52 protein-coding genes and 1 pseudogene (1 of these 53 cut by a window edge) are annotated in these 56,383 nt (G+C 63.0%); 32 read left to right on the top strand and 21 right to left on the bottom strand.

Going from position 1 to position 56,383, the window contains the following annotated elements; translation table 11 throughout:
• The 8 genes in view from CWO91_RS06755 to CWO91_RS06720 are tightly spaced (at most 37 nt apart) and all read left to right on the top strand, a layout consistent with a single transcriptional unit that may run on beyond the window.
• Positions 1-791, top strand: the 3' portion of a protein-coding gene (locus CWO91_RS06755) for a branched-chain amino acid ABC transporter permease (RefSeq protein ID WP_130212765.1). It extends 244 nt beyond the left edge of the window; 791 of the gene's 1,035 nt are visible here — the last part of the coding sequence; its start codon lies off the left edge, out of view; the stop codon is at positions 789-791.
• Positions 772-1,557: an ABC transporter ATP-binding protein gene (locus CWO91_RS06750; protein WP_245471143.1), complete on the top strand. Its 786-nt coding sequence runs from the start codon at positions 772-774 to the stop codon at positions 1,555-1,557. The genes CWO91_RS06755 and CWO91_RS06750 overlap by 20 nt, the downstream gene beginning before the upstream one ends.
• Positions 1,547-2,260: an ABC transporter ATP-binding protein gene (locus CWO91_RS06745; RefSeq protein WP_130212764.1), complete on the top strand. Its 714-nt coding sequence runs from the start codon at positions 1,547-1,549 to the stop codon at positions 2,258-2,260. Before CWO91_RS06750 ends, CWO91_RS06745 begins: the two co-directional genes overlap by 11 nt.
• 37 nt (positions 2,261-2,297) lie before the next feature.
• A complete protein-coding gene (locus CWO91_RS06740) occupies positions 2,298-3,521 on the top strand; it encodes a CaiB/BaiF CoA transferase family protein (RefSeq protein WP_130212763.1) in 1,224 nt (407 codons plus the stop codon).
• A gap of 13 nt (positions 3,522-3,534) precedes the next feature.
• Positions 3,535-4,605: an acyl-CoA dehydrogenase family protein gene (locus CWO91_RS06735; RefSeq protein ID WP_165405269.1), complete on the top strand. Its 1,071-nt coding sequence runs from the start codon at positions 3,535-3,537 to the stop codon at positions 4,603-4,605.
• Between the two features lie 11 nt (positions 4,606-4,616).
• Positions 4,617-5,774, top strand: coding sequence for an acyl-CoA dehydrogenase family protein (locus CWO91_RS06730; RefSeq protein ID WP_130212761.1), 1,158 nt, complete (start codon positions 4,617-4,619; stop codon positions 5,772-5,774).
• A 29-nt stretch (positions 5,775-5,803) separates the two neighbouring features.
• A complete protein-coding gene (locus CWO91_RS06725) occupies positions 5,804-6,580 on the top strand; it encodes an enoyl-CoA hydratase/isomerase family protein (protein WP_130212760.1) in 777 nt (258 codons plus the stop codon).
• A 9-nt stretch (positions 6,581-6,589) separates the two neighbouring features.
• Positions 6,590-7,450, top strand: a complete 861-nt coding sequence (locus tag CWO91_RS06720; RefSeq protein WP_130212759.1) for an amidohydrolase family protein — start codon at positions 6,590-6,592, stop codon at positions 7,448-7,450.
• A 21-nt stretch (positions 7,451-7,471) separates the two neighbouring features.
• Here CWO91_RS06720 and CWO91_RS06715 read toward each other — a convergent pair whose 3' ends face one another.
• From CWO91_RS06715 to CWO91_RS06690, 6 genes are all read right to left on the bottom strand, one after another.
• The gene (locus tag CWO91_RS06715; RefSeq protein WP_130212758.1) at positions 7,472-7,927 is read right to left on the bottom strand and encodes a PaaI family thioesterase; all 456 of its coding nucleotides are present in this window, start codon (positions 7,925-7,927) and stop codon (positions 7,472-7,474) included.
• 106 nt (positions 7,928-8,033) lie between these two features.
• Positions 8,034-9,203: an NADH:flavin oxidoreductase/NADH oxidase gene (locus tag CWO91_RS06710; protein WP_130212757.1), complete on the bottom strand. Its 1,170-nt coding sequence runs from the start codon at positions 9,201-9,203 to the stop codon at positions 8,034-8,036.
• Between the two features lie 167 nt (positions 9,204-9,370).
• Positions 9,371-10,582: an ABC transporter substrate-binding protein gene (locus CWO91_RS06705; protein ID WP_130212756.1), complete on the bottom strand. Its 1,212-nt coding sequence runs from the start codon at positions 10,580-10,582 to the stop codon at positions 9,371-9,373.
• Between the two features lie 74 nt (positions 10,583-10,656).
• Positions 10,657-11,829: an NADH:flavin oxidoreductase/NADH oxidase gene (locus tag CWO91_RS06700; protein ID WP_130212755.1), complete on the bottom strand. Its 1,173-nt coding sequence runs from the start codon at positions 11,827-11,829 to the stop codon at positions 10,657-10,659.
• Positions 11,830-11,880: 51 nt separating this feature from the next.
• Positions 11,881-13,092, bottom strand: a complete 1,212-nt coding sequence (locus CWO91_RS06695) for a CaiB/BaiF CoA transferase family protein (RefSeq protein ID WP_130212754.1) — start codon at positions 13,090-13,092, stop codon at positions 11,881-11,883.
• A 16-nt stretch (positions 13,093-13,108) separates the two neighbouring features.
• Entirely contained in the window at positions 13,109-13,954 is an 846-nt protein-coding gene (locus CWO91_RS06690; protein WP_130212753.1) for an amidohydrolase family protein, read from the bottom strand.
• A 467-nt stretch (positions 13,955-14,421) separates the two neighbouring features.
• Here CWO91_RS06690 and CWO91_RS06685 point away from each other — a divergent pair, with 467 nt between their 5' ends.
• The 7 genes from CWO91_RS06685 (at position 14,422) to CWO91_RS06655 (ending at position 22,490) form a co-directional block, all read left to right on the top strand.
• The gene (locus CWO91_RS06685; protein WP_130212752.1) at positions 14,422-15,159 is read left to right on the top strand and encodes an IclR family transcriptional regulator; all 738 of its coding nucleotides are present in this window, start codon (positions 14,422-14,424) and stop codon (positions 15,157-15,159) included.
• Between the two features lie 844 nt (positions 15,160-16,003).
• Complete coding sequence (locus CWO91_RS06680; protein WP_130212751.1) at positions 16,004-16,918, top strand: LysR family transcriptional regulator; 915 nt, start codon at positions 16,004-16,006, stop codon at positions 16,916-16,918.
• 164 nt (positions 16,919-17,082) lie between these two features.
• Positions 17,083-18,495, top strand: a complete 1,413-nt coding sequence (locus tag CWO91_RS06675) for an MFS transporter (RefSeq protein ID WP_130212750.1) — start codon at positions 17,083-17,085, stop codon at positions 18,493-18,495.
• 217 nt (positions 18,496-18,712) lie between these two features.
• Positions 18,713-19,417: a haloacid dehalogenase type II gene (locus CWO91_RS06670; RefSeq protein WP_130212749.1), complete on the top strand. Its 705-nt coding sequence runs from the start codon at positions 18,713-18,715 to the stop codon at positions 19,415-19,417.
• Positions 19,404-20,636, top strand: a complete 1,233-nt coding sequence (locus CWO91_RS06665; RefSeq protein ID WP_130212748.1) for a CaiB/BaiF CoA transferase family protein — start codon at positions 19,404-19,406, stop codon at positions 20,634-20,636. Before CWO91_RS06670 ends, CWO91_RS06665 begins: the two co-directional genes overlap by 14 nt.
• A gap of 13 nt (positions 20,637-20,649) precedes the next feature.
• Positions 20,650-21,066: a PaaI family thioesterase gene (locus CWO91_RS06660; RefSeq protein WP_130212747.1), complete on the top strand. Its 417-nt coding sequence runs from the start codon at positions 20,650-20,652 to the stop codon at positions 21,064-21,066.
• Complete coding sequence (locus tag CWO91_RS06655; protein WP_130212746.1) at positions 21,063-22,490, top strand: FAD-binding oxidoreductase; 1,428 nt, start codon at positions 21,063-21,065, stop codon at positions 22,488-22,490. Before CWO91_RS06660 ends, CWO91_RS06655 begins: the two co-directional genes overlap by 4 nt.
• Before the next feature lie 196 nt (positions 22,491-22,686).
• On the opposite strand, the gene CWO91_RS06650 is transcribed toward CWO91_RS06655, so the two are convergent.
• Together CWO91_RS06650 and CWO91_RS06645 are read right to left on the bottom strand one after the other, a co-directional pair.
• A complete protein-coding gene (locus CWO91_RS06650; RefSeq protein ID WP_130212745.1) occupies positions 22,687-23,376 on the bottom strand; it encodes an alpha/beta fold hydrolase in 690 nt (229 codons plus the stop codon).
• 28 nt (positions 23,377-23,404) lie between these two features.
• Complete coding sequence (locus CWO91_RS06645; RefSeq protein ID WP_208752991.1) at positions 23,405-24,169, bottom strand: GntR family transcriptional regulator; 765 nt, start codon at positions 24,167-24,169, stop codon at positions 23,405-23,407.
• Between the two features lie 317 nt (positions 24,170-24,486).
• On the opposite strand from CWO91_RS06645, the gene CWO91_RS06640 reads away from it, so the two are divergent.
• The 8 genes from CWO91_RS06640 to CWO91_RS06605 all read left to right on the top strand — a co-directional run bounded on the left by CWO91_RS06640 (position 24,487) and on the right by CWO91_RS06605 (position 32,947).
• Positions 24,487-25,368 carry an alpha/beta fold hydrolase gene (locus tag CWO91_RS06640; protein ID WP_130212744.1) on the top strand — a complete coding sequence of 294 codons (882 nt, stop codon included), beginning with the start codon at positions 24,487-24,489 and terminating at the stop codon, positions 25,366-25,368.
• 11 nt (positions 25,369-25,379) lie between these two features.
• Positions 25,380-26,372: a TRAP transporter substrate-binding protein gene (locus CWO91_RS06635; protein ID WP_245471149.1), complete on the top strand. Its 993-nt coding sequence runs from the start codon at positions 25,380-25,382 to the stop codon at positions 26,370-26,372.
• Between the two features lie 41 nt (positions 26,373-26,413).
• Complete coding sequence (locus tag CWO91_RS06630; RefSeq protein WP_245471148.1) at positions 26,414-28,261, top strand: TRAP transporter large permease; 1,848 nt, start codon at positions 26,414-26,416, stop codon at positions 28,259-28,261.
• Between the two features lie 32 nt (positions 28,262-28,293).
• Positions 28,294-29,463, top strand: coding sequence for an acetyl-CoA acetyltransferase (locus tag CWO91_RS06625; RefSeq protein ID WP_130212742.1), 1,170 nt, complete (start codon positions 28,294-28,296; stop codon positions 29,461-29,463).
• Complete coding sequence (locus CWO91_RS06620; protein ID WP_245471142.1) at positions 29,460-31,091, top strand: acyl-CoA synthetase; 1,632 nt, start codon at positions 29,460-29,462, stop codon at positions 31,089-31,091. The genes CWO91_RS06625 and CWO91_RS06620 overlap by 4 nt, the downstream gene beginning before the upstream one ends.
• Positions 31,092-31,189: 98 nt before the next feature.
• Positions 31,190-31,942: an SDR family NAD(P)-dependent oxidoreductase gene (locus tag CWO91_RS06615; protein ID WP_130212741.1), complete on the top strand. Its 753-nt coding sequence runs from the start codon at positions 31,190-31,192 to the stop codon at positions 31,940-31,942.
• Between the two features lie 152 nt (positions 31,943-32,094).
• On the top strand, positions 32,095-32,529 hold the full coding sequence (locus CWO91_RS06610; RefSeq protein WP_349643566.1) for a DUF296 domain-containing protein: 435 nt from the start codon (positions 32,095-32,097) through the stop codon (positions 32,527-32,529).
• The gene (locus CWO91_RS06605) at positions 32,522-32,947 is read left to right on the top strand and encodes a PPC domain-containing DNA-binding protein (protein ID WP_130212739.1); all 426 of its coding nucleotides are present in this window, start codon (positions 32,522-32,524) and stop codon (positions 32,945-32,947) included. The genes CWO91_RS06610 and CWO91_RS06605 overlap by 8 nt, the downstream gene beginning before the upstream one ends.
• A 598-nt stretch (positions 32,948-33,545) precedes the next feature.
• Here CWO91_RS06605 and CWO91_RS06600 read toward each other — a convergent pair.
• From CWO91_RS06600 to CWO91_RS06590, 3 genes are read right to left on the bottom strand one after another with little or no spacing between them, the layout of a single operon-like run.
• Complete coding sequence (locus tag CWO91_RS06600) at positions 33,546-34,541, bottom strand: ABC transporter substrate-binding protein (RefSeq protein ID WP_130212738.1); 996 nt, start codon at positions 34,539-34,541, stop codon at positions 33,546-33,548.
• Between the two features lie 22 nt (positions 34,542-34,563).
• Positions 34,564-35,373 carry an ABC transporter ATP-binding protein gene (locus tag CWO91_RS06595; RefSeq protein ID WP_130212737.1) on the bottom strand — a complete coding sequence of 270 codons (810 nt, stop codon included), beginning with the start codon at positions 35,371-35,373 and terminating at the stop codon, positions 34,564-34,566.
• Entirely contained in the window at positions 35,370-36,140 is a 771-nt protein-coding gene (locus tag CWO91_RS06590; RefSeq protein WP_130212736.1) for an ABC transporter permease, read from the bottom strand. Before CWO91_RS06590 ends, CWO91_RS06595 begins: the two co-directional genes overlap by 4 nt.
• A gap of 106 nt (positions 36,141-36,246) precedes the next feature.
• Here CWO91_RS06590 and CWO91_RS06585 point away from each other — a divergent pair, with 106 nt between their 5' ends.
• The 3 genes from CWO91_RS06585 to CWO91_RS06575 are packed head-to-tail and all read left to right on the top strand — an operon-like array spanning position 36,247 to position 39,720.
• Positions 36,247-37,374 carry a mandelate racemase/muconate lactonizing enzyme family protein gene (locus CWO91_RS06585; RefSeq protein ID WP_130212735.1) on the top strand — a complete coding sequence of 376 codons (1,128 nt, stop codon included), beginning with the start codon at positions 36,247-36,249 and terminating at the stop codon, positions 37,372-37,374.
• Complete coding sequence (locus tag CWO91_RS06580; protein WP_130212734.1) at positions 37,374-38,969, top strand: GMC family oxidoreductase; 1,596 nt, start codon at positions 37,374-37,376, stop codon at positions 38,967-38,969. The genes CWO91_RS06585 and CWO91_RS06580 overlap by 1 nt, the downstream gene beginning before the upstream one ends.
• A 28-nt stretch (positions 38,970-38,997) precedes the next feature.
• Entirely contained in the window at positions 38,998-39,720 is a 723-nt protein-coding gene (locus tag CWO91_RS06575) for a GntR family transcriptional regulator (RefSeq protein ID WP_130212733.1), read from the top strand.
• A gap of 106 nt (positions 39,721-39,826) precedes the next feature.
• On the opposite strand, the gene CWO91_RS06570 is transcribed toward CWO91_RS06575, so the two are convergent.
• The 9 genes from CWO91_RS06570 to CWO91_RS06530 all read right to left on the bottom strand — a co-directional run bounded on the left by CWO91_RS06570 (position 39,827) and on the right by CWO91_RS06530 (position 50,259).
• Positions 39,827-41,617 (bottom strand): chloride channel protein, encoded by a 1,791-nt coding sequence (locus tag CWO91_RS06570; protein ID WP_130212732.1) that lies wholly within the window; start codon positions 41,615-41,617, stop codon positions 39,827-39,829.
• A gap of 1 nt (position 41,618) precedes the next feature.
• Positions 41,619-42,593, bottom strand: a complete 975-nt coding sequence (locus CWO91_RS06565; RefSeq protein ID WP_130212731.1) for a formylglycine-generating enzyme family protein — start codon at positions 42,591-42,593, stop codon at positions 41,619-41,621.
• 3 nt (positions 42,594-42,596) lie between these two features.
• Positions 42,597-44,240, bottom strand: a complete 1,644-nt coding sequence (locus CWO91_RS06560; protein ID WP_130212730.1) for an arylsulfatase — start codon at positions 44,238-44,240, stop codon at positions 42,597-42,599.
• A gap of 32 nt (positions 44,241-44,272) precedes the next feature.
• Positions 44,273-45,046 carry a GntR family transcriptional regulator gene (locus CWO91_RS06555; RefSeq protein ID WP_130212729.1) on the bottom strand — a complete coding sequence of 258 codons (774 nt, stop codon included), beginning with the start codon at positions 45,044-45,046 and terminating at the stop codon, positions 44,273-44,275.
• A 4-nt stretch (positions 45,047-45,050) separates the two neighbouring features.
• Positions 45,051-46,103 (bottom strand): ABC transporter ATP-binding protein, encoded by a 1,053-nt coding sequence (locus CWO91_RS06550; RefSeq protein ID WP_208752990.1) that lies wholly within the window; start codon positions 46,101-46,103, stop codon positions 45,051-45,053.
• Positions 46,100-46,939: a carbohydrate ABC transporter permease gene (locus CWO91_RS06545; protein WP_130212728.1), complete on the bottom strand. Its 840-nt coding sequence runs from the start codon at positions 46,937-46,939 to the stop codon at positions 46,100-46,102. The genes CWO91_RS06550 and CWO91_RS06545 overlap by 4 nt, the downstream gene beginning before the upstream one ends.
• A complete protein-coding gene (locus CWO91_RS06540; protein ID WP_130212727.1) occupies positions 46,936-47,871 on the bottom strand; it encodes a carbohydrate ABC transporter permease in 936 nt (311 codons plus the stop codon). Before CWO91_RS06540 ends, CWO91_RS06545 begins: the two co-directional genes overlap by 4 nt.
• 3 nt (positions 47,872-47,874) lie before the next feature.
• Positions 47,875-49,269, bottom strand: coding sequence for an ABC transporter substrate-binding protein (locus tag CWO91_RS06535; RefSeq protein WP_130212726.1), 1,395 nt, complete (start codon positions 49,267-49,269; stop codon positions 47,875-47,877).
• Between the two features lie 186 nt (positions 49,270-49,455).
• On the bottom strand, positions 49,456-50,259 hold the full coding sequence (locus tag CWO91_RS06530; RefSeq protein ID WP_130212725.1) for a DeoR/GlpR family DNA-binding transcription regulator: 804 nt from the start codon (positions 50,257-50,259) through the stop codon (positions 49,456-49,458).
• Between the two features lie 231 nt (positions 50,260-50,490).
• On the opposite strand from CWO91_RS06530, the gene CWO91_RS06525 reads away from it, so the two are divergent.
• The 6 genes from CWO91_RS06525 to CWO91_RS06500 all read left to right on the top strand — a co-directional run bounded on the left by CWO91_RS06525 (position 50,491) and on the right by CWO91_RS06500 (position 55,819).
• Complete coding sequence (locus CWO91_RS06525; RefSeq protein ID WP_130212724.1) at positions 50,491-51,510, top strand: ABC transporter ATP-binding protein; 1,020 nt, start codon at positions 50,491-50,493, stop codon at positions 51,508-51,510.
• Between the two features lie 62 nt (positions 51,511-51,572).
• Positions 51,573-52,826: an ABC transporter substrate-binding protein gene (locus CWO91_RS06520; protein WP_130212792.1), complete on the top strand. Its 1,254-nt coding sequence runs from the start codon at positions 51,573-51,575 to the stop codon at positions 52,824-52,826.
• Positions 52,827-52,871: 45 nt separating this feature from the next.
• On the top strand, positions 52,872-53,792 hold the full coding sequence (locus CWO91_RS06515; RefSeq protein WP_130212791.1) for a carbohydrate ABC transporter permease: 921 nt from the start codon (positions 52,872-52,874) through the stop codon (positions 53,790-53,792).
• Positions 53,789-54,598: a carbohydrate ABC transporter permease gene (locus CWO91_RS06510; RefSeq protein WP_130212723.1), complete on the top strand. Its 810-nt coding sequence runs from the start codon at positions 53,789-53,791 to the stop codon at positions 54,596-54,598. Before CWO91_RS06515 ends, CWO91_RS06510 begins: the two co-directional genes overlap by 4 nt.
• Complete coding sequence (locus CWO91_RS06505; RefSeq protein ID WP_130212722.1) at positions 54,598-55,437, top strand: endonuclease/exonuclease/phosphatase family protein; 840 nt, start codon at positions 54,598-54,600, stop codon at positions 55,435-55,437. The genes CWO91_RS06510 and CWO91_RS06505 overlap by 1 nt, the downstream gene beginning before the upstream one ends.
• Positions 55,438-55,441: 4 nt before the next feature.
• Entirely contained in the window at positions 55,442-55,819 is a 378-nt protein-coding gene (locus tag CWO91_RS06500; RefSeq protein ID WP_130212721.1) for an NUDIX hydrolase, read from the top strand.
• A 375-nt stretch (positions 55,820-56,194) separates the two neighbouring features.
• Here CWO91_RS06500 and CWO91_RS43670 read toward each other — a convergent pair.
• Positions 56,195-56,383, bottom strand: a pseudogene (locus tag CWO91_RS43670) (L,D-transpeptidase); the annotation flags it as partial.

The following is a 56,383-nucleotide window of genomic DNA, read 5'->3' as shown; positions in this document are numbered from 1 at the left end:
GCCAATGCTTGTTCTTCGGCGTCGGCGCCTATGGCGCGGCGATCGGAATGGGCAAGCTAGGACTGCCCTTCGAGGTCGCGGTGCCGATCGCGCTCGTACTCGCCGTGGTATTGGCCGCCGTCATCGGAATCATCACGCTGCGCCTGACCGGCGCCTACTTCTCGATCGTCTCCTGGGGCCTCACCGGCGTCGCTATGGTCGCGGCGACGAATCTTGAGGAAATCACCGGCGGTCCGCTCGGGCTGTTCGGCTTTCCCCCTATCAAGATCGGACCGCTTCAGCTGTCGGACCCGCAGACCTATTTTGCGGTCACCGCCGGAATTCTGCTGCTGGCGATTCTGTTCCTGGTCGCCCTGCGCCGGTCTCCGTTCGGCGCCGCGATGGACAGCGTCCGTCAGAATCCGCATCTGGCGCGTTCGGTCGGCGTCGATGTCGCGCGAGTCAGGCTGAAGGCGTTCATGCTCAGCGCGCCGTTCGCGGCGCTCGCGGGTGCGCTCGCCGTTCCCTATACGCAGATCGTCACGCCCGAGGTGTTCAGCGTCGCGAACACGGTGGATGGCCTCCTGATGGTGCTGCTGGGCGGCGCGCAGCTCGTGGTCGGTCCGGTCATCGGCGCTGCGATGTTCACGCTGATCCCGCAGGCCATGAACCTCGATCCGAATGTACGGATCCTGGTGTTCTCGTCGATCATCATCCTGATCATGATGTTTGCGCCTGGCGGATTGCATCAATTGGGCGTCGCTCTGCGTGACCGGTTGGGAAGGAAGACAGATGACGATCGCAGCCGCTGAGCGCCCAGCCGTCTCGGCCCGGGACATCGTCAAACGCTACGGCGGCGTGACGGCGCTGAACGGCGTCAGCCTCGATGTGCAGGAAGGCGAGATCTTCGGTATCATCGGTCCGAACGGTGCGGGCAAGTCGACGCTGTTCGACATCCTCTGCGGCATCACCGTGCCGACCAGTGGATCGATCCGCATCATGGGCAGCGAGATCGCTGGCGTGGCTCCGCATCTCATCGCGCGCTCCGGCGTCGCCCGGACCTTCCAGCGCACGGCGGTGTTCGCCGAGAGCACGGTGCTGGAGAATCTCCTGTTCGGCCGCCATGCAAGCTTTCGCCACGGTGTCCTCGGACGGATCGTCGGCAGCAGGTCCTGTACCGGGGATCAGCAGGCCTTCCAGGGCCGCGTCGAGGAGGTGCTCGCGCTGATCGGCCTCGCCGGAGAGCGGAACCGCAAGGCCGGCGTGCTGGCCTATGGCGTGCAGCGCCGGCTCGCCGTCGGCATCGCATTGATGTCCGATCCGAAGATCATGTTCCTCGACGAGCCTGCGGCCGGCATGAACGGGCGCGAGACCGCCGACTTCATCGCGCTGATCCGTGCGATCGCGCCGGGGCGGACGATCCTGATCGTCGAGCACGACATGGCCGTCATCCGGCAACTCTGCGGCCGCGCGCTCGTCGTCGTCGACGGCAAGCCGGTCGTGGTCGACGCGCCGCATCACGTCCTCAGTCATCCCGAGGTCGTGACCGCATATTTGGGGGCCGACGATGACGAGTGATGGCGCGCTGCTGACCGTCAAGGACGTCTCGGCGGCCTACGGCAAGGTCGTCGCGCTGCGCGGCGTCTCGCTCTCCGTCAATCGCGGGGAGATCGTCGCGATCCTCGGCGCGAACGGCGCGGGCAAGACCACGCTGTTGAACGTCATCTCCGGTGTCCTGCCGATCACCGCCGGCCGCATCGAGTTCGCAAACCAGCGTATCGACGGCCGCAAGCCTTGGACGCTCAGCCGGGCCGGCATCAGCCACGTGCCCGAAGGGCGCGAGATCTTTCCGTCGATGACGGTCGAGGCGAACCTGAAGATCGTCGATGCATTCGGCAGCGGCCCCGTGTTCTCGGTCGAGGACGTCTTGAACATGTTTCCGCGTTTGCGTGAGCGCTTCCGGCAGGCGGCCGGCAATCTCAGCGGCGGTGAGCAGCAGATGCTGGCCATTGGCCGCGGGTTGATGGCGCGTCCGCGACTGATCCTGTTCGACGAGCCGTCGCTCGGCCTGTCGCCGTTCTTCTCAAAATTCGTGCTCGGTGCCATCGGCGCGTTGCGGGCCAAGGGCCTCTCGGCGCTTCTGGTCGAACAGAACATGCGCGCGGCGCTCAAGATTGCCGACCGCGCCTATGTGCTGAGGGTAGGATCGATCGTGCGCGAAGGATCGGCCGGCGAGATCGCGGACGCACCCGACATCCAGGAAGCCTATCTCGGCGCCTAGCGGAGATAGCTCGTTGCAAGGAATTCGAGACAGACACATGCAGGGTCGACGCAATCTTCCGCTCGATGGCCTCACGGTCATCGATCTTGGCCAGGTCTATCAGGGCCCTTACGCGACGTATCTGATGGCCAAGGCCGGAGCCAGGGTGATCAAGATCGAGCCGCTCGCCGGTGAGCCGGTTCGTCAACGCGACAGCGTCAGTCGCGGCTCGGGTGCGCCGTTTGCGATGCTGAACGGCCACAAGCAGTGCATCACGCTCGATCTGAAATCCGCGAAGGGCAAGGAGATACTCAAGCGCCTGGTCAAGGATGCAGACGTCCTCCTCGAAAACTACGCGCCCGGCGTGATGGATCGGCTCGGCATCGGCTGGTCCGTGCTGCACGAGCTCAATCCGCGGCTCGTCTACGCCTCGGGCTCCGGTTACGGGCTGTCGGGCCCGGACAAGGACAATTTGGCGATGGACGTGACGGTGCAGGCGGTGTCGGGGCTGATGAGCGTCACCGGCTTTCCGGATAGTCCGCCCGTCAAGGCCGGTCCGGCGCTCGTCGATTTCATGAGCGGCATTCATCTCTATGCCGGCGTGATGACGGCCTTGTACGAGCGGCAGATCACGGGCGTCGGGCGGCTGGTGGAAGTGGCGATGCAGGAAGCCGTGTTTCCTGCGCTCGCCTCGAACCTAGCCTACATGTACGACATCGGCCGGGCGCCGCCGCGCACCGGCAACCGACATGGCGGGCTCTCCGCGGCACCATATAATGTCTATCCGGCGAGCGACGGCTACATCGCGATCATCGCGACCAACGACAAGCACTGGGCGGCCCTGCTGCAGGCTATCGGCCGCACCGAATTGGCCGACGATCCGCGCTTCCGGGACAAGGTCGCGCGCGTTCGCAACATGGACCAGACCGACCAGCTGATCGCGGACTGGAGCGCGAAGATCACCCGCGAGGAGGCCTGCGCGGCGCTGGCGAAATTCAAGGTGCCGTCCGCGCCGGTTCGCGACCTCGAAGAGGTCTGCAACGACCGGCACATGCATGCGCGCGGCATGCTCGAATGGATCGAGCATCCGCAGTTCGGACGGATCGTGATTCCGGACAGCCCGATCCGCATCCATGGCGCCGACAGGTTGCCGGCCGCGGTCTCCTCGAGATTGGGCGCGAACACCGACGAGGTGCTGTCGTCCATGCTCGACCTGTCGGGGCCCGAGATTGCCGCGCTTCGAACCGAGGGCGTGATCGGCCCGCGCCCTTCGTCCACCTAACGAGAGAATGACGATGTCAGCTTCTGAAACCCTCGTCGTCGAAACCGCCGCGCGCGTGTTTGCGGATCTGGCCGATCCGCAGACCATCGTGCAGAAGCGCGACGACGCCTGGAAGGCGCCGCTCTGGTCGTCGCTTCAGGACATCGGACTGGACCTCGCCTGGGCCTCCGAGACCGCGGGCGGTGCTGGCGCGTCGCTCGCCGACGGCTTCGGCATCATTCGCGAGGCCGGCCGCGCGGCTTTGGCAGTGCCGCTCGCGGAAACGCTTCTGGCCGGGTGGCTGCTGGATCGTGCAGGTCTGATCGCGCCCGGCGGCCCGATGACGCTGGCGCCGGTGCGGCCGAAAGATCATCTCACGCTCGACAAGACCGGCCGCATCAACGGCCGCGCCCGCATGGTGCCTTTTGCCAGCGACGTCGCGCATCTCGTCGTGCTGGTCACTGGAGACGAGGGGCCGTCGGTCGCTCTGGTCCGAACAGCCGATTGCAAGCTGAAGCCCGGCAAGAGTCTCGCGGGCGACGCGCGCGATAGCGTGGAGTTCGCGGGCGTCCTGCCGGTTCACAGTGCACGCCTTAAGCAATCGGGAACGCGTGAAAAGGACGTTCTTCTCCTGATGGGGGCGGCGGCGCGAGCGCAGCAGATTGCAGGCGCGCTGGACAGGATTCTTGAACTCTCGGTCCTGTATTCGCAGCAGCGTGTAGCGTTCGAGAAGCCGATCTCGAAGTTCCAGGCGATCCAGCACAGCCTCGCGCGGCTCGGCGGCGAGGTTGCTGCAGCCGCGTCCGCCGCGGCGTCGGCGGCGGATACCATCGCCAGCACGGGCTTCGATGACGACGCCGCGCTGCTGGAGATCGCAGCGGCAAAGATTCGCTGCAGCGAGGCCGCCGAGGGCGGGACCGGCATCGCCCATCAGGTGCACGGCGCGATCGGCTTCACCGACGAGCACATCCTGCATCGTTTCACGCTGCGCCTGCTGTCGTGGCGCGACGAATTCGGTGACGAAACGTTCTGGAGCCTCAAGCTCGGCGAGTTCATCACCGCCAGAGGTCCCCGGGAACTCTGGCCCCTGCTGGCCTCTCGCTGAAAGGAGCCAAGATGTCCCTCATTCATTTCGACGCCATGCGCCTGCCGGCCCATTGCCAGGAGCTGCGCAAGGAGGTCCGGGCGTTCCTTGAGAGCGAGATCGCGGCGGGCACGTTCGATCCTGACAGGCCGGAGGTCGGCGCGAAGAATGCCGATGAGTTCTCCCGCCGCGTCGGCGCGAAGGGCTGGATCGGCATGACCTGGCCGAAGAAGTATGGCGGTCAGGAGCGCAGCTTCCTCGAACGCTACGTCGTGACCGAGGAGATGCGGATCGCCAATGCGCCGGTGCGCCGCTTCTTCGTCGCGGATCGTCAGAGCGGCCCGACCCTCATTCGCTACGCTCACGAGAAGATCAAGCAGGACGTGCTTCCCCGCATCATCCGCGGCGAGCTGTTCTTCTGCATCGGCATGAGCGAGCCCAATTCAGGCTCGGACCTATTCGCGGCGAGCACCAAGGCGACGAAGACGGACGGCGGCTGGCTGATCAACGGAACGAAAGTCTGGACCAGCAGCGCGCACATCGCGGACTACATGATCGGCCTGTTCCGGACCTCCGGCTCGACCAAGGAAAACCGGCGGCATGGCCTGACCTCGTTCCTGGTCGATATGAAGACGCCCGGCATCACCTGCCGGCCGATCGGGCAGATGAGCGGCCAGCGCGACTTCAACGAGGTCGTGTTCCAGGACGCGTTCATTCCGGATGATCACGTCATCGGCGAGGTCGACGGCGCCTGGAAGCAGGCCACGAGCGAGCTGGCCTATGAGCGCTCCGGGCCGGAGCGGTTTCTCGAAACCTACGACGCGCTGCTCGCGCTCACCAATGCGGCCGGCGCGAAGCCGGACGTCCGCGTGACGGTCGGCATCGGGAAGCTGGTCGCGCAACTGCACACGCTGCGCCGCATGTCCGTCTCGGTGGCGGGCATGCTCGAGGCCGGCCGCGAACCCGTGGTCGAGGCCGCCATCGTCAAGGATCTCGGCACGGTCTGGGAGCAGGCGCTGCCGCACCGGGTCCGCGAGCTCGCTTCGCTGCTCGACCTCGAGGACGACGAAGAGGACACCTTCCGCAACAAGCTGGATTTCGAGCTCAAGATCGCACCGAAGCTCACGATCCAGGGCGGCACTACGGAAGTCCTGCGCGGCATCATCGCGCGCGGGCTCGGACTTCGCTGATCAGGACAACAACAGGAATCTGACACCACATGAGCACTGATATCGCCGTCACCACGCAAGGCCATGTCGCAATGATCGAGATTCAGCGGCCGCCGCTGAACTATTTCGATCTCCAGCTCATCCGCGACATCGCCGACGCGCTCGACAAGATCGATGCGAACAGCGAAATCCGGTCCGTCGTCCTTGCCGCGCAGGGCAAGGCGTTCTGCGCCGGCGCGGATTTCAATACGCCGGCCCGGGACGCGCCGGCCAGTGGCGACCAGCGAGACGGAGGTCACCTCTATATCGAGGCCGTGCGCATCTTCCGGAACAAGAAGCCGATCGTCGCAGCGGTGCAGGGCGCCGCAATCGGCGGCGGCTTCGGTCTGGCGATGTCAGCGGATTTTCGCGTGACCTGCCCCGAGGCCCGGTTTGCGGCGAATTTCACCCGCCTCGGTTTCCACCCCGGCTTCGGACTGACCGTCACGCTGCCGGAAGCCATCGGCAAGTCGAATGCCGAGCTGATGTTCTACACGAGCCGGCGCGTCACCGGTGAGCAGGCGCTGGCGATGGGGTTGGCCAGCGTGCTGGTTCCTCAGGACCAGGTCCGCGCCGCCGCTCTGTCGCTCGCGCAGGAGATTGCCGAATGCTCGCCGCTCGGCCTGCTGTCGACCCGCGCCACCATGCGCGCCGGGCTGGCGGATCGCGTCAAGAAGGCGACGGATCACGAGCTCGCCGAGCAGAACCGTCTGCGCGTGACCGACGATTTCCGCGAGGGCGTCAAATCCACGGCGGAGCGCCGATCCGCCAATTTCACCGGCAAGTGAGGGGGCACCATGACGGAGAAGCTCGAAAAATTCCCGGACGGCAGCGCTGATTGCCACGTCCACATTTACGGGCCGTTCAATCGCTTCCCGGTCGACTATTCCGGCAAATTCGCTCCGAAGCAGGAATTCCCGGTCGAGATGCTGTTCGACGTGTGGAATTCGATCGGCATTTCGCGCGGCGTCATCGTCCATGCCGGCAATGCCGGCTCGGACAACGAGGTCACGCTCGAAGCCCTGAAGCGTTTTCCGGACAAGCTGCGCGCGGTCGCGATCCTCAATCAGGACGTCACCGACAAGCGGCTGGACGAGTTGACCGATGCCGGCTTCAAGGGCGTGCGCATCAATCTGCTGTATCAGGACGGCAAGCCCGTGCTGTCGGGCGGCGGCATGAATCTGGACGACCTGAAGGCGCTGGCCCCGCGCATCGCCGAGCGCGGCTGGCACGCGCAGCTCTGGATCGAGACCGGCGATCTGCAGCAGCTGGCGCCCGAGATCGAAAAGCTCCCGCTCGACTTCGTCATCGACCACCAGGGCCGCACCATGGCGGACAAGACCGTCAATTACAGCGGCTACCAGTGGTTCTGCGACCGCGGCCTCAAGAGCGGCCGCTATTGGTGCAAGCTGTCCGGCGCGGATCGCAACACGCGCATCGGCAGCCCCTACAAGGACACGGAAGACTTCATGAAGGCGCTGGTCGCCGCCAACCCCGACCGGCTGATCTGGGGCAGCGACTGGCCGCATGTCGGACACGCCGACGATGCGGTCCCGAAGGAATCCGTGCTGATGGATTTGTTCGGGCGCTGCGTGCCTGACGAGGCCGTCCGCAGGAAGATCCTGATCGACAATCCGGCCCGGCTCTACGGCTTCTGAGAGCCGGAGGCCGCGAAGAGATCACGCCGGGCTGGTCCCGGCGGAAGTTTTGGGGCGCAGCGCCGCCGTCGAGCTCGCCGTTGCGATGAGCACGTCGTTGGCGTCCCGCAGCTCAGCCTCCATGAAGCCGATGCTGCGGCCCTGCCGAACGATCTTGCCATAGGTGCGGTACAGGCCGGGATGCGCCGGAAGCAGGAACGCGACCTTGATCTCGAGGCTCGCGACCGTCATCAGGTATTCGCCGCGCAGCAGGCTCGCGGTCGCCATGGCCGCGTCGAGCCAACCCGTGACTATCCCACCCTGCACGATGCCGCCCTTGGGATGTCCTTCAGTGGAATGGCAGTGCCGCGGCTCGGCATGCCATTCGATCATGACGCGATCGCGTGTCTGATCGTAGGAGACGGCGCCGACGCCGAGCAACTCCCACGCGGCCGGGCGTCGCGCCTCGGTCTGCCTGATCAAGTCTTCGTACGACATTTTCGGTGATGGCTCGCAATTGCTGGATCTTCACGAGGCGAGCTGCGGCACGCCTCGCAATCAATCAGCACAGGCGATGTCGCCGCGCAACTGCGCCCGGCGGTGATCAGCTATCCGCCGCGATGCCCTTTTGCCACGTGGAGGGATTTCCGCCAAAGCCGCGGCGGGCCCGCTTTTCGAGCCAGTAGCCCATCTGCGGCGGGACCGCGCTGAAGGTCGAATCGACGCCGAGCTTTTGGGCCGCATCCATCGCCCAGTTCGGGTTGTGGATGAACTCGCGGCCGACCGCGACGAGGTCGGCCTTCTTATCCTGCAGGATCGCCTCGGCCTGGTCGCCGTGAATGATGAGGCCGACCGCCATGGTCATGATATCGGCTTCGCGGCGGATATAGTCCGCGAACTGGACCTGATAGCCATACTCGTTAAGGCGGAAGAAGTTCGGCACCTTGCTGTTGAGGCCGCCGGTGCTGCAGTCGATGACGTCGACGCCCTTTGTCTTCAGGATGCGCACCAGCCTAGCGTTTTCTGCCGGACCCCAGCCCGCCTCGTCCTCGATCGACAGACGGACGAACAGCGGCTTCGACGCCGGCCAGTGGGCGCGGACGGACTCGGCCACCTCGATCGCGAACCTCATGCGGTTGGCTTCGCTGCCGCCATAATCGTCCGTACGCTGGTTGGCCTCCGGCGACAGGAACGAATGGATCAGATAGCCGTGGGCGGCATGCAGCTCGACGACGTCGAAGCCGGCTTGGCCGGCGCGCGCGGCCGCCTTGCCCCAGGCGTCGATCGCATCGGGAATCTCGCTGCGCTCCAGCGCACGCGGCGTGAAATAGCCGTTGCCGAACGCAAGTGCGCTCGGACCGATCAGGTCCCAGCCGTCCACGTCATCGACGTCAGCAAGCTCCTGGGCGGAGAGGGTCCCATCTCCCTCCCAGGGACGCCGGGCTTTTCCCTTCCGGCCGGTATGTCCAAGCTGGATGCCGGCGGCGGCGCCGTTCGACTTGATGAAGCTCGCGATGTCGCGGAGGGGAGCGATGAACTTGTCATCCCAGATGCCGAGGTCTCCGACCGTTCCGCAGCCGCGGCGCTCGACCTTGGTCGACTCCACGATCACGAGACCCGCGCCGCCCGCGGCGAACTTGCCCGCGTTGGTGATGTGCCAGGAGGTCGGAAAGCCGCGCTCTGCAACGTATTGCAGCATCGGCGGGACCACGATCCGGTTCTTGAATGCGACGTCCCGAATGCATAGCGGCGAGAACAGCAGCTTTTCGTTCATCTCGGCCTCCCTTGTTTGCGGCAAGATTAGGGGGCCGGTCCTCGCATGCCAATGCGCGTCAGCGACGACGTCGCATTTCTATGGATGTGAAAAGAGGTTCTGACGATCCCCGAGCGGCGGCATTGCAGCTGTCGCTCGGGCTTCGGTTCATCGATGACGCCTGGCGATCAGGACTTCTTCATTAGCGAACACTTGCTCTGGTCGCGGGGGATGTTGGCGTCTTCGGCCGGGACGGTCGCGACGACGTCATAGAAGTCCCACGGCGTCTTGGACTGCTCCACCGTCTTTGCCCGCAGCAGATAGTAGTCGTGGATGTGCATGCCGTCCTCGCGCACATAGCCCTTCTCCGAGAAGAAGTCGTTCACGGGCATCGAGCGGAATTTTGCCAGCACCGCAGCGGTGTCGAGCGTGCCGGCCGCCTCGACGGCCTTCAGATAGTGCATGGTCGCCGAATACATCCCGGCCTGAACCATGGTCGGCATGCGGCCGACCTTGTCGAAGAACCGCTTCCCGAACGCGCGCGATGCGTCGTTGCGATCCCAGTAGAAGGCTTCCGACGTGTACAGGCCCTGCATGTTCTTCAGGCCGACCGACTTGGCATCCGTTATCTGAAACAGCAGCGCCGCGACCTTCATCTTGCTCTTGAGGCCGAGCAAGCCGAATTCGTGAGCCTGCATCAGCGAGTTGGAGGTATCACCGCTGGCATTGGCGAGCGCCAGCACATTGGCGCCGGAGCTCTGGGCCTGCAGCAGAAACGAGGAGAAGTCGCTGGTGTTGAAGGGGTGGCGCACCGAGCCGACGACCTTGCCGCCGTTCGCCTTGACTACGGCCGAAGCATCCGCTTCGAACGCATGACCGAAGGCATAATCGGCCGTCAGGAAGAACCATTCGTTGCCGCCCTGGCCGACCAACGCCTTGGCCGTGCTGCGCGCCAGCGTGGCGGTGTTGTATGTCCACTGGAACGTGTTGGGAGAGCACTTTTCGTTGGTGATCGTCGATGCGCCCGCCGACGACACGATCATCATCTTGTTCTTGTCGCGGACGAGGTCGGCCAGCGCGAGCGCGACCGCGGAGTTGCCAATATCGAGAATGACGTCGACGTTTTCGGTATCGATCCATCGCCTGGCGATGCCCGAAGCAATATCCGTCTTATTCTGGTGATCGGCGAAAATGAGCTCGATCGGCTGGCCCAGCAGCTTGCCGCCGAAATCGGCGATCGCCATTTTGGCGACTTCGACCGCCGCAGGCCCGGCGGCATCCGCATACTGCCCCGACTGATCGTTGAGCACGCCGAGCTTGACCGGCTTCGATGCAGGCGCCTGCGCATGCGCCGAAGCAAGGCTCAGGAAAACCATCGACGCTGCCAGCACACTTCTCATTGTTTCACTCCCTTTGAAAATTTTGAATGCTTGAGGTCAGGATTGATCTTGCGACGCTATCGGCGGGCGAGGTGCTATTCAGCGGCCTCGCGGTATCGCTCCACCCCGTCCAGGCTTTCGCCGCTGGCACGAAGGGCGCCGCCCCATTTGGCAAGCCACCAGCCATATTGCTCGGGCCACTTCTCGAATTTGCCAGTCAGCCCGAAATGCTCCGCGGCATGGAGCGCCCAGAACGGATCGTAGAGCATCTGGCGGGCGAGAAAGATGAGATCGGCCCGGCCGTCCTGCAGGACCTTCTCGGCGAAGTCCGGGGTTCGGATCATCCCGACGGCGCCGGTCGCAATGTCGGCCTCACGGCGAATGCGCTCGGCGAACGGCACCTGATAGCCCGGACCGCGGCCGAGATTGGCATTGGTCGACCCGGCGCGCAGATTGCCGCCGGTCGAGCAGTCGACGAGATCGACGCCCAGCTCCTTCAGTTTGCGGGAGAAGACGACGCTATCCTCGATCTCCCAGCCGCCGTCGATCCAGTCGGTGGCCGAGATGCGCACGAACAGCGGCGTGGAAGAGGGCAGTGCAACCCTCACCGCGCGCGTCACTTCGAGCGGAAACCGCATCCGGTTTTCGAGGCCGCCGCCATATTCGTCGGTGCGGAAATTGGCGAGCGGCGACAGGAACGATTGCAGCAGATAGCCGTGCGCCATGTGTAACTCGATGACGTCGAAACCCGCGAGCACGGCCCGGCGCGCCGTCGCGACGAAGGCGTCGCGCACGCCGACGAGACCATCCTTGCTGAGCGGAATGGGCGTCTGGAAGCCGTCGGAGAACGGGACATCCGAAGGCCCCGCGGGCACCCATGTTTCCTCGCCCATCTCGATGTCGCGGTCCGTCAGATGGCTGTTGCCGCGGAACGCGCGCTGCTGGCTGGATTTCCGTCCGCCGTGATTGATCTGGATCGCTGCCTTCGAGCCGCCGGATTTGATCACATGAACGACCTGGCGCATGCCGTCGATCTGGCCGTCTTCCCACAATCCGGGATCGCCGTTGGTGATGCGCCCCTTCCGGGTGACCGAGGTCTGCTCGACGAAGACGAGGCCGGCGCCGCCCTGGGCGAACTTGCCGTAGTGGACCAGGTGGAACGGCGTGACGTAGCCATTCACGGCCGAATACATCCCCATCGGCGAGACGACGATCCGGTTGCTCAGCTCGACGCCGCGGAATGCAATGCTTTCAAACAGCTTGACCATGGTGATCTTCCCCTGAATTGGCGGACCGGGACATTTGCGTCTCGGCTTTCGTCATGCTTGCGCGATGGCGCCGGCGCGGCGCAACGCATCGATCTCGCTGTCGGACAAGCCGAGATATTCCGACAACACCTCGCCATTGTGCTGGCCGAGACGCGCGGACGGGACGTAGTCCGGCGCCGCCGCATCGTGGAGCACCAGCGGGCTGCGATGGACGAGGATGTCGCCGTATTCGGGATGCGCGATCTCGCGCAGCATGCCGCGGGCGTGGAGATGCTTGTCCTCCGTCACCTCGCGCAGATCGCGAACCGCGGCGCAGGGAACCCGGTTGACGCGGCAAAGCTCGGTGATCTCGTCGCGCGTGAGCTGCGACGACCAGTCGGACACGATCTGGTCGGTCAGATCGATGTGCTTCAGACGGTCGAGCACGGTCTTGAATCGGGCATCGTCGGCGAGATCCGGCCGCCCCATCGCGCGTGTCAGTCCGGTCCAGTGGGATTCGTTGACGCTGATGATGGCGACATACCCGTCGGACGCGGGATAGACATTATAAGGCGCCTCCGCGAGGCCGCCGTGACGATTGCCGGTACGGGGAGCCGCCGCCTTGCGATTGAAGACATCGGCGAGGTTCGAGGCCATCGCCGGATAGACGGTCTCGACCATCGCGATCTCGACCAGCCGGCCGCGGCCGCTCTTCTCGCGGTCGTAGAGCGCGGTGAGGATGCCGGCGTAGAGATGCACGCCGCTGATGAAGTCGGTAATGGCAGGGCCGGCCTTGACCGGAGGACCATCGGCAAAGCCCGTCACGCTCATGATGCCCGACACCGCCTGCACGGTCAGGTCCATCGCCAGATTGTCGCGGCTCGGACCCGACAGGCCGTAGCCGGTGGCCGAGCCATAGATCAGCCGCGGGTTGATGGCGCTGAGCGCGGCATAGCCGACGCCCAGGCGATCGAGCACGCCCGGCGCATAGTTCTCGATCAGCACGTCGGCCTTCGCCGCGAGTTCCTTCAGAACCCTGACGCCATCACGCGACTTCAGGTTCAGGCTGATGTTACGCTTGTTCGCGTTGAGCATCGCGAACGGGACGGCGTTGCCCTTGCTGATGCGGGCGCGATGACGCACCGGCTCGCCGTTCGGCGGCTCGACCTTGATGACGGTCGCTCCGGCCTGCGCCATCAGGAAGCCGGCATACGGACCCTGATAGACCTGGCCGAGATCGATGACGATCACGCCGTCGAGCGGCAGCTTCTTGTTGTTGTCCAAGGTGTCCTCGGTCCTGTCAGAAATTGTAGAGCCGCGCCGGATTGGCGATCAGGATCTTGCGGCGGGTCGTCTCATCGGGCACGCAGTCGTGCAGCAGACGAAGCAGGTCCTGGAGATCGGGCATCGTCTCGGCGCTGTGGCCGACATGGGGCCAGTCGCTGCCCCACACGACCTGGTCGGGCGCGGCCTGAACGATGGCGCGCATGAAGGGCGCCGTGTCCGCATAGGGGCGGCCGATGCGCGTGTTGCGGTCGGCGCCGGAGATCTTGGTCCAGTAGCGCCCGGTCTTCAGCCGCTCGGTGTAGGCGCGAAAATCGGGATGCTCGTGGCCCTTGTCGGCCATCGTCCGCGACATGTGGTCGATCACGTAGTTCAGCGGCAATTTCTCGAGTTCGGCCGCGGCGGCGGCCAGGTCCGAGCTCTCGATCCAGAGCTGGGCGTGCCAGCCGCGCTCCGCGATGCGAGGTGCGAGCTTGACCAGATCGTCGTAGCTGGTGCCGAGCGTCGAGACCGGCTTGCCGTCCTGCCGGATCATGGTGACGCGCACCGCCTTGAAGCCGGCGTCTGTGAGTTCATCGAGCCGCTGATCCGAGACGTCGCGCCGCAGGATCGCGACGGCACGAAGCCGGTCGGGGTAGCGGCGCAGCGCATCGTAAGTGACGGCGTTGTCGTCTCCCGATCCCACCGCATGGACGATGACGCCGCGCGTGATGCCGAGCCTGTCCCAGACGGCAAAGGCGTCCTCGATCGTGAAGGGCTTTACGGCAGTGAAGCGTCCCTCGTCGCCCTGCGGAAAGCGGTCGAAGGGGCCGTAGATGTGAAAATGACAATCGCAGCTGCCTTCAGGCAATCGGTAGTCCATGCAAGCAAATCCCTGTTCGGTCCTGAGAGGTGTTGCCGCCGTTGCGCGCGGTGGCCCGGCCGGCGTCATCGCCGTGAACGCGATGGCTGATCTGAATGGTCGTGAGGAGGTTCAACTTGGCGACGGGAGGTCCGCGCGGCGGCCGGTCGACATCAGTCGATCGCAGCAGAAAAATCCAATTCCGGCTTCATGACGCCTCCCTGCAAGCGCGCCACCCTGTGGTGGGCGGTTTTGTTTTTGAGCGGCCGTGACGCCGCGGCCTTGCTGGCCGGAGAGAACACTAAGAGCTGGGCGGGCCCGAGTCCATTAAGTTACATATATGTAGTGCTATTTCTACATATATGTAAAATCGTTGCATCTAGGGATGTCGAATGCTAATTTGTCGCAGGGCGGGGGATGCCGGCTCCTGCCCATCAAGGTATAGATCCACATCTTTGGCCGAAATTCTTTCCACATATGTGCAAAAGATGAATTCCAGCATCAAGTCAGCCAAGCGGATCTTCGAAGTCCTCGAATATTTCGAGGACGTGAAGCGCCCGATCTCGCTGAAGGAGGTCGCGACGAAGTGCGACTATCCGACGTCCAGTGCCGCGGCCCTGCTGAAGAGCATGGCGATGCTCGGATACCTGTTCTACGACAGCTACAACCGCACCTACATGCCGACGATGCGCATCGCCCAGATGGGACGGTGGCTTGACACCGGGCTGTTCGGCGACAGCGCCATTCTCGCGCTGGTCGACTTCGTCCACGGCAAGCTCGACGAGCTCGTCAGCATCAGCACGCAATCCGATCTGCATGCGCAATACATTCACGCCCTGCAGACCAGCAAGCGCCTGCGCTTCGAAGTGAAGTCCGGCGACGTCCGGCCGCTCGCGATCAGCGGCATCGGGCGCACGCTGCTGAGCGGTCACACCGACGTCGAGATCGAGCGGCTCCTGCGCCGCATCAACGCCGTCTGCCCCAAGGAAGAGCATTTCGAGCTGAACGCGCTGATGAAGATCGTCAACGGCATCCGGCGCGACGGCTACATGTTCTCCAAGCACATCGTCGTCCAGGACGCCGGTGTCATTGCAGTCCTGCTGCCGAAGCGCGATTTCGGCCGCGACCTGGTCCTCGGCGTCGGCGGACCGGTATCGCGTCTCGAAGAGCGGCAGGACGAAATCCTAGCTTGTATCCGCGAAGGAATCGCGCAGTTTCTGCCGTGACCTAGGATGTTTGGCGCGTGCAGAGACCTTGAATGAACAGTCGCGTTCGCCGCGACCCGCACATCAGCTTCGAGTCCGAACCGGGAGAAGGCGGCTTCTCCATGAGAAGCCTTCCTCCACTGCTGTACAGCAGCGGGACTGGACCAAGGCATCTTCCTGATCTTTGACGGTATCTAAATCTCTGTGCCTGTGAGGCTGTATCAGTCTTGGTTATGCAAGCGACATGCGATCCAGTCGATAGACTCCGATAGGTGGCGGAATTGCCAGCGCTTCGTGTCGAGAAATTTTTCCTGTGAATTCAAGAGCAAAAATTTGCAGCGGGTATACCATCGGCATTTGCCCGTCAGATTCAAGAATTTCTTCTTGCAAATCAAGGACGAGCCGTCGTGCTAAATGATTGAGTGGGGGTAGGGCAATCGGCTAATAATGCGCGGTTTAGCGTAGTTTCGGTGTGGTGGGTCTCACTCACATGCGAAGAGAGCTGTTGGTCTCGACTTAACTCGAACGAGCTCGGCGCTCCAGCGCGTTTTGGCTGGCGGAGTACCGCGTTGAACCACAGCGTGCAGAAGAGCTGGAGCTGCTAGAGCCGAGGCGTTCATTTGAGGCCGCCCGCGATTGGCATTGCACCTACGGACTGAGTTTCCTCGGCACAGCGCTGGCGGAGGAACGATCTACTGTGCCTCTCGACTTCTATGAGCTTCGGTGCGCGCCGCTCGACGGCCGCCGATTGTCCTGAAACCGGTCACCTAGACCTCTTCGAGAGCGCACGTTGACGCCGATTGATCTAGATTTGTATTGTGGATTTTCTAGATTGAATTATTCGTGATATCAATGATGGCGCGTCATGAACCTCAGATCTGTCGATCTCAATCTTTTGGTCGCTCTGAACGCTCTTCTCACAGACCTTCACGTAACCCGTGCTGCCGACAGGATTGGCCTTAGTCAACCCGCAATGAGCAATGCGCTCTCTAGACTGCGTCACATCTTCAAGGACGAGCTTCTAGTCCGGACTGCCAACGGCATGCAGGCCACGCCGCGTGCGATCGAACTGGCGGAGCCGGTGAAGCGGCTTTTGCGGCAGGTGGAGCGCCTTCTGGATAGCGAATCCGCTTTCGATCCGACCTCCACCACACGGAGCTTTTCCGTGAGGTTGTCCGATCTTCTCAGCCGTCTTCTTCTTCCCGCCGTCGGCAAGACGTTGGAAACGACGGCCCCCTTCGCGCAACTCGACGTCGTGCACTATTCGCCGACGCATACGGTGGAGGCCTTGGAGAAGGACGAGATCGACCTTGCGATCTCGATGGGTCTCGCGCATTCGAATTCGATCAAGTCGGTCGTCCTGATGAAGGACCGGATGGTGTGCGTGATGCGCGAAGGCCACCCTTTGGCGCAGCGGCCCCTTACGATGGAGACGTTTCTTCAGGCGGCGCATCTCAAGGTCTCGATGTCGCCGACAGACCTCCGCTTCGTCGATGACGTGCTCGCACGGCAAGGGCTGACCCGCCGGGTCGCGGTCAACGTTCCCCATTGGCTGCTGGTCCCGCACGTGCTGTGCGATTCCGATCTGTTGTCGGTCATGCCGCGGCGCTTGGCCTTCGCGATGGTCGCGGAAGATCTGGCGATCAGAGACCTGCCGTTCGCGTCGGATCCTTTCGAATGGTCGATGTACTGGCATCGAAGGCACGATGCCAGTCAGGACCTGAACTGGTTGCGTTCGATTTTCGTCGATGCCACGCGAAGCCTTCCCGACAATGACTGAGAGAAGGCCGCTTACCGACCATCTTTCGATAATCCGCAGCAACAACAGGATTATTGGTCTGCCAAATAATGGAATAGCGGATTCCGATTAGACGCCGCCATCCCGATCGCCATCCTGCTCCCCAACAATTTCGGTCGATCTCTGTCGACCCTTGGGAGGGATGGATGCAAGCGATTTCGGACGTACAGGTGGCATCGGTCAACGCGGGCGCTCGCCTCGATCGGCTGCCGATTTGCGGCTTTCATTGGCGGATCCTTGCGCTAATCGGCGCGGGCATGTTCCTCGACGCCTTCGACATTTACCTCGCCGGCGGCGTTCTCGGGGCCGTGCTGAAGGAGGGGTGGTCGACACTCGAGCTCAACGCGGCGTTCGTCACCGCGACCTTTATCGGCATGACTTTGGGTGCCTGGTTCTCGGGCATTCTGGGCGATCGCTATGGTCGCCGTTTCTCCTATCAGGTCAATCTGGCCATCTTCGGCCTTGCATCTCTGGCGGCGGCGCTTGCTCCGTCCATGCAGGCGCTGATCGCCGCGCGCTTCGTCATCGGGATCGGGCTGGGCGCCGAGATCGTCGTCGGTTACGCGACGCTGACCGAGTTCGTCCCTGCATCGTCCCGCGGCCGGTGGATCGGTATCCTGGCCGTCATCACCAACTTTTCCCTGTTCGTCTCGTCGATGGTCGGCCTGTGGGTCATTCCGAGCCTCGGATGGCGCTACATGTTCGGCCTCGTCGGCGTGCTGGCGATGATCGTCTGGTTCCTCCGAAAGTCGATGCCCGAGTCGCCCCGGTGGTTGGCCGCTAACGGCCGCGCCGACGAAGCCGAGGCGATCCTCGCTCGCATCGAAGCGGAAGCTACCAAAAAGGGGCCGCTGCCGCCGGTTTCGACCGTGCAGCGTGTGGAAGACGAGGGCGGGTCCGTCTGGCGCCTGTTCGCACCGCCTTACCTCGGTCGGACCTTGCTCGGCAGCCTCCTGCATATCGTCGTCGGCTTCAGCCTCTACGGCTTCATCGGATGGCTGCCGACGTTCATGGTGAAGGGTGGCCACAGCGTCGTGTCGTCGCTCGGCTACACGACCCTCATGTCTCTGGGCGGCCCGATCGGATCGCTGATCGGCTTGGCGCTGGCCGATGCGATCGGTCGTAGACCGTCGATCATCGGATCGTCGATCGCGGCGGCGGCCTTCGGGTTGACGTATCCATTCATGCCGGACGGCGCTCCGCTCGTCGTGGTCGGCTTCCTTCTCGTCACCGCGATCTACGTGATGTTGGCCACCGGCTTCGCCATGCACGTTCCGGAGCTCTTCCCGACCCGCTACAGGCTTCGTGGCACGGCCATCTGCGCGACCGCAGGGCGCGTGACGACGGCGTTGGTCCAATTCGTCGTCATCGCGATCTTCGCGTGGAAGGGGCTCGTCGGCGTGCTGGTAACGCTCGCGGGCATTCTTCTCTTCCAGGCGGTGGTCTTCATGATCTTCGGCTTCGAGACCAAGGGTCGCGCACTCGAGGAAGTCTCGGGCGCGCCGACCGGAACGGAAGCCTCGGCCTCGAGAGAGAAGGTCGTCGGCATCGGAGCCTAGCGGACAGGCACCACAAGTAGCAGTAGGCCCGGAGATTCCCTTCGGGCTCACTGCCGTTGAGCCGTTTGCAGAAGCTGTGAATGACCTGTAGAGCCGCGACGATAGTCACGACATTCAGGTCGCGAATGTGCACAGAAGAACAATCCATTTCGAAAATGGCGATGGATGCGGTCAAATCCGGATCATCCATTTGGCTAAAGAGCAAAGGGAAGAAGCAATGACCGACATCCAGAAACTGAAGGACACCGTGAAGGTGTGCATGTTCGACCAGTACGGCACCGTCGTCGACATGCAGGGTGGCCTCGTCAAGATCGCGACGCCGTTCCTCAAGGAGAAAGGTTGGACGGGCAACCCGAACTCCTTCGTCACCTGGTGGCGCCGCACCCACTTCGAGAACTCGATGATCGACGCGCTGCTCCACCGCGAGCACACGCCGTACCGCGAGATCGGTCACCGCGCCGTCTCCCAGGTCATGGACCGGTCGGGCATCAAGTACACGAAGGACGAGGTGAAGTACCTGGTCGGCGAGATCGAGAAGCTCGAATGCTTTCCCGAGGTGCCGGCGGCGCTGGCGAAGCTGCAGACGAAGTACAAGCTGGTCGTGCTCTCCAACGGCGACCGCGACATGCTCGAGACGGCCAAGAAGTATCACAAGATCCCGTTCGACAACGTGATCTCCGTCGCCGAGGCAAACTCCTTCAAGCCGCACGTCGCGACCTACACAAAGGCCGCCGAGATCCTCGGCCTCAAAGTGGATCAGATCCTCTTCGTCGCCAACCACGCGTTCGATGTCATCGGCGCCAAGTCGGCCGGCATGCACACCGCAATGATCAATCGCCGCGACCGTCCGTTCGAAGAGACGCCGCACAAGCCCGACATCACCGTCCCCACGATGAAGGACCTTGCGGATGCGATCGTCTAGTACGGAAGCTCTCTCCGGCATCAAGGTCCTGGACCTGTGCCGCGTCGTCTCCGGCCCCTTCGCCACGATGCATCTCGGTGATCTCGGGGCGGACGTCGTGAAGATCGAAGATCCCCGTGTCGGCGACGAGAGCCGCCGATACGGTCCTCCGTTCGTCAACGGGGAGAGTTCGTACTTTCTGTCGGTCAATCGCAACAAGCGAAGCTGCGCGATCGATTTGAAGTCGCCGGCGGGGCGGGACGCGGTGATCGCGCTCGCCAAGGCCGCTGACGTCGTGATCGACAACTTCAGGCCTGGGACCCTCGACAAATGGGGCCTGTCCTACCCAGCGTTGAGCGGCGGCAACCCGAAGCTCATCCAGTGCAGCATCTCCGGGTTCGGCCGGACCGGTCCGGACGCGAGCCGGCCCGGTTACGATCTGATCCTGCAGGGCGAGTCCGGCATCATGGACATCACCGGAGATCCGGATGGCCCGCCGATGAAGGTCGGCACTTCCATCGCCGACCTGGTCACCGGCCTCTACGCATCGCAGGCGGTGCTCGCGGCACTCATGAAGCGCGAGAGGAGCGGCGTCGGCGGACGGGTCGATGTCTCCATGCTGGACGCAATGGCCTCGCTGCTGACGTTCAACGCCGGCATGTACTTCGCGTCGGGAGAAAGCCCGAAGCGTCGCGGCAACGTTCACCCCACCATCAGTCCCTACGAAACCTTCGAGGCGATCGACGGCTGGTTCAACCTCGGCGTGGCCAATGACAAGTTCTGGTTGCTGTTCTGCGCCGTCATCGGTCGCAAGGACCTCGAAGCCGACCGCCGCTTCGACACGGCGCCAAAGAGGGCGGCGAACCGCGCCGCGCTCGGCGCGATTCTGCGTCCGATCTTCAAGTCCGAACCGCGCGACCGTTGGCTGGAGGTCTTCAGCGGCGCCGGCATTCCTTGCGGCGCGATCAGGACGGTCGGCGAGGTCTGCGAAACGCCGCAGCTCGTTCAGCGCGACATGGTCCAGACCGTGACGCACAGGGTCGCCGGCGAAGTCAGGTTCGTGGCCCGGCCGCTGCGTTTCGACGACAAGCCTCCCGCGCCGTCCACGCCGCCGCCGACCCTGGGCGAGCACACCCTCGAGGTGTTCGAGAACTGGCTCGGATGGACGCGGAAGGAAGTGTTGGACTTCGCCTCCAAAGGCGCCTTCGGCGATGCCGCGCTGAAGCAGTCGGCTGAATAGGGGAGCAGGACGGATGGAGGAAGCGCAGGTTCGGGAGCTGATCGTGGCGGCCATGGGCGACGACCGCCACGAATTCGGATCGTTCTTCCTGTCACGCTTCTTCGGGATGACGGTCTCCTATGAGGCCGACGCGTGCATCGTCTCTCTCGATGTGAAGCCCTACATGTTCAACCCGCAGGGCTCGCTCCACGGCGGCTTGCTGGCGACGGCCCTCGACATCTCGATGGGGCACCTCCTCAAGCATCAGTTCGGCGCCGGCGCGACGCTCGAGATGAAGGTCCAGTATTTCGCCCCGGTCCGAACCGGCGTGGTGACCTGCCGCGCCAGTTTTCTGAAGAAGGGACGCAAGACCTTCTTCCTGCAGTCGTCCGCCCGAGATGGCGCCGGAGAAACGATCGCGCAGGCGACATCCACCTGGAAGCAGTTGTGAACGACGTCGTCGCCAAGCTCCGGGAGTTGCTGGGCTCCGATTGCATCACCGATCCGGCGCTGGCGGACGGATATCTCTCGGACTGGCGCGGTCTGCTTCGCGGCAACGCAGCCTGCGTGCTGCGCCCCAGAACGACGAGCCTGCTCTCGCGCAGCGTTCGGATCTGTCAGGAGGCCGGCGTCAACGTCGTTCCTCAAGGCGGCAACACAGGGCTAGTGGGGGGCTCGGCGCCGGACGAAACCGGTCTCCAGATTGTCGTCAGTACCGGCGCCATGAAGAAGATCCGGACCGTCGACCCGGTCGACATGTCCGTCATCGCGGAAGCGGGCGCGACGATCGCCGAACTTCAGAGCGCGGCAGCGGAGGCGAACGCGCTGTTTCCCTTGTCCTTCGCCTCGGAAGGCACCGCCACGCTCGGTGGCGCGCTGGCGACGAACGCAGGCGGCATTTCTGCCGTACGGTACGGGTGCGCGAGAGATCTTCTGCTCGGAATGGAGGTCGTACTTCCCGACGGACGGATCTGGAACGGCCTGCGCACGCTCCGAAAGGACAACACCGGCTACGCCCTCAAGCACCTCTTCGCCGGTTCGGAAGGAACACTCGGCATCATCACGGCCGCGGCGATGAAGCTCGCTCCCCTGCCGGTCGGTCGCGAGGTCGCCTTCTGCGCGGTCGAGACCGAGGACCAAGTGCTGGATTTCTGGATGAAGCTGCGCGCGGCCGCGGACGGGAATGTGCGTGCCATCGAGTACCTCTCAGGCTCGTGCGTCGAGCTGGCGAAGCGCGAAGGGCTTCGTTCGCCCGTCGAAAAGGCGGATCACTACGTTCTTGTCGAACTGACTTCGAGCCGTCCGGAAGCCGGTCTGAAGGACATGCTGGAAGCATTCCTCGCCGACAGGCTCGAGGACGGCGCCATCGTCGATGCTGCGCTTGCCCAGAGCGGAGAACAACAGAAGCAGATCTGGCGCCTGCGTGAAGAGCAGACCGAAGTCCAGAAGAAGGCGGGGCGCGACCTCAAACATGACGTCGCCGTGCCGGTGGCAAACGTGCCCGAACTTCTGCGCCGAAGCCGCGCCGATGTCGAAGCCGGATTCCCTGATGTGATGGTCGTTCCGTTCGGTCATGTCGGAGACGGCAACATCCATCTGAACGTCGTGCTGCCCGCGGCGCTCGGCGCCGAACGAGCCGCGGAGCAGGGCGGGCAGATCAGCCAGGCGATTTACGATATCGTGCTCTCCCTGGGTGGGACGTTTTCGGCCGAACACGGGATCGGTCGAACCAAGGTCGGCCTGCTTGAAACCAGGAGAGATCCAGTCGAGCTCGATCTCATGCGCCGGATCAAGATGGCGCTCGACAAGGATGGCTCGTTCAATCCCGGCAAGATATTCCGACGATCGCAAAGCGACCTCGCGGAGGTGCGATGATGAAAGCAGTCTATTTTTTCCGCCCTGCGTGCAATTCGACAGGAACGTCGTGTATTGTCCGGGTCGTGGATCGCTCGCTTCCAGCGCATGAAGAAGAGTTGCGCTGCGTGGGGCTCATCAAGGAGTCTTACTTGCGCGCGACATCCTTGGAAGTGAAGTAGGCCAGGCAATAGACCGGCTAATTGTTCGGGCGCTCTCAGCTTACGTTTGTAGCCTGAGAAGCTCTCAGGCCAGTTATCACCGCAACAAGCTGCTCAGGATCCTCTCTGACTATATTGTGCCCGCAAGCGAATGATCGGACCACCCACTCCGGATCCTCGAGGAGAGCTTCGTACGTCGGAGTAAACGGAGTATCCTTCCACCCCTTGGCATAGATGAAGATCTTTTCCTTCACGCTCTTCCATCGACCTCCCAGGCGTATCGCCTGGCGAAACGAGGCGAGCGGATGGGGGGTACATCGCGGATCCATGTGCGCTGGCGGCGTAACCCGAAAGCCATCCAGTTCTGATCGTTGAAGTGCGAGATGCCGATAATTGTCTCCGGCCAGATCCCACCAGGAGTCTCCATCCTGAGGCACGAAGGCATCCATGTAGACAAGAGCGGAAATCCGCTCGGCCAGCTTGTCGGCGACCCCACTGATGACCATCCCCGCATAACTGTGCCCGCAAAGGATAACGTCCGTCAGATCTTCAAATCGAAGAACATTCGCGATGTCCTCGATGTGAGTGTCCAGATTGATGTTCGAATTCGCAAGGTGGACCCTCTCGCCCAAACCCGTCAACGTTGGCGTGAAGACCTGGTAGCCCTGCGTGCGAAGCCTTTGAGCAACGGCTGTATTGCGCCAGCCGCCCTGCCACCCCCCGGGGACAAACACAATATTGGTCATTGCCGAGCATTCTTTCCCGGTTCGGGATTCAGGTGCGAGTGAGTACAGTTCGCCGGGTCAATTCCTCGGCATAGTCCATCAGCTTGTCGGAAGCTTCGGCCGCGCGCTGTTCATCCCCCAGTGCCACAGCTTCAAACACATTGGCGTGCAGTTTGGCCGCTACAGGGACGTCATGAATGACCCGATTATGGAGATAGTAGAAGCGACGTGACATCGCATGGCAGGGTACGATCGCAGCCGCCGCAAAAGGATTCCGCGCGCATTCCGCAAGGAACCGCTTCGCTTCATAGTGATAGCGCAGGAATTCCATGACATTGATATCGCGCATCCCCTCGAAATAGCGCGCTATCTGGATACACCTGTTGCGCTCCTCCGGAGTTGCCCGCCGCGAAGCGGATACAGCAATAAGTCGCTCCAGTTCCCGGCGCATTTCCAGCATCAGGAGTTGTTGCATAACGTCGACCTGCGTCACTTTTGCCCCGCTTCGCGGAACAATCTCGACGAGATGTTCGGCCTCGAGGCGCTTTAGCGCCTCGCGGACCGGAGTGCGGCCGAGCTCAAGCTTTTCGCTCAACTCGGTTTCAGACCACACGGTCCCCGGCTCTAACTCCAGTGTGACGATCATTTCCTCAAGCCTTTGACGGGCTTCTTCCGCTTGATGTGATTCGGATCGTGGTCGGGCGAAGCCCGGACGCATCGCCTGGGAATCCTTCAGTGCGGAAATGGCGCGGCCATCGGTGACGGCGCCTGTCAGCGCGCGTCGTTCGGAAGCGCTCTTACGACCTCTGGTCAATGTTGGTGCCTTCACAAGTCGGGATTCAGAAGGATTGTCAAGTCCGTGATATGTCACAAAAAAGTAGCCGCTCGCAACAACGATCTTTCGGCAACAGGTTCTCTCCAAGGGCCATGAACTCCAAGGGTGCGTCTCTCATAACGAAATCGGTCCACGAAAAATAGGCCGCGCGCGTACTGAAAGTCTCGTTTATCTCGATTCCTCTGCCACCGGGGCGACAGCCAAAAAGCCGGTTGACATCGCGTTCTTTTGTGACATGTTAGAAAAACATTATAAATAGAGCGCGGTCGTTTCGCGGGATCGCAAGGGAGCGAGAAGTGACGCACGTGTCACATCATGAAGCGGAACTGGGAGACGTCCGCATTCACTATGTCACCGCTGGGTCGGGGCCCCCGTTGGTCTTGCTGCATGGATGGCCGCAAACCTGGTACACGTGGCGACATGTAATCGGCGAGCTGGCTGACCAGTATTTCATCGTCGCTCCGGACCTTCGTGGTCTCGGAGATTCCTCCCGACCGGTCTCTGGATACGACAAGCGGACAATTGCTGATGATGTCTGGCGGGTCATCAGCTGTGACCTCGAATTGCAATCTTTCTACCTGGTCGGCCACGATTGGGGAGGGCCTGTCGCCTACGCGCTCGCCGTCGCGCACCCGGAAGCGGTAAGTCGTCTTGCCATTCTCGATGTAACGATTCCCGGTGACGGGACGGCAAACTTCAGCCAGTCGGGCAAACGCTGGCATCACGGCTTTCACGCGACAAGAGATCTGCCCGAAACGCTGATCGCGGGGCGAGAGGACGTCTATCTCGAGTGGTTTTTCCGAAACTTCGGCGCGACACCGACTGCTGTTTCTCCGGACGATATCGCGGAGTACCTCAGGACCTACCGCATGCCGGGAGCGCTGCGGGCCGGCTTTGAGTATTACCGCGCGCTCGAACGCGACACGATTGATAACCGCAGCAATCCGAGACTCGAGATGCCGGTGTTGGCTCTTGGCGGAGCTTGTTCCTGGGGCCGTGGACTGGAAGTCGTCGAGTCGCTGCGACGGGTTGCTCGCGATGTTCGGGGTGGCGTTGTCGAGGGGGCCGGCCACTGGATCCCCGAGGAGCAGCCGGCGCAACTGGCGAAGGCATTCCAGACATTTTTCAAAGAAAACCGACAAGAACAACTGGTCACAACAGGGAGGGTAACATGTTGAATCGCAGACGGATGTTGGGCTCACTCGCCTCGGCCGCCGCTTTCGGGCCGGTGGTGCTATCCGGTCGAGCGCGTGCCGCGGAGTTCACGATCAAGTTCGGCCATGACCTGACGGCCGATCATCCAATGAATGTCCGCGCGCTGGAGGCCGCAAAACGCATCGCAGAGAAGTCGTCGGGGCGCGTCGAGTTGGCCGTCTTTCCGAGCAACCAGCTTGGCGGACAAACCGACATGATCTCCCAGGTGCGCAGCGGCGCGACCGAATTCGTCGCGATGTCGGGCGTAATCCTCGGTGGGTTTGTGCCGGTCGCGGCCATCAGCGGGGTCGGCTTTGCATTCGCCGACTACGAACAGGTATGGGGGGCGATGGATGGCTCCCTCGGTCAGCATATCAAGGCTGCTATCGAAAGGGCGGGACTTATCGCGTTCGATCGCGTTTGGGACAACGGCTTCCGCCAGACAACCGCTGGCACAAAACCGATCGTGGCGCCGGCCGACTTCGCGGGATTCAAGATCCGTGTTCCGGTCGCCAAACTTTGGACCTCTCTGTTCGAGGCGCTGGGCGCTTCGCCGGCAAGCATTAACTTCAACGAGACCTATGGTGCCTTGCAAACGAAGATCGTCGACGGAATGGAGAACGCTCTGGCGACGCTCTACACGTCGCGAATTTACGAGGTCCAGAAGTACTGCTCGATGACCAACCACATGTGGGATGGCTTCTGGATGATCGGAAACAGAGCCGCGTGGCAGCGCTTGCCGGCCCCGCTCCAGGGCATCGTTCATGAGGAAATCACGAAAGCCGTACTGGACGAGCGGGCCGACACCGAACGGCTCAATCAGAACCTTCGGCGGGACCTTGAACAGAAGGGGATGATCTTCAATGCGACTTCGGCGCCTGCTTTCCGCGAAGCCCTGACGAAGGTCGGCTTCTATGCGAACTGGAAGAAGACGTTCGGTAACGAGGCCTGGGACCTCCTGGAAAAATCGGCAGGGCGGCTCTCTTGAGCGCGGTGATCCAGGTTAGCGACACCGGCAGCCCGGGGACGGTGCGACAGCGCACCGTCACTGCGCCGTGGCCCCTTGTGCTCGATGGACTGCTCGGGCGTGGCGTGGAGCTCGTGGCGGCGCTGCTCGTGTTCGCCGAGATCGTGATCCTCTTCGCGGGCGTCGTTGCCAGATACGGCGCGCAGCGGCCTCTGGTCTGGTCCGACGAGCTCGCGTCGATCCTGTTTCTCTGGCTCGCGATGCTCGGATCGGTGATCGCATTCCGCCGCAACGAGCACATGCGCATGACCGCGCTCGTCGACAAGATGGCGCCTCCGCAGCGCGCGTTTCTCGATGTGTTCGCGACCGGAGCGGCGCTGGCCTTCCTGCTCATGGTGGCGAGGCCGGCATACGAGTACGCGTTGGAGGAGGCGTTCATCACGACGCCTGCCCTGGAGATCGTCAATTCCTGGCGCGCAGCCGCGCTGCCCCTTGGCATCGCCCTGATGGCGGTGTTCGCCCTGCTGAGGCTTGCAAGCCTGGGATCGCCGCGGACGGTCGCTGCGGCGCTCGCCAGCGTTGCGCTCGTGATCGCGGCGTTCTGGCTTCTCGAGCCGGTTCTCCGGCCGTTGGGTAACGTCAATCTGCTTGTATTCTTCGTGGGCGTCGTAACCGCCACGGTCTTTGCCGGTGTGCCGATCGCATTCGCGTTCGGGCTGGCTGTTGTCGGCTATCTCGCGTTGACAACCCACACGCCCCTGATGGTCCTTGTCGGCCGCATGGACGAAGGCATGTCGCATCTCATCCTGCTGGCGGTGCCGCTGTTCGTGTTTCTCGGTCTTCTCATCGAGATGACAGGTATGGCGCGCGCAATGGTCGCGTTCCTCGCAAGCCTCTTGGGGCATGTCCGGGGCGGGCTGCACTACGTCCTGATCGGAGCGATGTACCTGGTCTCCGGCATCTCGGGCTCGAAGGCCGCCGACATGGCGGCGGTCGCTCCGGTGCTATTCCCTGAGATGATCAAGCGCGGCGCCAGGCCGGGAGACCTGGTCGCGTTGCTGTCGACCACCAGTGCGCAGACCGAAACGGTCCCGCCGAGTCTCGTGCTTATCACGATCGGCTCCGTCACCGGCGTCTCGATCGCCGCGTTGTTCACCGGCGGCCTGCTGCCCGGTATCGTGCTCGCCGTCGCGCTCGGCTTTGTGGTTCACCGCCGCTCTCGCCGCGAGGACCTCGGTGCCGTGAAACGGGCAGGCTGGCGCGAGATCGGACGCACATTCCTCGTCGCCTTGCCGGCGCTGGCATTGCCGTTCGTGATCCGAGCGGCGGTGGTGGAAGGAATTGCGACCGCGACCGAGGTGTCGACGATCGGCGTCGCCTATGCAGTGATCGCGGGTCTTCTGATCTACCGGCAGTTCGATTGGCGCCGGCTGCGGCCGATGCTGGTCGACACCGCATGCCTCTCCGGGGCGATCCTGTTGATCATCGGCACCGCGACGGGCATGGCGTGGGGCCTCACTCAGTCCGGTTTCGCGCGCTCGCTCGCCACGGCGATGACGAGTCTTCCCGGCGGCGCCGCGACCTTCATGGTCGTGTCGATCGCCGCGTTCGTGGTGCTCGGCTCGGTGTTGGAAGGTATTCCGGCCATCGTCCTGTTCGGGCCGTTGTTGTTTCCCATCGCCAGGGCGGTGGGCGTTCACGAGGTGCACTACGCCATGGTGGTCATCCTGGCCATGGGCATCGGCCTCTTCGCGCCGCCGTTCGGCGTCGGCTACTACGCTGCCTGCGCCATCGCACGCGTCGAGCCACACGAGGGGATGAAGCCGGTCTGGGGCTACATGCTGGCGCTCCTGATCGGCACCGCCGTGGTCGCCGCCGTGCCATGGATCTCGATCGGCTTCCTCAAATGATCTCCATCCCGTCAGACTGCAAGAGAAAAATCATGACGCGTGCTCGTATCGTAGGCTGGGCTCACACGCCTTTTGGAAAGCTCGAGGACCCGGATGTGGAAAGCCTGATCGCGCGCGTCTCGGGCGCCGCACTCGATCATGCTGGGGTCGCGCCCGCAGAGGTCGATGGCATCTTCGTCGGAGTAATGAACAACGGATTCTCCAAGCAAGGATTCGAGGGCGCGCAGGTGGCGCTCGCGCATCCGGAGCTCGCGCATGTGCCCGCGACCCGTGTGGAGAATGCCTGTGCCACCGGCTCGGCGGCGCTCTACGCGGCGCTCGATTTCGTCGACTGTGGCCGTGGGCGCATCGCGCTCGTCGTCGGCGCCGAGAAGATGACGGCCAAGCCGACGGCGGAGACCGGCGACATTCTGCTCGGCGCTTCCTACCGCAAGGAGGAGGCCGATATCACCGGCGGGTTTGCGGGCGTGTTCGGCCGGATCGCGCAAAACTACTTCCAGCGATACGGCGATCGAAGCGAAGAGCTCGCCCATATTGCCGCCAAGAACCACAGGAATGGCGTGGCCAATCCCCTTGCGCAGATGCGACGCGACTTCGGCTACGCTTTCTGCAACACCGTCAGCGACAGGAACCCTCATGTGGCAGCTCCGTTGCGGCGCACCGACTGCTCGCTGATTTCGGATGGCGCGGCGGCGTTGGTGGTCGCCGACGAAGAGGCCGCCGCACTGCTCACGCGCGCCGTGCGCTTCCGGGCGCGACAGCAGGTCAACGACATCCTGCCGTTGTCGCGGCGCGACCCGATTGCATTCCAGGGCGGCCGGCTCGCCTGGGAAAGGGCGCGAGCGGAGGCGGGTATCACCCTGAATGACCTCAGTCTGGTCGAGACACACGACTGCTTCACCATTGCCGAGCTGATCGAATATGAGGCGATGGGGCTCGCGGCGCCCGGCGAGGGATTCCGGGTGGTGCGTGAAGGCATCGCCGAGAAAGAAGGGCGACTTCCGATCAATCCATCCGGCGGACTGAAGTCGAAGGGGCACCCGGTCGGCGCGACCGGTGTCTCCATGCACGTGATGGCTTGCCTGCAATTGATGAACGAGGCCGGCGACATGCAGATCGACGGCGCCAATCTCGCAGGCGTGTTCAATATGGGCGGTGCCGCGGTCGCCAACTACGTCTCTATTCTGGAGCGTGCGAAATGATGAATGCGTCCGTACCACTCGGCGGTGTCGCTCCCGCATCGAAGCGGGTGATGAACCTCGCGCATCTCGTGCGGCAGGCGGCGCGCCGTCAGCCGGCCGGGATCGGACTGGTTTGGGGCGAGGCCAGCTGGACCTGGCCCGAGCTCGACCGCCGGATTTCCGCGATGGCCGCGGCGCTCTCCACCAGAGGCGTGCGCAAGGGTGACCGGGTGCTGGTGCAGTCGAAGAATTGCAATCAGCTGTTTGAGTCGATGTTTGCCTGTTTTCGTCTCGGCGCGGTATGGGTTCCCACGAATTTCCGGCAAACGCCGGAGGAGGTTGCCTATCTCGGGAAGGCGAGCGGGGCGACCGCCATGTTTTGCCAGAGCGACTTTCCCGATCACGCGGCGGCGGCGCGTGCCGAGGCGCCGGGCATCCGGTTTGTGGTCTCGATCGGAGAGTCGAATTTCGGAGAGGACTATGACGATCTCGTGCGCCGCCATGACGGTGACGCGGTCGCCGAGGTCGCGGTCGACCACGACGATCCCTGCTGGTTCTTCTTCACCTCCGGCACGACAGGCCGGCCGAAGGCGGCCGTGCTGACCCACGGCCAGATGGCGTTCGTCATCACCAATCACCTCTGCGACCTGATGCCGAGCACCACCTCGCTGGATGCGTCGCTGGTGGTGGCACCACTATCGCACGGCGCGGGTATCCATCAACTGGTCCAGGCCGCGCGGGGCGTGAAGACCGTGTTGCTGGCGAGCGACCGCTTCGACATCGATGAGGCGTGGCGGCTGGTCGAGCGCTGGGGCGTCACGAACATGTTCACCGTGCCGACCATCCTGAAGATGCTGGTGGAGCATCCTTCGCTGGAGGCTCACGATCACTCGTCGTTGCGCTACGTCATCTACGCCGGCGCCCCGATGTATCGCGAGGATCAGAAGCTCGCGCTCCACAGGCTTGGCAAGGTACTGGTGCAGTACTTCGGACTGGGTGAGGTTACCGGCAATATCACCGTGTTGCCGCCAGAGCTCCACGACCCCGAGGATCACGCCGGCGCGCGGATCGGTACCTGCGGCTACGAACGTACCGGCATGCAGATCTCGATCCAGGGCGACGACGGGTGCGAACTGCCACCCGGCGCGACGGGCGAGATTTGCGTCTGCGGCCCCGCGGTGTTTGCGGGTTACTACGACAATCCGGAAGCCAATGCGAAAGCGTTCCGCGACGGCTGGTTTCGGACGGGCGATCTCGGCCACATGGATGCTGAGGGTTTCCTCTACATCACGGGCCGCGCGTCCGACATGTACATTTCGGGAGGCTCCAACGTCTATCCGCGGGAGATCGAGGAGAAGCTGCTGACGCACCCGGCGATTGCCGAAGTGGCGGTGGTCGGTGTGCCGGACCAGACCTGGGGCGAGGTCGGGGTGGCCGTCTGCGTGCTTGCGCCGGGCGCTTCGCTCACCGAGTCCGAATTGCTCGCCTGGGCCAACGGCAAGATCGCCCGGTACAGGGTTCCCAAACGGGTCCTCTTCTGGCCGGAATTGCCGAAGTCCGGTTACGGCAAGATCACCAAGAACATCATCAAGGAAGAGCTCCGCACGCGCGGCGTGCTGACGGAGCGATTGCCACAGACGGCCGCATAAGGCCCAAGGTGGGATCAAAGGCGGCCTTGGCGCCGTCGTTTCTCCGGCCACCCATTCCGCCGATCGCTATTCAACATTCAGCAGAGCAGGATCAACGAATGCAGCAGACCATTCTGATCACTGGCGGTGCTTCGGGCATCGGCCTGGCGATCGCCGAAGCCATTCTCGCCGAAGGCTGGCGAGTCGCGATTGCCGACGTGGCGGACAGGAATCTCGATGAGGCCCGCGCCCGGTTCGAGCCGTTTGGCGGCCGGACGAGGTTCGAGAAATTCGACGTGATCGACGAGGCCGCCGTTGTTGCGGCGATCGAGGGGTGCGAAAGAGAATTCGGCGCCCTCGATGGCGTGGTGAATTCAGCTGGCATCGGCCGCGAGCTTCCGGCATTGGAGACCAGCGCCGAGCTGTTTCGCAAGATCGTCGACATCAATCTCATCGGCAGCTTCCTGACGGCGCGCGAAGCGGCGCGGCGAATGCAATCTCGCGGTCGAGGCGCGATCGTCAACATCGCGTCCGTTTCGGGGATGCGCGGCAACGCCCGTCGCGTGGCCTATGGCGCGGCCAAGGCCGGGGTCATCATGATGACGCAGATCATGGCCGTCGAGCTTGCACGGGATGGCATTCGCGTCAACGCGATCGCACCGGGCCCGATCGAAACACCGCTGGTGAAGGAGATGCATTCGGCAGCTTCTCGTGCGGAATGGACCAGTCGCGTCCCGCAAGGTCGTTATGGAGCGCCGGATGAACTGGCGGGCGCTGCGATGTTCCTCCTCGATCCGCGCAAGTCGAGCTTCGTCACGGGGCAGGTGCTCGCCGTCGACGGGGGATTTACCGCCAGCGGCCTGATGGCCTAGCCAAAAACGCTGGAAAAACCAGGGAGGCGATCATGACAGCGAGAGCTTCATCGGCAATTCCTCGTCCACGGACCCTCATTCACCCCGGACGGTTCAATCCCACGAGGATTCAGAGCATGCGGTCCGAGTCAGCGCGACATTTTCGGCTGGCGTTGGAGCCCGGCATCAGTCTGTTCGACGCTCTGGTGGAGCCCCTGGCAAGGGCTGGAGTAGCCAGCGCGTCGATGACGATCTTGGGCGGTCATTTCGAGCGGCTTCACTATTGCGTGGCGCCACCAGATCCATCGAGGCAAGCCGTGATCGCTTACGCAAATCCGATCGATGCCGGGCGAGCTTATATGATCTTCGGCAATGCGACGCTTGGAAAGAGCTTGCAGAATCGGCCGCTGGTGCATTGCCACGCGGCAATTCGGACTGAAAGTGGTGAGGTCAAGGGCGGTCACATCCTGACCGAAACGAGCATCGTCGGATCAGATCCGATCCCGGTTCTTGTGACGTCGCTCGAAGGATTCGAATTGCGCCAGATGTTCGATCCCGAGACGAATATCTCACTTCTCCTACCGCACAGGCAGGCCGCCAATGACTAGTACGAAAGTGATCGAAGACGGGTCCATGGGGCGCGTGGCCTATGCTCGGATCGCCCCGAACGAGGACCTCGTGCAGGGCGTGGAGAAGCTGTGTCTTGCCGAGGGCTTTCGCAATGCGTTCGTGCGTGGTGCCTTGGGTAGTCTGGTCGACGGATGTTTGGCCGCCGGCGAGGGAAGATACTATCATATCAGGGGTCCTGCTGTTGAAATCGTGAGCATCGCGGGAGAGGTGAGATCGCAGGATGACGGCTCTGTAAGAGCATCGCTGACCGGCGTCGTGGCAGATCCTTACGGAAATGTATTTGGTGGGACTTTTGTTGCCGGCTCCAACGCGATTTGCATGACATTTGAGGTGACTCTCGAGGAGTGGCTGCCATCAATTGAGAGAGAGGTCCGCAACATTTCCAATCCCACCTGATTGCACGCCATGCGGTCCGGCACGAGCTCGACTATCGGCGCAAACCGGACCATTAGTGGCTGTCCGAGTGATCGCTGACGGTATCGGCTGCAAGTCGGCGAATGCCCAAGAGGCGGACGTTCGGACCTGGTGTACGTCTAGTGCGTCGATTGATCCCGATACTTGCTGAAGGTGCCGACCCTCAGAGCCGCACAAATTTTCCTGTGAATTCAAGACCGAAAAAAGTGGGCGGGTATACCGTCGGCATTAGTCCGTCAGCTTTGAGGATTTGTGCTTGGAAATCAACGCGAAAGCATCTTTCTAAATGATTGAGTGGGAGTAGTGGTGCAGGCACCTATTTCGTAGCTTGGCGTAGCTTTAGGAATGTCCCTCGCATTGAAAACCCTCTGACAAAGTACCATGAGCTGGTTGGTCTCGGCCATCCATGCCGCTCTCAACAAAGAGTGCGGCAGAGCAGTTGAGCGTGCAGAAGGGACGGGTGTTCACCGCCGTGCTCAACACATGCCCGTACGGCAGCAACTTATTGACCGAGATTGAGAAAAGTGGAGCGCGCCGCATGGGTCCGGCGCCACCACAGATCCCCTCAGTACCTTGGCATCTAGGCAATCGTCTTCAAATACAGGCTTGGATCGAAGTATTTGCTTGCCGGCGTGAAGTCCTTGATGCCCGCGTTGGTCATGAAGAAGTCTGTCGACTGCTGCAGCCAATTGGTGACAGTCCCGTCCGAGTACATCCGCTTCCAGTCCTTGGACGTGAACATCTTCTGGGCCTTAAACGACTCGTTGATGTCGGATAGCGGCGTCTGACTGTAATGACCCTTCTGCAGCTTCTCCATCGCCTCGTTGCTGTTCGCGACGATATAGTCGTTGGCATCGGCCCAGCCGCGGATCAGCTTGGCCAGGGTCTCCTTGTTGGGTTCATAATAGTCGTTCGCAGCAGCCCAGCCGCCAATGATGGCCGCCTTTGGATAATAGGCTGACGCATCGGCAAGCATGGTCGCGCCCGGTACCTTGTCGCGGACCGTGACGTTGAACGGCACCCACAGCGCCACGGCAGGCACGGCGCCGGAGATGAAGGCGGTCACGGCTGCCGGCATGGTCTGGTTGACGAGCTCGACTTCCTTGGGATCGACTTTGTTGGCGCGCAGTGCGGTATCAAGGAACACGTGCGCTGTCGTGCCCGTCGCGGTCGCGATGCGCTTGCCCTTGAGGTCGGCGAATGACTTGATGCCCTGATCGCCGCGGACCCACAGCTGCGCGGTCGCGACCTCGATATCGTTGATCAAAAACACCTTGCCTTGGCCGCGGGCCGGGAAGTTCGAGAGGACCGCGCCGGTTGCCAGCACATCAAGGCTGCCACCGATCAGCGCCTGAAAGATTTCGAGACCGGTGTTGAACTGCCGCAGCTCGAGATCGAGGCCCTGCTTCTCGAAGGAGCCACGGTCCATGCCGGTCCAGATCTGGCCGTCGACGGCGACGGTGTGAAGATAGCCGACGCGAACCTTTGTTTTTGCCTGAGCGATCGCGGGTGCTGCGGCCGTGAAAGTGCCGAGCGCAAGGCCCGCCGTTGTGGTCAGAAATTGCCGCCGATCCATGATCTGTCCTCCGTTTTGCTTGTCATTCCGAGAACGAGACTGGACGCATCTGCGCCTGCTGGGCGCGATACTCGTCCATCACGAGCTGCCTGATATGGCTTCGCAGTTCCGCGAATTCCAGACGTTCCTGGATCGACTCGTCGCGCGGATAGGCGAAGGGAACGTCGATGATCTCCTTGATCCGCGCCGGCCGCGCCGTCACGACCACTATACGAGATGCGAGGTAGATCGCTTCCTCCACGGAATGGGTGATCAGCATGACGGTCTTGCCTTCGGTCTCCAATACCCTGAGCAGCAGGTTCTGCATGTTGGAGCGGGTCTGGGCGTCGAGCGCTCCGAACGGCTCGTCCATCAGGAGAAACTGCGGCCTCACCGCGTAGGCCCGCGCGATCGCGAGCCGTTGCCGCATGCCGCCGGACAGATGCTTCGGGTAGGAATTGGCAAAGTCGGACAGGCCCATCAGGCCGAGATAGTGATCGCAGATCGCGTCGCGCTCGGCGCTCGGGACATGGTTGGCGTTGAGGGTCAGGCCGAAGGCGATGTTCTGCTTCACCGTCAACCATGGGAATACGCCATATTCCTGGAAGATCACGCCACGCTCGGGCCCGGGACCGGCGACGGGACGGCCGTCGAACAGGACCTTGCCCGTCGTCGGCTTCTGGAAGCCGGCGAGCATGCTCATCATCGTGGTCTTGCCGCAGCCGGACGGGCCGATCACCGCAATGAAGTCGCCGTCGTTGATGTCGTAGCTGACGTCCTCGACCACGTTCAGGCGGCCTTTCGGGGTCTCGAAGGACAGCGAAACCTTGTCGAACTGAGCGCGCTTGTTCATGCGATGGCTCGATCTTGCCAGACCAGCAGCCGGGCCGTGATCTTGCGCAGGATCAAATCCATGATCAGTGCGATCAGGCCGATGCAGATGATGCCGACATAGATGACGTCGAGCAGGAAGTAGGTCGAGGCATTCTGAATCATGGCGCCGAGCCCGCGCTGTGCCGCGATCAGCTCGGATGCGACCAGCGTCGCCCAGGCCACGCCCAATGCCACGCGCAGCGCCGTGAGAATGTGCGGAACGGTGAGGGGAATGATGACCTTGCGAAAGATCTCGGCCTGGTTGGCTCCGAGCGTCTGCGCCACGCGGATGTAGAGCGGCGTGATTTGCGACACGCCCTCATACATCACGATCACGCCGGAGAAGAACGAGGCGTAAAACAGGATGACGAGCTTTGCGAGCTCGTCGACGCCGAAATAGACGATCACCAGCGGGATCAGTGCGATCGGCGGCAGCGCGCGAAAGAAGTTGATCATGGGGTCGGCGAAGGTGCGGGCGGGACGATACCACCCGAGCAGAAATCCGACCGGCACTGCCACGAGGATGCCGAGCGCGACGCCGAGAAAGACGCGCCGGGTCGAGGCGAAGATGTCGATCAGCAGGCCTTCTCCGGTGAGAAGCTCGAGGAACTTTGCAGCGACCTGGTGCGGCGCCGGGATCAGCGAGACGTTGACGAAGCCGCTCCAGCGTACGGCGTACCAGAGCAGGATCGCACCGAGCCACGGCAGCAATCCGAGACCAAAGCGTCTCACGCCAGCTCCGTTCATTCGACGTGTCCACCCAGATTGAGGTTGATGTTTTCAAAGGTCATATTATAAATAGGATGACCATACAAGCGGCGCCTTTGGTCGTAGGCGTCGCAGGCTTTCCCGCATGACACTGCCGCCTTTCACCATCCGAAGCGTTCAGGCCTTTGGCTATCGCTATCCGCTGACGACGCCGGTCATCACGTCCTTCGGACGAATGAAGGATCGGCCTGCCGTCTTCGTCCGCGTCGAGGACACCGACGGACACATCGGCTGGGGCGAAGTGTGGTGCAATTTTCCAGCACCAGGTGCCGAACATCGTGCTCGGCTCGTCAACGAGGTGCTTGCGCCGGCTCTGGTCGGATTCGCTGTGCCGGAGCCACCTGCGGCATTCGAGCGTCTGACGCAGGGAACCTCGGTGCTCGCGCTGCAATCCGGCGAAGCCGGCCCGTTTGCGCAGTCAATCGCCGGCATCGATCTCGCGGTCTGGGATCTCCACGCCCGCCGCCAGAACCTGGCGCTATGGCGGCTGCTCGGTGGGGCGAAGCGGAAGATCAAGGTCTACGCCAGCGGCATCAATCCGATCGGTTCCGAACGGACGGCCGAAGCGGCGCTGGGCCGCGGCTACCGCGCATTAAAGCTGAAGATCGGCTTCGATCCGGCCGGTGACCGCGCCAATCTCGCCGCGCTGCGCCGGCTTGTGGGAGAAGGCATGCTTGCTGCCGACGTCAACCAGGGCTGGACCATTGCGCAGGCGCTGGAACTTGCACCGCAGCTCGAGCGCTTCGGTCTCGCCTGGCTCGAGGAGCCGATCCGCGCCGATCGCCCCCGCCAGGAATGGACGCAATTGCGCGAAGTTATCCGCATTCCGCTCGCAGCCGGTGAGAACATCGCGAGCCACGCCGGCTTTGCCGAGGTGTTGCGCGAGCCGGCTCTCGGTGTCGTCCAGCCCGACATTGCCAAATGGGGCGGGCTGTCGGCGTGCGCGGGCATTGCCCGCGACATCCTGACGTCGGGGAAGATGTTCTGCCCGCACTATCTCGGGTCCGGCATCGGGCTTCTGGCATCCGCGCATCTTCTCGCCGGCGTCGGCGGCGACGGACTGCTCGAAGTCGACTGCAACGAAAACCCGCTGCGCGACCGGTTCTGCGGTCCCGTGCTCGATGTCCGCGACGGCATGATCGAGCTCGGCGACGAAGCGGGCCTCGGCATTACGCCCGATCTTGCCTCCATCGAAGAATACCGGACGGTCTGATGCCAGCACGCGGCTACGACTACATCATCGTCGGCGCGGGCTCGGCCGGTTGTGTCGTTGCGAACCGATTGTCGGCCGATCCGTCCTGCCGCGTGCTGCTGCTGGAGGCCGGCGGATCGGATCGGAATTTCTGGCTGAAGCTTCCGGTCGGCTACTACCGGACCATCTACAACGAGCGGTTCTCGCGCCTGTTCAGGACCGAGCCCTCAGAAGGGACGGGCGGCCGTGCCATCCTCTGGCCGCGGGGCCGCGTGCTCGGCGGTTCCTCTTCAATCAACGGTCTGATCTTCATCCGCGGCCAGCACGAGGATTTTGACGATTGGGAACGCCTCGGTGCCGATGGCTGGAGCTATCGCGAACTCCTGCCGTATTTTCGGCGCTACGAACGCTACCGCGGCGGCGAGAACCAGTTTCACGGCGGGCTCGGGGATTTCGAGGTCTCCGACCTTCGCAACGACAATCCGGCCTCGAAGGCCTGGGTCGAGGCGGGTGTGCAGTTCGGTCTGCCGCGCAATCCCGACTTCAACGGCGCCACCACGCTGGGCGTCGGCACCTACCAGCTCGGCATCGGACGGCACTGGCGGACCAGTTCGGCCTCTGCGTTTCTGCGTCCCGTCGCCGGTCGTCCAAACCTCACCATCATCACCCATGCGCAGGTCAGCAAGGTGGTTTTCAACGGTCGTGTCGCGATCGGCGTCGAGTGGATCAGCAAGGGGCAGGTCCACAGCGCGACGGCTGATCGTGAGATCATCCTGTCCGGCGGCGCGCTGCAATCCCCGCAGATCCTCCAGCTTTCCGGCGTTGGTCCGGCCGATCTGCTGCGCAAGCTCGGCATTCCCGTCGTTGCCGATTCTCCTGATGTCGGCGCCAATCTTCAGGACCATTATCAAGCCCGGCTGATCGTTCGGCTGAAGAAGCGGATTTCCCTCAACGATCAGGTCCGTAATCCAGTCGAGCTGACGAAGATGGGGCTGCAATGGATACTGGCAGGCAGCGGTCCATTGACGGTCGGCGCGGGGCAGGTCGGCGGCGCGGCTTGCACCGAATATGCCGTCGGCGGCCGGCCGGACGTGCAGTTCAACGTGATGCCGCTCTCGGTCGACAAGCCTGGCGAACCCTTGCATAGCTATTCCGGTTTTACCGCTTCGGTCTGGCAATGCCACGGAAAGTCGCGCGGACAGCTCGCGATAAGCTCGACCGATCCGTTCGAGCAGCCGCGGATCGTACCGAATTATTTCGCCGAGGAGATCGACCGCAAGACCATTGTTGCGGGTCTGAAGATCCTGCGCGAGGTCTATCGGCAGAAGGCGTTTCGCCCGCTCTGGGATGTCGAGATGGTGCCAGGCGAGGCGGCCAGGGATGATGCCGGGCTGTGGGACTTTGCGCGCAACACGGGAGGCACGGTATTTCACTGTGTCGGGACCTGTCGCATGGGCCGGGACGCGCAGGCCGTGCTCGATCCGCAGCTGCATGTGCGCGGCGTCGAGCGGCTGCGTGTGATCGATGCCTCGGTGATGCCGCAGATCACCTCAGCCAACACCAATGCGACCAGCCTGATGATCGGCGAACGGGGCGCCGCGCTGGTCACGGTGTGACGGCGTGGCCTGAATTCGGGAGGACGAGATGGAATTGAGTTCCGACAGTCACGTCCCCAAATACGCGCAGATTGCCGACATCTTCCGGCAGCGCATCGCGCGCGGCGTCTGGACTCAGGGATTTCGCCTGCCGGCCAACGAGGAGCTGGCCGCCGAGTTCGGTGTGTCGCGCGTCACGATCAGGCAGGCGGTGGAGCTGCTCGCCCGCGACGGCGTGATCGAGGCGCAGCAGGGCCGCGGCACCTTCGTCACGGGGACCGTGCGGAAGGATCGCTGGCTCAAGGTCGAGACCACGCTGTCCGATCTCGCAGACATGTATCGCGACACCTCGCCCGAGATCATCAATATCTCGGAAAGTCGTAGCGATGCGCCGCTGCTTCCCGGGGACGGCAAGCCGGCCGAAAAGTACGTCTTCATGCGTCGGCTGCATTCGCGGCAGAAGCAGCCTTACTGCGTCATTTCCATCTATCTCGACGAGAAGATTTTCCGCAGGTCGCCGAAGCGTTTTCGCAACGAGACGGTGATCCCGATCCTGAACGATCTCAGGGATCCCGCCATCGCCAGCGCGCGCCAGACCCTGACGATCGGTACCGCGGATATCGAGGCGGCGCGGCTGCTGCGCGTGCCCTTGAACTCGCCGGTGGCCGAGGTCCGCCGCATCTTCACGACGCAGGATCGCACCGTGATCTATCTCGGCGAAGTCACCTATCGCGGCGACTTCGTGCGGATCGACATGGATCTGCGGCCCTAAAGCGCGATGCGGTTGGGCTGAATCGTCGTCGCGCTTTAGGTTGTTGTCGAAGCATGATCTTTTCGGAAAACCGCTGCGCACTTTTCCGGATCATGTTTTAGCGCCCTCAACGCGAGAACAGTTCCTGGTTCCGACGCTCGAGTTCTTCGCCGTATGTGCGCAGGACGTGGGCTTCGCTCAGGGTGCCGATCGTAGCGCGATGATCGGTGCGGTCGACAACCGCGAGCACATCGGCTTCGCTGCGCTCAAACGCCTTCAGGATCTCGCGCACGGGCGTGATCGGAAGCAGGTACTGATCCTGTTGCTGCGCCAGCGACCCGAGCAGCTCCCCGTCCTGATTGGCCACGGAATGCAGCGTCGCGGCAGGGACGATGCCCGCATAGATCCCGTTGGGATCGCGCAGCAGGATCTGGCGGACCTGCGCCGGCGAGAACAGCTTTTGCGCCTCGCCGATCGGCATTGTCGTTGGCGCAGTCTCGAAATCAGTGCGCATCAGGGAAGCCGCGCTCATTTGCCTTACCCAGCCGATGTCCTGCGGGCCGCGGATCGCCTCGCCGCGGAGATGAAAGCGCCAAGTCGCAAAACTGTAGCCGAACAGCTCGCGAACGATCAGCGCGCAGACCGATGATGCGACTACGGCGCCGACGGTGACGGAAAAATCGCCGGTGATCTCGAGCGCGAGACAGACCATGCTGAACGGCGCGCCAAGGACGCCGGTTCCGAGCGCGGCGAGCGCTGCGATGGCTGCCGTGCCGGGCTGAAGCGCAAGCGTGGGAAGAGGGCCGGTCAGCACGATGCTGTAGAGCTGTCCGATCAGCGCGCCGAGCAGGAGCGAGGCGAAAAACAGGCCACCGCGAAAGCCCGAGCCGAGCGAGATGGCAGAGGCCAGGATCTTGAACACGATGGTGGTCGTGAGCAGGAGCCAGGTCGGATTGCTGACCAGCAGGATCTGCATCGCACCGTGGCCGGCGCCGAGCACGGTCGGCGTCAGCAGGGCGAGGCCGCCGAGGAGGAGGCCGCCGAAAATTGGCCGCAGCAGGCCCTTGAACACCGTGATGCGCTGAAAGCAGCGCTCGGAGAATGCAACGGCGAGCATGACGAGGATGCTGACGAAGGCGCAGATGATGCCGATCAGCACCGTCTGGCCGATCATCTCGACGGAAACCGGTGAAGGGAAGCCAGGCACCATCAGGAAGGACTGGTGCGTCAACTGCCGCGCGACGAGCCACGCGGTGACCGCGCTGGCGATGACCGGCACGAGACCGGCGGACGTATAGGCACCGAGTACGACCTCGAAGGCATAGAAGGCGCCCGCGAGCGGTGCAGAAAACGCAGCGCTGATCGCACCCGCGGCGCCGCAGGCCACCAGGAGCCGCATGTCGTTCCGGCGCGCGGCCAGGCGCTGGCCGACATGAGAGCCGAACATCGAGCAGATCTGGGTATAGCCGGCCTCCAGCCCGACGGATCCGCCGAAGCCGTTGGACAGCAGCGTCTGGATCGAGATCAGCAAGTTGCCGCGAAAGGACACTCGGCCGCCATAGAGCGCATTGGCTTCGATCGCGTCGGCGAGCTGCTGTCCCTTCACGCGCCGGGCGAAGTACAGTCCGATCAGCGCGAGAACGAGGCCGCCGAGCATCGGGACAAGCAGCGTGCGCTGCCAGGAGATCACGCCGGTGGCGCTGAGATGTGCGTCAAAAGGAATGTCGAACAGCAGTGCGTGAGAGACCTGACTGAGGCTCGAGATCGCGGCCACCAGTACGCCACTGAGCAGTCCGATCACGATGGCGACCAGCACGAGGCCAGTCTCGCGATTGCGTACGAAATTGCGCAGGAATAGCGGCAGCAGGCGGATGCCGGGAGCAGAGGCCGGCTTCGCAGGATGTGATGCCTGCGTCATCCTATGCTGGATCCCGCAGCGGCTCGGTGCGTGCGACGCGGAAGCCAATATTGCTGGCCGAGGAGTCGGGCGTATTGGAACTTCGCGCTGCGACGCGGTAGCGATTGCAGTAGGATTCGTGGCAGAGGAAGGATCCGCCGCGCATCGATCGGTTGGGAGCCGGCTCGCGGTTCAAGGGGTCTCGTGATGGCGTGAGCCGGTGATAGCTCGACGAAAAATAGTCCTCGCACCATTCCCAGACGTTTCCTGCGACATTGTGCAGGCCATATCCGTTGGGCGGGAAAGTGTGAACGGGTGCCGTGCCGAAATAGCCATCATCCACGGTGTTGCGGTCGGGAAAGTTGCCCTGCCAGATGTTGCAGCGATGCTCGCCGTCGGGCTGCAGCGCGTTGCCCCAGGGATAGGTGGCCTGGTCCAACCCGCCGCGCGCGGCCATCTCCCATTCTGCTTCGGTCGGCAGGCGCGTGCCGGACCATTGGCAGTAAGCTTGTGCGTCGTTCCAGGAGACGTGGACGACGGGATGATCGAGCCTGTCGAGGATGCTGCTCGACGGTCCTTCCGGCTGCGCCCAATAAGCGCGCGTCACCGGGATCCACCATGGCGTTTCCTGAACGCGCATCATGCGCGCGGTGCGCGTCGCTTCGGGCAGGAGCCCGTCGAAGACGAAGCTCCAGCCGTAGCGTTCGGCATCCGTCGTGTAGCCCGTGGCACGGATGAAATCGCCGAATTGCAGATTGCTCACGGTGTGACAGGCAATGGCAAACGGCGACAGCGTGACGAGCCGCACCGGGCCTTCGCCGTCTTCGGCAAAGCCCCCGTCGGCAGATCCCATGTAGAAAGTACCGCCGATCAGCGAGCTCCATCGGCGCGGGATCGGGGTTGGACTGGGAAGGATCGCTGCTTGCGCATCAATGTCCGCCGCCGGTTCGTTGCCGGCGGCGCGCAGGGTGCAACAATGTGGGCGATCCCCAGTCATGCCCTATTTCTGCTTCTCTTCCTCCCAGAAGGCGGTGCCGCCTTCCGCCTTCATCAGCTCGAGAATCTTCTCGCGCGGGATCACGCCGCAACGGTTCGCCCATTGCTGATACTGAGCCGTCATCTCGCGGACGCGATCCGGATGCTGCGCGGCCAGATCGTTCATCTCGGTGCGGTCGGTCTCCATGTCGTAGAGCTCCCAAGGGCCGGGATACTTCCGGACCAGCTTCCACTTGCCGACGCGCACGGCCGCATTGCCCTCGTGCTCCCAGAACAGCGGGCCACGGTTGCCATAGGCCGACGCGAATGACGGCACCAGACTCTCGCCTTCGCAGGGCAGGATGGCGTTGCCGTTATACTCCTTGGGATAGGTGGCGCCGGTGACGTCGAGGATGGTCGCCATCACGTCCGTGAGCTGGCTTGGATTGTGCCGCAGGCCGCCTTTTTCGGAGATGCCGCGCGGCCAGTGCACAATGAACGGTGTCGCGATGCCGCCCTCGTGGATCCAGTGCTTGTAGAGACGGAACGGCGTGTTGGAGAGATTGGCCCAGGCGGTGCCGTAGCTCTGATAAGTGTCCTCGGGGCCGGGCATCATGGTCGGGTCATTGCCGAAGCGCACCGGCTTGCCGTCCCGTGTCTTGGCTTGGGCGATCATCAGCTGGTCGACCAGCTCCTTCGCGGTGACCCCCTCCGGAATATCCTCGGCGCAGGCGCCGTTGTCGGACAGGAAGATGATCAGCGTGTTGTCCATCTGCCCGGTCTCTTCCAGCGCCTTCAGGATACGGCCGATGCCCTGGTCCATGCGATCGATCTGGGCCGCGTAGACTTCCATGCAGCGCAGCGTCCATTCGCGCTGCTCCGCGGCGGTCCACGGCGGCTGGGTCGGATCGCGATCGGTCAGGCGCCAGTTCGGATGAATGATGCCGTCATCGACGAGACGCTTGAGGCGCTCTTCGCGCAGCCTGTCCCAGCCCGCGTCGAAGCGGCCCTTGTACTTCGCGATATCCTCGTCATGTGCGTGGAGCGGCCAGTGCGGCGCCGTGTAGGCGACATACTGGAAGAACGGGGCGTCGGGCTTCTCCGCCTTGTGCTGGCGGATGAAGGCCGCGGCCTGGTCGCTGATCGAGTCGGTGTAGAAGAACGACGGATCCTTCACCGCCTCATGCTCGATATTGTCGTTGCCGCGGGTGAGCGTGTTGGGATGGTAAAAGCTGCCGGCTCCGATAATGGTGCCGTAGAAATGGTCGAAGCCGCGCTGCATCGGCCACGCGTCGGTGGGCTCCGTCAGGCTGCTGGCGATGTGCCATTTGCCGCTGAGGTAGGACGTGTAGTTCTTGCTCTTCAGCGCCTCGGCGATCGTCACGCAGCTCTTGTTTAGATTGCCAGCATAGCCCTCGGGGCCGTTGCTGTAGGTGAGGATGCCGATGCCGGTCTGGTGCGGATGCAGGCCGGTCAGCAGCGAGGCGCGCGAGGGGCTGCAGCGGGCGGTGTTGTAGAACTGCGAATAGCGTAAGCCATTGGCCGCAAGCCGATCGAGGTTCGGCGTCTGGATCTCGCCGCCGTAACAGCCGATGTCTGAAAAGCCCATGTCGTCGTTGAGGATGAGCAGGATGTTGGGGCTGTCGGAAGTCTTTGCGCCATTCGGCATGCTTGTGTCCTCGTTATTGACGTGTGGCGTTGTTAGTGGCGGCGCGTCAGGCTGATGCTGAGGCGGAAATATTTCGGTAAGTACACAGCGCGCAGCAGCTCGAGCGCCCGTCCGTCCTTGCCGAAGGTGACGCGTTCGATGGCGAGCAGCGGCGAGCCGACCTTCACGCCGAGCAGCTTTGCGCTGCCGGCATCAGCGAGATCGGCGCTGATGGTCTGCTGCGCATCCTTGATGGCGAGGCCAAGCTCGTCCTCAAAGACGCGATACATGATGATCGAGACCAGATCGCGCTTCTCCAGTTCGAGACCGATGTCCGGCGGATAGAAGGCGTGCTCGATCGCGATCGGCGTGTCGTCTGCGAGGCGGAGGCGTCGAAGCTGCCAGACGGCTCGTTCGCGAAGCTGCTCTCGAACGGCGGCGTCGTGCCGGTTGGTCATGCCTTGCTGCAGGATTCTTGCGCCGGCCTGGTAGCCGGCGTCGCGGATGGTTTCCGAGAACCCCATGAGATGGCCAACCCAGTTCTCGGGCTGGTTCGAGCGCAGGAAGGTGCCGCGGCCGCGCGAGCGGTCGAACATGCCTTCGTTCACGAGGGGGGCTATGGCGTTGCGGATGGTGATGCGGCTGACGCCAAAATGGCGGCCGAGCTCAGCCTCGGTCATCAGGCGGCCGGTCTCGTCGATCAACTTGCCGTCGCGCACCTGGCTGCGAATGGATTCACGGATCTGGATATGCATGGGCGTCGAGCCCTCCGCAACGACATCGCTGCCGAGCGGTGCGGGCTTCTTCTTGCGTGTTTGAACAGCCATGGTGTCAGAGCCGCATGCGTGTTGCTGGATCGAACAGGTGAATGTCTTGCGGGCGGGCCGTGATCGAGATCGTGTCGCCCTCGCCGGGAATGTTGCCGTCGGCGACGCGCATGCGGATCATGGTGCCGGCGCAGTCGAGGTCGAGCACGGCGGTATCGCCGAGATCCTCGATCAGATCGACGCGCGCGCCGAGGCCATCCTCCGCCATGCGCAGGGCGCCGGGCCGAAGCCCGACCACCACATCGCGCTCACCCGCGGTTGCGGCCGTCGTCTTGAGACGATGGCCTGCGACAATGACGTCGCCATCCACGTACCGGGCGGGGACGAGGTTCATCGGGGGATTGCCGATGAAACCGGCAATGTCGATCGAGTTCGGACGGGCGAACACCTCGGCGGGCGTACCGACCTGCTGGATCTCGCCCGACATGAACACCGCCATGCGGTCCGCGAGCGTCATCGCCTCTTCCTGATCGTGCGTGACATAGACCGCGGTGACGCCAAGCGATCGCTGCAGCTTCTTCAGCTCGGCGCGGGTTTCCAGCCGCAGCTTTGCGTCGAGGTTCGAGAGCGGCTCGTCGAGCAGGAACAGGCGAGCCTTGCGCACGATGGCGCGAGCCAGCGCGCAGCGCTGCTGCTGGCCGCCCGAGAGCTGGCCCGGCTTGCGGTCGAGCAAATGATCGATCTTCACCTTGCGCGCCGCGTCCTTCACGGCGGGCGTGATTTCGGCCTTCGGCAGCTTGGCCATCTCCAGCGGAAAGGCGATGTTCTCGGCAACCGTCATGTGCGGATAGAGCGCGTAGCTCTGGAACACCATGGCGATATCGCGGTCACGCGCATCGGTCGAGGTCACGTCCTTGTCGTCGATCAGCACGCGGCCGGCAGTTGGCGCATCCAGGCCGGCGAGGATGCGCAGCGTCGTGCTCTTGCCCGAGCCGGAAGGACCGAGCAGGGCGAAGAATTCGCCCGGCCTGATATCGAAATTCACGCCCTTGAGCGCGGCGAACTCGCCGTGCATCTTGACGATGTTGCGAAAACTGACCTGACCCTGGCCGTTCATCGGCGCCCTCCGCCCTTGACTGCACCGACCGTCAGGCCCTTCACGATATGCTTCTGCGCGACCACGCCGAGGACGACGACAGGCAGCATAGCAAGGACCGAGACCGCCGCGAGCTTGGCCCACAGCGTCTGTTCGACGGAGACGAAATTGAACATGGCGACCGTGACCGGACGTACCGTGTTGCCGCTGAGCACGACGGCGAACAGGAATTCGTTCCACGCATTGAGGAACACGAACACGATAGTTACGGCGATGCCGCCGCGGACCTGCGGAATGATGATCCGCCACAATGTCTTCAATCGGCTGGCGCCGTCGAGATAGGCGGCTTCTTCCATCTCGAAGGGAATGTCCTCGAAATAGGAGACCAGCAGCCAGATCGCGAAGGGCAGGGAGAACGACAGATAGATCAGGATGATGCCCTGATAGGTGTCGATCCAGCCGATGTTCCGCAGCACGAGGAAGTAGGGGATGATGATGCCGACTGGCGGCAGCATCTGCGTTGCGAGCACGTAGAAGCCTGCGAACTTCTTGCCGCGAAAGCGCAGGCGCGCCAGTGCGTAGGCCGCGGGCACCGCCATCAGCATCGTGACGATGGTGGTGCCGACGGAAATGATGACGCTGGAGAGCAGGTTCGGCAGGATCGATCCCGAGCCGAACAACACGTCGCGATAGGCCTCCAGCGTCGGCGTGAACACCAGCTTGGGCGGATAGGCCAGTACGTCGGAATCGGTCTTGAGCGAGTTCAGCACGCTCCAGATGATCGGAAACGCCCAAGCCAGCAGGAACACCATGGAGATCGCCAGCAGGGCGAAGACGCGAAAGCGCTTTGCGGTCATTTCGCCCTCCGCATCGCGAACAGGATGCCGGAGATGATGATGGTCACGATCAGGAGGGCGACCGCGAGCGCCGAGCCGTAGCCGATCGACAATTCGGTGAAGGATTTCCGGTAGGCATAGAGATTGAGGATCTCGGTCGCGGTGCCGGGCCCGCCGGCCGTGACGGTGAAGATCGCCGCGAACGCGGTCAGCGCCACCATGGTCCGCATGATGATGACCATGACGATCGCCGGGCGCAGCAAGGGCAGGGTGATGCGGCGAAAGCGTTGCCAAGCGGAGGCTCGGTCGAGCCGCGCGGCCTCGTAGATATCCTCGGGCAGCGAGGCGAGCGAAGCCAGCAGCACCATGAACGCGAACGGCGTCCACTGCCACGTGTGGATCGCGATCACCGAGACCATCGCGAGCGTGGGATCGCCGAGCCAGTTCTTGCTGCCGAGGCCGGCGTTGATGGCGAGGAAGTCCACGATGCCGAATTCCGGCGCCAGCATGAAGGTACGCCAGATCATGCCGACCACGGCCGGCGACAGCACCACGGGCAGGATGGCGATGACGCGGAACCAGCCTTGGCCGCGCTTCATGTCCATGACCAACAAGGCGAGCGCCAGGCCGATGATGACCTGCAGCGCGACCGTCGAGCCGGTATAGACGAGGCTCACCAGCAGCGAGGTCCAGAAGCGCTCGTCGGAGAGCAGCACCTGGTAGTTCTCGAATCCGACGAAGCCGTTGGTGAACGGCATCGCCAGATCCATCCGGAATGCACTGGTGTAGACTAGGAAGAGCAGCGGAAACGTCGTTGTGGCGAGCAGCGCAAGAAACGCCGGTGCAAGCAGGGCCGCCGCAAACCGGCGCTCGCGCTGCGCCAGGACGCGGCCGAAATCGCTGCGAGGCGCCTCGCTCGCGATCCCGGCCGATGTCACCGTTGTCGTCGCCATGGCTCAGCCGCGCATCATGGGTTCGATGCGGCGCTGCGCATCGTCTAATGCGGCCTTAATCGTGGCCTGGCCGGAGAGGGCCGACTGGATCGCGGTTGCCATGGTGTCGCCGATCGCCGGCCATTGCGGCACGCGCGGACGCCAGTCGACGTCAGTGTCCTCCTGCAGGGCGCCCATCGTGGCCTCGACGAAATTATCGCCAAAGCCGTTCATCAGCTTGATGTAGTCGGGATCCTTCCAGACCGAAGTGCGGTTGACGCCCGAGCGTTTGGTGGGACCGGCGAACTTGTGCGCGGTGCGCGCCTGGGTCTCGGCGCTCGCGGCCCACTGAATGAAGAGCCAGGTCGCCTTGCGCTTCTTCTCCGGCAGCGCGGAATTGATCGGGAAGCCCCAGTTCCAGATCGAGGTGGTGCGCTTGCCCGACGGGCCCTTCGGCCAGCGTGCATAGGCAACCTTGCCGATCACCTTGGACTTCTCGGGATTGTTGATTACGGAGGCCGAAGAATGTGCGTCGATGTAGCTTGCGACCGTTCCTTGCGAGAACGCATCCGCGATGTCGGGCCAGTTCCAGTTCGCAGCCGCCGTCGGCGCGTACTTCTTCATGATGTCGACGTACCAGGCGAGCGCCGCCTCGGCCTCGGGGCCGTTGACAGTGAGCTTGCCGCCCTTCATCCAGTCGCCGCCGAACTCCCGGAAGATCGACGGATAGATGTACATGTTCTGGCCGGCACCGGCGACGCCGCGCAGCGCTGCGCCCCAGACGCGGTCGTTCGGCGCGTTCAACGCCGCGGCGTTCGACATATAGGCTTCGAGTGTGTCGGCCGGCTTGAGGCCCTTCGCATCGTAGAGATCCTTGCGATAGACCTGAATGGTGACTTCGCCGTCATAGGGCATGCCGTAGAGCTTGCCGTCGATGCCGTTGGCGCTGCGCCAGGCCGGAATGATGTCGTCGAGCTTGAACCAGGCCTGATCCGTTAGCGACTTGTCGCTCAGATAGCTGTCGAGCGGCTCGACCCATTTATTCGCGGCATAGAGCGCGTAATACATGGGGTCGGCGGCGTGGGTCGCGTAGGTGCCGGTTTTCGAGGTCAGGTCAATGACGCTCTTCTGCCGGATCTGCGCCGGCGGAATCTTTTCGAAACGGACGTCGATGCCGGTCAGCGCCTTGAACTGCGGCGCCAGCGCGATGAGGTTTTCGAAGTAGCTGGCCGGGATCACCGCGACGGTGATGGTCTCGCCGGAGACCTGCTGCCAGTCGATCTGCGCGGATTTGTAAGGCGCGAGGTCGGCGTCCTGTGCTGTGGCTTGCCGGAGAAAGCCCGGACCAACAGTCGCGAAAGCGGCGGCTGCGGTTCCGGTCTTGAGTAGCGTTCGTCGCGTCGGCGTGAATGACGGCATGCGGTCCTCCCGAAAATCCGGATTTATATTTCCGGTTAGTTAGGACATTTGCCTAAATGTTATAACAAGTCAACCGCGACAAAATGGATCGTCCTCCGGCCGTTCCGCGCGGAGCGTGAATCGATCGCGGACCTCGCCGAGGGGAGGCGCGATCGGGGCCGAGCAGCGATGATGTGCAGTTGTCGGCTAGGTGTCGCCGAGGCGCTCGAAATTTGCACGAGCGTCGCCGGCCGTATGGATTTGGCCGCTATACCGCTGCGCAATCAGCTCAAACGTTGCCGGCAATCGGTCGTCGACGACGAGATGGTGGCACTCGTCGAGGTGGCCGCCGCGAACCGTCGCATTGCGCCCGAATTTGGTGATGTCGGCCACGAGCACGGACGTTCGTGAATTGGCGGCGATGGATTGGCGTGCCTTGACTTCATCGACATGGAAGTCGAGCAGCGTGCCGTCGGGATCGACGCCGCCGACGCCAAAGATTCCGAAGTCGGCGCGGAATCCCGAGAAGAAGCGCACGGCGGCCTCACCAATGATGTCGCGGTCGAGCGGCCGCAGCGTGCCGCCGGCGATGGTGATCTCCACGTCCGGATTGTGCGAGAAGGCTGCGGCTACGTTCAGGCTGTTGGTGATCACCCGCAGATCCCGTCGGCGGGAAAGTGCCTGCGCGACATATTCGGGCGTCGTGCCAAGCCCGATCATCAGCGACGTTCCGTCGGGAATGAGTTTGGCGGTCGCGTACGCGATCCGCCGCTTGGCGTCGGCGTTCAACCTGTGTCTGCTGCCATAGGCGAGGTTCTGGTTCTGGACGGGGAGGCTGACCCCGCCATGCACCCGCCGGAGCAGTCCCTGGTCGCAGAGCGCATTCACAAGGCGACGGATGGTCTGCTGCGTCACGTCGAAACGCGCCGCAAGCTGCTCGATGGAGGCGAAGCCTTGCTCGCGCACGATCTCCAGGATGTGCGACTGACGTGTCGTGGCGCTCCTGAGCATGGGATCTCCGTTCCCAACGAAAGTATCATTTGAACACCGGCGGTGCAATTTTCTGTTTCATATGGTGCCACGTTATGTTCATATGAACATAATAGTCGCTACGCCGATGAACTCGCGTGGCTCAAGGGACACGCATGGACCGGTCTGCTGCGGTAACCGGCCTTGCGTGGCTCCGTTGGAGCGAGGCGCAGCCGGCGCGCGTAGCTGCATCATGCTGAGAGCAAACCGGCCATGTCGGCGATAACGCTGAGTCATGTCTCCAAGTCCTGGGGCGCGATGCGCGCCGTCGATGACGTCAGTCTGACGGCGGACGAGGGCTCGCTGCTGGTGCTGCTGGGACCGTCCGGCTGCGGCAAGTCGACCACGCTGCGGCTGATCGCCGGCCTCGAGGATGCCGACGCCGGCACGATCGCCATCGGCGGCGTCGACGTGACTCACCTGACGCCAGCGCAACGGAAGATCTCCATGGTCTTCCAATCCTATGCGCTGTTTCCGCATTTAAGCGTGGCCGAGAACATCATCTTCGGCCTGCGCGTGCGGCGCGTGTCGCGCGCCGAGCGCGACGCCCGGCTCCGTCGCGTGGCCGACATCGTCGGTCTCGCGCATCTGCTCGAGCGCAAGCCGGCGCAATTGTCCGGGGGGCAGCGCCAGCGCGTCGCGCTGGGACGCGCCATCATCGCGGAGGCGCGGGTCTGTCTCATGGATGAGCCGCTGTCCAACCTGGATGCCAAGCTGCGACACGAAATGCGGACGGAAATCCGTGCATTGCAACAGCGTCTAGGCATGACGATGGTCTACGTGACCCACGATCAGACGGAAGCCATGACGATGGCGGACCGCGTCGTGTTGATGCGCGATGGCCGTATCGAGCAGAACGGCTCACCCGAAGAGCTCTATAATCGACCAGCGACGGCGTTCACGGCGCGGTTCATTGGCACCCCGCCGATGAATCTGGTGCGTCAGGGCGATTATCTCATCGGCATCCGGCCGGAGCACATCCGCATCGCGCCCGGTGGGGATCATTGTGCGCGGGTCAAGGCGGTCGAGCATCTCGGGGCAGACAGCATCGTGCTGTGCGAGATCGACAGTCAGCCGATCTCGGTTCGACTCGATGGTTTCAGCAAGGTTCAGCCCGGCGAGGATGTCCGGCTGGCTTGGGAGGCGGGGCACGAGCATCGGTTCGATCCGGCTTCGGAACGCCGATTGGAGACTTCAGTCAAGGAGGGTCGGCTGGCGAGGTCCGTTGGATAGCAGCGGCGGTTTCGGGCAGTCGGCGGATTACAAGGGAGAGAGAGATGTTTGCGCGACGAACGATGTTGATGGCAGCCGCACTTGCCGTGCTCTCGATGGGGGCACGTCCCGCCGCCGCGGTGGATCTGACGATGTACTACCCGGTCGCGGTCGGCGGTCCCGTCACCAAGATCATCGACGACATGGTCTCGCGCTTCGAGAAGGACAATCCGGACATCAAGGTGACGGCGGTCTATGCCGGCAACTACACGGATACGATGACCAAGGCGATGACCGCCATGAAGGGCGGGCAGCCGCCGCAACTGTCGGTGCTGCTGTCGACCGACGTGTTCACGCTGATAGACGAGAACGCCATCGTGCCGTTTGACGGCCTCGTCAGCGACAAGGCCTGGTTCAAGGAGTTCTATCCGGCGTTCATGGCCAACGGGCAGATCGACGGCAAGACCTGGAGCGTGCCGTTCCAGCGTTCGACGATCGTGCTGTACTGGAACAAGGACGCCTTCAAGGAGGCGGGCCTCGATCCCGAGAAGGCGCCCGCGTCCTGGGACGAAATGGTCGAGATGTCGAAGAAGATGGTCAAGAAAGAGGGCGGCAACACGACGCGCTGGGGCGTCGAAATTCCCTCGACCGGTTATGCCTACTGGATGCTGCAGGCGTTGGCGATCGAGAACGGCCAGAAGATGATGAACGAGCCCGGCAACGAGGTCTATCTGACCGCTCCGAAGACGGTCGCCGCCCTTGAGTACTGGGTCGACCTGTCGCGCAAGCACAACGTTGCCCCGGCCGGCAGCATCGATTGGGCGACGCTGCGCACCGATTTCCTCGAAGGCAAGACGGCGATGATGTGGCACACCACCGGCAATCTGACGGCGGTCAAGGACGCCGCGAAATTCCAGTTCGGCGTGGCCATGCTGCCGGCCAAGGAGCGGCGCGGATCGCCGACCGGCGGCGGCAATTTCTACATCTTCAAGAGTGCATCTCCCGAGCAGCAGAAGGCGGCCGTCAAGTTCATTCAATGGATGACGGCTCCGGAACGCGCGGCGGAATGGAGCATGAAGACCGGCTACGTGGCAGTGTCGCCGGCCGCCTACAAGACGCCGGCGATGGAAGCCTACGCAAAGGCGTTCCCGCAGGCCACCGTCGCGCGCGATCAGCTGGAGCATGCCGTGCCGGAGCTCTCCGTCCACGAGAATGGCCGCATTTACAAGTTCGTCGGCGATGCCGTGCAGGCCGCGATCACGGGCGCGCAGAAGCCGCAGGAGGCGCTGGCCGCCGCACAGCAGCAGTCCGACCGCGTCTTGCGCGCCTACAAATAGGGACGTGGCGGGATGGCGGGTCGCCGCCATCCCGCCGGCTCACGGATGTCCGACTACGCCGCCTCATCGCCAATCGTCCCGCGCCGCGCCGGATCGCAGGCGTGGTGGAATGCTGTGAATGCCTGGCTGCTGCTGTTGCCGGCGGCGGCCCTGCTGGTCGCGTTCACGCATTTTCCGATCCTGGCGACGATCCGGCATTCGCTGTTCATCACGCGCCGGAACGGCACGGAGGCCTTCGTCGGCCTCGACAGCTATCGGGCTTTGGCGGTCGATCCGATCTTCTGGAAGGCGCTGGTCAATAATTTCTGGTTTGCGCTCGGCACGATCCCGACATCGATTGCCCTGGCTCTGATGATGGCGGTCTGGGTCAATCGCAACATGCGCGGCCGTGGCTTTCTGCGACTCGCCTACTTCACGCCGACCGTGCTGCCAATGATCGCCGTCGCCAACATCTGGTTGTTTTTCTATACGCCGGATTACGGGCTGTTGGACCAGTTGCGTGGACTCTTCGGCCTCGCCGGCTGGAACTGGCTTGGCGATCCCTCGACGGTAATGGGCTGCCTGATCGTCATGGTGATCTGGAAAGAAGCCGGCTTCTTCATGATCTTCTATCTGGCGGCGCTGCAGCAGCTCTCCCCGGACCTCGTTGAAGCCGCTTCCATCGAAGGCGCGAGCCGATGGTACACGTTCCGACGGATTACGTTCCCGCTGCTGATGCCAACCACGCTGTTCGTGGCAATCAATGCGGTCATCAACTCGTTCAAGCTGGTGGACCACCTGGTCATCATGACCAAGGGCGGTCCGAACAACGCAAGCACGCTGCTGCTCTACTATATCTATGAAGTCGCCTTCACCTTCCAGGATTCCTCCTACGCGGCAACGCTGACGGTGGTGCTTCTGATGCTCCTGAGCGCGATTGCGCTGATCAAGTTCGGTTATCTTGATCGCAGGATCCACTACCAATGAGAGGCCGGACACACCCCGTCGAGGCCGTCGCAGCATGGCTTCTGGCTTTGATCTGGCTTGCCCCGTTGGCCTATGCCTTCTGGAGCGCGCTGCATCCGGCCGCCTACGCCACGTCGTTCAGCCTGTCCGCGCCCTGGACGTTGGAGAATTTCGCCCGGGCGTGGAGGCAGGCGCCGTTCGCCAGGTACTATCTCAACACGGTCGTCCTGGTGACGCTGATCCTGGTCGGCCAGCTCATCCTGTCGACGCTGGCCGCCTACGCCTTTGCGCGGTTCAAGTTCAAAGGCAGCGGCATTGCTTTCGCTCTCGTTCTGCTCCAGCTGATGATCATGCCCGACGTCCTGATCGTCGAGAACTACCGCGCGATCGCTAGGCTGGGATTGCTCGATACGATCCCTGCCATCGCGCTGCCCTATCTCGCGAGCGCCTTTGGCATCTTCCTGCTGAGGCAAACCTTCAAGGGCGTGCCTCAGGAGTTGGTCGAAGCCGCCCGGGTCGAGGGAGCGGGTCCGCTCGCAATCCTCTGGCGAGTCCATGTCCCGCTGGCTCGCCCGACCTACGTCGCCTTTGGCCTCGTCTCCGTCAGCTATCACTGGAACAACTTCCTGTGGCCGCTGATCGTCACGAATTCGGTGGAAGCGCGGCCGCTCACGGTGGGTCTTGCCGTGTTCGGCGCGCCGGAAACCGGCGTGGATTGGTCAGTGATCACAGCGGCAACCGTGATGACGATGGCGCCGCTGTTGATCGCGTTTCTGCTGTTTCAGCGTCAGTTCGTTCAGTCATTCATGCGTGCAGGTATCCGGTAATGAAACTTCTCACCTGGAACATACAGTGCGGAAAAGGCTGCGACGGCGTGACCGATCTTGCAAGGATCGTTACCGTCGCCAGGCAGACGCTCGACGCGGACGTGTTCTGCTTCCAGGAGGTGAGCGCGAACTTCTCGAGATTTGGTGATGGAGCGGATCAGAGCGCACAGCTGGCGGCCCTGCTGCCGGGCTACTCCGCAATATTCCGACCTGCGATCGAAACTGTCGATCGTGATGGCAACCTCCACCGCTTCGGCAACATGACGCTGTCGCGGTTGCCGGTGCTGCAGATCGCCAATCACCTGCTGCCGTGGCCGGGCGCGGCCACCGTGCGCAGCATGCGCCGTCACGCCCTGGAGGTCACGGTTCAGGCGCCGTTTGGTGCGATCCGCATCGTCAACACACATCTCGAGTTTCATTCAGCAGCTCAACGGGAGGCGCAGATCGGGCGATTGCTGGATTTGCAGGAGGATGCATCGGTAAGCCCCAAGGCGGCGGGATTCCGGCACGATGAGCCCTACGGAAGCCAGACGGTCGCCGCGTCGAGCCTGATGTGTGGCGATTTCAATTTTGACGTTGCCGACCCCCAGCATGCATTGATTGCCCGATCCGGCCGGCCCGGTCTGGCCTATCGGGATGCATGGACCGCCAATCGTACCGGCCGCGCTCGTGCGCCGACTTGCGGAATCTACGACCGCGCGCAGTGGGCCGACGGGCCGGACTGTCGCGACTTCATTTTCGTGACGGAAGATTTGATCGGTTACGTTCGCAGCATCGAGGTCAACGAGGCGACTGATGCTTCCGATCACCAACCCATTGCAATCGAGCTGGCGGAATAGAGGAATGGCGAAGTCATCAAAACTTGTCGCTGCAAGGAAGGGCAGAGTACTCCTGGTCCGACGGCGGCGCGACAAGCGATGGATGTTTCCGGGCGGCCGGAGGCGGGCCGGCGAGAGTAAGAGCAAGTGTCTCTATCGCGAGATCACCGAGGAGCTGCCCAAGCTCAGGTTTGGTGAGTTGAGGCTGTGGAAGGAAGTCAGTGGCAAGAACCGCCAGACCGGCCGAAGGATGAGCGACGCGATCTTCCGGACCAAGAAGGTTTCAGGTCCATTGAAGATCGGCGACAAGAGGGAGATCGACAGGGCGGCATGGCGAAAGCCGCGAGGACTCAAGCTGACCCCAACTTCACGCTACATTCGCGACAGGCTGTTTCCAAAATAAACCTCGCGCTTGGCCGCTCACTATACGGAGCATGACCAAGGCCGACGGTGCACCAAGATCTTCTGCGCGCCTCCCGCGCTTAGAACAGCTTCATACCGCGCTGAGTTCTCCGCTTCCTTTCATAGCCGGGCGCTCTCCAAAGTTGTGACCTTCAACTTAACCTGATCGCGGTCAGACTTTCATCCTGCTTTTGCCAGGTGATTATTGTGGCGCATTGCAGCGTGCAGAAAGGACGGAGCTTAGTGGGCCCAAGCCTCAGCTCTTGGCGCAAACTGGACGGCCCCGCATGTCTCAGAAGGGCCAGAAGCTGAATTAAAAGCGACCACTTGAATCGCCTCCTTGCCCTCAGTTGCAGACAGAGGACGGGGGACTGAGTTACTGGACATCAGCGACCTTCGGTCCAGATGACAGCATCTGCGCGTTAGTTGCAAAGGGCCGGTTCGACGGCAATGCCGGGTCCGGCGCTCGGAAAGCGGCGTCGGGCGGCGCTCCCTGGGATGGTCGACGGGCAGCGGTTGCCGGAAGCACGATCACTTTCGCTCCGACTTTCACCCGCTCATAAAA

Source organism: Bradyrhizobium genosp. SA-3 (genome assembly GCF_004212635.1).
Taxonomy (GTDB): Bacteria; Pseudomonadota; Alphaproteobacteria; order Rhizobiales; family Xanthobacteraceae; genus Bradyrhizobium.
Note: the sequence above shows the minus strand (reverse complement) of the source record. Positions and strands in the feature narration are given on the sequence as shown.

What these genes read in the sequence shown, in the direction of transcription:
- CWO91_RS06540 (WP_130212727.1), bottom strand. Translation starts at nt 47,871, where the DNA reads ATGGCGACGACAACGGTGACATCGGCCGGGATCGCGAGCGAGGCGCCT.
- CWO91_RS06685 (WP_130212752.1), top strand. Translation starts at nt 14,422, where the DNA reads ATGAATTCCAGCATCAAGTCAGCCAAGCGGATCTTCGAAGTCCTCGAA.
- CWO91_RS06690 (WP_130212753.1), bottom strand. Translation starts at nt 13,954, where the DNA reads ATGGACTACCGATTGCCTGAAGGCAGCTGCGATTGTCATTTTCACATC.
- CWO91_RS06725 (WP_130212760.1), top strand. Translation starts at nt 5,804, where the DNA reads ATGAGCACTGATATCGCCGTCACCACGCAAGGCCATGTCGCAATGATC.
- CWO91_RS06535 (WP_130212726.1), bottom strand. Translation starts at nt 49,269, where the DNA reads ATGCCGTCATTCACGCCGACGCGACGAACGCTACTCAAGACCGGAACC.
- CWO91_RS06590 (WP_130212736.1), bottom strand. Translation starts at nt 36,140, where the DNA reads ATGAACGGAGCTGGCGTGAGACGCTTTGGTCTCGGATTGCTGCCGTGG.
- CWO91_RS06520 (WP_130212792.1), top strand. Translation starts at nt 51,573, where the DNA reads ATGTTGATGGCAGCCGCACTTGCCGTGCTCTCGATGGGGGCACGTCCC.
- CWO91_RS06505 (WP_130212722.1), top strand. Translation starts at nt 54,598, where the DNA reads ATGAAACTTCTCACCTGGAACATACAGTGCGGAAAAGGCTGCGACGGC.
- CWO91_RS06550 (WP_208752990.1), bottom strand. Translation starts at nt 46,103, where the DNA reads ATGAACGGCCAGGGTCAGGTCAGTTTTCGCAACATCGTCAAGATGCAC.
- CWO91_RS06675 (WP_130212750.1), top strand. Translation starts at nt 17,083, where the DNA reads ATGCAAGCGATTTCGGACGTACAGGTGGCATCGGTCAACGCGGGCGCT.
- CWO91_RS06745 (WP_130212764.1), top strand. Translation starts at nt 1,547, where the DNA reads ATGACGAGTGATGGCGCGCTGCTGACCGTCAAGGACGTCTCGGCGGCC.
- CWO91_RS06615 (WP_130212741.1), top strand. Translation starts at nt 31,190, where the DNA reads ATGCAGCAGACCATTCTGATCACTGGCGGTGCTTCGGGCATCGGCCTG.
- CWO91_RS06750 (WP_245471143.1), top strand. Translation starts at nt 772, where the DNA reads ATGACGATCGCAGCCGCTGAGCGCCCAGCCGTCTCGGCCCGGGACATC.
- CWO91_RS06570 (WP_130212732.1), bottom strand. Translation starts at nt 41,617, where the DNA reads ATGACGCAGGCATCACATCCTGCGAAGCCGGCCTCTGCTCCCGGCATC.
- CWO91_RS06670 (WP_130212749.1), top strand. Translation starts at nt 18,713, where the DNA reads ATGACCGACATCCAGAAACTGAAGGACACCGTGAAGGTGTGCATGTTC.
- CWO91_RS06595 (WP_130212737.1), bottom strand. Translation starts at nt 35,373, where the DNA reads ATGAACAAGCGCGCTCAGTTCGACAAGGTTTCGCTGTCCTTCGAGACC.
- CWO91_RS06600 (WP_130212738.1), bottom strand. Translation starts at nt 34,541, where the DNA reads ATGGATCGGCGGCAATTTCTGACCACAACGGCGGGCCTTGCGCTCGGC.
- CWO91_RS06700 (WP_130212755.1), bottom strand. Translation starts at nt 11,829, where the DNA reads ATGGTCAAGCTGTTTGAAAGCATTGCATTCCGCGGCGTCGAGCTGAGC.
- CWO91_RS06515 (WP_130212791.1), top strand. Translation starts at nt 52,872, where the DNA reads ATGTCCGACTACGCCGCCTCATCGCCAATCGTCCCGCGCCGCGCCGGA.
- CWO91_RS06665 (WP_130212748.1), top strand. Translation starts at nt 19,404, where the DNA reads ATGCGATCGTCTAGTACGGAAGCTCTCTCCGGCATCAAGGTCCTGGAC.
- CWO91_RS06660 (WP_130212747.1), top strand. Translation starts at nt 20,650, where the DNA reads ATGGAGGAAGCGCAGGTTCGGGAGCTGATCGTGGCGGCCATGGGCGAC.
- CWO91_RS06605 (WP_130212739.1), top strand. Translation starts at nt 32,522, where the DNA reads ATGACTAGTACGAAAGTGATCGAAGACGGGTCCATGGGGCGCGTGGCC.
- CWO91_RS06740 (WP_130212763.1), top strand. Translation starts at nt 2,298, where the DNA reads ATGCAGGGTCGACGCAATCTTCCGCTCGATGGCCTCACGGTCATCGAT.
- CWO91_RS06710 (WP_130212757.1), bottom strand. Translation starts at nt 9,203, where the DNA reads ATGAACGAAAAGCTGCTGTTCTCGCCGCTATGCATTCGGGACGTCGCA.
- CWO91_RS06705 (WP_130212756.1), bottom strand. Translation starts at nt 10,582, where the DNA reads ATGAGAAGTGTGCTGGCAGCGTCGATGGTTTTCCTGAGCCTTGCTTCG.
- CWO91_RS06715 (WP_130212758.1), bottom strand. Translation starts at nt 7,927, where the DNA reads ATGTCGTACGAAGACTTGATCAGGCAGACCGAGGCGCGACGCCCGGCC.
- CWO91_RS06680 (WP_130212751.1), top strand. Translation starts at nt 16,004, where the DNA reads ATGAACCTCAGATCTGTCGATCTCAATCTTTTGGTCGCTCTGAACGCT.
- CWO91_RS06730 (WP_130212761.1), top strand. Translation starts at nt 4,617, where the DNA reads ATGTCCCTCATTCATTTCGACGCCATGCGCCTGCCGGCCCATTGCCAG.
- CWO91_RS06545 (WP_130212728.1), bottom strand. Translation starts at nt 46,939, where the DNA reads ATGACCGCAAAGCGCTTTCGCGTCTTCGCCCTGCTGGCGATCTCCATG.
- CWO91_RS06635 (WP_245471149.1), top strand. Translation starts at nt 25,380, where the DNA reads ATGTTGGGCTCACTCGCCTCGGCCGCCGCTTTCGGGCCGGTGGTGCTA.
- CWO91_RS06575 (WP_130212733.1), top strand. Translation starts at nt 38,998, where the DNA reads ATGGAATTGAGTTCCGACAGTCACGTCCCCAAATACGCGCAGATTGCC.
- CWO91_RS06650 (WP_130212745.1), bottom strand. Translation starts at nt 23,376, where the DNA reads ATGACCAATATTGTGTTTGTCCCCGGGGGGTGGCAGGGCGGCTGGCGC.
- CWO91_RS06530 (WP_130212725.1), bottom strand. Translation starts at nt 50,259, where the DNA reads ATGCTCAGGAGCGCCACGACACGTCAGTCGCACATCCTGGAGATCGTG.
- CWO91_RS06510 (WP_130212723.1), top strand. Translation starts at nt 53,789, where the DNA reads ATGAGAGGCCGGACACACCCCGTCGAGGCCGTCGCAGCATGGCTTCTG.
- CWO91_RS06525 (WP_130212724.1), top strand. Translation starts at nt 50,491, where the DNA reads ATGTCGGCGATAACGCTGAGTCATGTCTCCAAGTCCTGGGGCGCGATG.
- CWO91_RS06500 (WP_130212721.1), top strand. Translation starts at nt 55,442, where the DNA reads ATGGCGAAGTCATCAAAACTTGTCGCTGCAAGGAAGGGCAGAGTACTC.
- CWO91_RS06565 (WP_130212731.1), bottom strand. Translation starts at nt 42,593, where the DNA reads ATGACTGGGGATCGCCCACATTGTTGCACCCTGCGCGCCGCCGGCAAC.
- CWO91_RS06560 (WP_130212730.1), bottom strand. Translation starts at nt 44,240, where the DNA reads ATGCCGAATGGCGCAAAGACTTCCGACAGCCCCAACATCCTGCTCATC.
- CWO91_RS06720 (WP_130212759.1), top strand. Translation starts at nt 6,590, where the DNA reads ATGACGGAGAAGCTCGAAAAATTCCCGGACGGCAGCGCTGATTGCCAC.
- CWO91_RS06735 (WP_165405269.1), top strand. Translation starts at nt 3,535, where the DNA reads ATGTCAGCTTCTGAAACCCTCGTCGTCGAAACCGCCGCGCGCGTGTTT.
- CWO91_RS06580 (WP_130212734.1), top strand. Translation starts at nt 37,374, where the DNA reads ATGCCAGCACGCGGCTACGACTACATCATCGTCGGCGCGGGCTCGGCC.
- CWO91_RS06620 (WP_245471142.1), top strand. Translation starts at nt 29,460, where the DNA reads ATGATGAATGCGTCCGTACCACTCGGCGGTGTCGCTCCCGCATCGAAG.
- CWO91_RS06625 (WP_130212742.1), top strand. Translation starts at nt 28,294, where the DNA reads ATGACGCGTGCTCGTATCGTAGGCTGGGCTCACACGCCTTTTGGAAAG.
- CWO91_RS06585 (WP_130212735.1), top strand. Translation starts at nt 36,247, where the DNA reads ATGACACTGCCGCCTTTCACCATCCGAAGCGTTCAGGCCTTTGGCTAT.
- CWO91_RS06555 (WP_130212729.1), bottom strand. Translation starts at nt 45,046, where the DNA reads ATGGCTGTTCAAACACGCAAGAAGAAGCCCGCACCGCTCGGCAGCGAT.